The organism is Pseudomonas sp. 05N431, assembly GCF_056397005.1.
Map to the genome: position 1 here is coordinate 283,453 of NZ_JBFTMN010000009.1, position 55,705 is coordinate 339,157.

The following is a 55,705-nucleotide window of genomic DNA, read 5'->3' on the forward strand; positions in this document are numbered from 1 at the left end:
GTGATGCAACTGCGCGCCGGGGCGCCGTCGATATGAATCGTGCAAGCGCCACACAGGCCCATGCCGCAACCGAATTTGGTGCCGTTGTAACCGGCCACATCGCGGATTGCCCAGAGCAGCGGCATGTCCTCGGAGACGTCGAGTTGATGATCTTGACCATTGAGCTTCAGGGTAATCATAGGCACGCCCGCATATAGGTAGAGTTATGGAGCAAATGATTGCATCGTTAGCAGGCTAAGTTAACTCAGCATTAACAAAAAAGCCCTGCAACCAAGGTAGGTGTGCAGGGCTCTGGATTCAGCGATCAAGCGTAGCTCAATACTGATTCGGCTCCATTTCCAGCTCGACATTGAAGCGCTCGGCGATGTCTCTCTGGATCCGCTGTGCCAGATGAAGCAGCTCAAGCCCGGTGGCCGTGCCGTAGTTGACCAGCACCAGCGACTGCAAGCGATGCACGCCGGCATCGCCGTCACGAAAGCCCTTCCAGCCCGCCTGCTCGATCAACCAGCCGGCCGCCAGCTTCACCCGGCCATCCGCTTGTGGATAACCAACCAGGCCCGGATGCTCAAGGCGAATTTGTTCCGCCAGCACGTTTGACACCAACGGGTTCTTGAAAAAGCTGCCGGCATTACCGAGCACCGCCGGGTCAGGGAGCTTCTCATTGCGAATGCTGCAAATCGCCTGGCTGACATCAGTCGCGGTGGGATGATCGATGCCTTGCTCGGTCAAACGCTGACGAACCGGGCCGTATTCCAGATGCAGATGCTCGACGCGATTCAGGGCAAACCGTACCCGCAGGATCAGCCAGCGACCGACCTGCTGCTTGAACAAGCTGTCGCGGTAGGCAAAGTTGCACTCGGCCAGCGTGAAGTCGCGCAGCTCGCCGGTCTGGCGGTCCAGCGCGGTCAGACCGGCGAACACATCCTTGATCTCGACCCCATAGGCCCCGATGTTCTGCATCGGCGCAGCACCGACAGTGCCGGGGATCAGGCTGAGGTTCTCAAGGCCCGACAGGCCCTGCGCCAGGGTCCATTGAACAAACGGGTGCCAGCTTTCGCCGGCCTCGGCTTCGATCACCACCTGACTGCCGTTGTCGCTCAACACCCGAATGCCACGGGTGGCCATGCGCAGCACCAGCGCGGCAATGTCCGCAGTCAGCAACAGGTTGCTGCCACCGCCAATCACCAGCAGCGGCACAGCGTGCGCGGCCGAATACGCCAGCGCCTCGCGTACATCGGCATCACTGTGGGCTTCGGCGAACAATTGCGCCCGCACGTCCACGCCAAAGGTGTTGTACGGCTTCAGCGAAACCTGCGATTGCAGGTGCAAAGTCATAAGCGTCCCTTCAATTCAATCACCAGCAAATCACTGGCGCGCTCGATCAGGTCCAGTACCTGCTCGAAACCTTGATCGCCGTCGTAATAAGGATCCGGCACTTCATCCACGCTCGACTCATAGCGGCGCAGGAACAAATCCAGCTCTGCCCTGCCCTTGGCCGGTTGCAGCGCCTTGAGGTTACGCAGGTTGCTGTGGTCCATGGCGAGGATCAGGTCATAACTGGAAAAGTCGGCGCGCGTGACCTGTTGGGCGCGTTGCGCGGACAGGTCATAACCACGGCGTAGCGCGGCAGCCTGGCTGCGCTTGTCCGGCGCCTTGCCGACGTGCCAGTCACCGGTGCCCGCAGAAGCCACTTCGACCTGATCGGCCAAACCGGCTTCACGCAGTTTGTGTCGCAGTACACCTTCAGCCGTGGGTGAACGGCAGATATTGCCCAGGCAGACGAACAGAACCCGCATCAGGCCTCCAGCAGGCGACGAACGCGTTCGAGGTCTTCCGCCGTGTCGACACCCGGTGGCGGTGCAATCAGTGCATCGGCAACGTGAATCCGCACACCGTGCCAGAGCGCACGCAGCTGCTCCAGACTCTCGGTGTTTTCCAGCCAGCACGGGCCCCAGCTGACGAAGTCATGCAGGAAACCGGCGCGGTAGGCATAGATCCCGATGTGCCGACGGTAAGGAACGCCAGCCGGCAATTGCTCGCGACTCTTGGCGAAGTCGTCCCGCGCCCACGGCAAGGTGGCGCGACTGAACGTCAGCGCCAGGCCATTCAGATCGCTGACGACCTTGACCACGCTGGGGTTGAACAGGGTTTCAATGTCTTCGATCGGCTCGGCGAGGGTCGCCATACGCGCTTCGGTATGAGCCGCCAGATTGGCCGCAACCTGATCGATCACACTCGGCGGAATCAACGGCTCGTCGCCCTGCACGTTGACCACGATAGCGTCCGGCGCCAGGCCCAATTGGGTGGCGACTTCAGCCAGACGATCGGTGCCGGAGTTGTGGTCCTCGCGGGTCATCACCACTTCAGCGCCAAAGGCCTTGCAGGCCTCGACAATGCGCGCATCGTCAGTGGCGACGACCACCCGCTGCGCGCTGCTTTTGCTCGCCTGTTCCCAAACGTGCTGGATCATCGGCTTGCCGGCGATCATTTGCAGAGGCTTGCCCGGCAGACGGGTGGAAGCAAAACGCGACGGAATCACGACGGTGAAGGCTGTGCTCATTTATCCAGACGCTCTTCTGCCGTCAGGGTGCGCGCTTCGCTTTCGAGCATCACCGGAATGCCATCACGAATCGGATAGGCCAGACCGGCGCCTTTGCTGATCAGCTCGGTTTTATCGGCGCTGAGCTTGAGCGGACCTTTGCAGATCGGGCAAGCGAGGATGTCGAGCAATTTGGTGTCCATGAGCATTCCCTGGATAAAAGCGTTTTAAGGCAAAAGACGTGCGGGCAACAGCCGCATCAACTGCGTGTCGAACCAGGCCACGAAGGCCGGCGATGGCGCAGCATCGACCGTCAGATACCACCAGTCAGCGGCCGCGAAGGTTCGGCATTTCACCGCATCCTTCTCGGTCATCACCAACGGTAGCGACGGTGTGAAATTCAAGGCCGCCGCGCTGTATTCGGCGTGATCGGCAAAAGCATGTGGAACAGGCTGCCAGTGTAGCGTTTCAAGGGTATTGAAGAAACGTTGCGGATTACCGATTCCAGCCACCGCGTGCAGGGCCTGACCGGCAGGGAAATGCTCAAGCGAGCGGCGTTCGCCCGTCAGCAGGTTGACCAGCGCGGTTGGCTGCAGCTGGAAGGCAAAGCCGTCGTCTCGATCTGTCGTGGCGCCGTTGTAGAGCAGCGCATCGACGCTTTGCAGGCGTTCGACCGGTTCACGCAGAGGGCCCGCCGGCAGGCAGCGTTTATTGCCCAGTCCGCGTGCGGCATCGATCAACACCAGCTCAAGATCGCGCGCCAGACGGTAATGCTGCATGCCATCGTCAGACAAGATCAGATCCAGCGGCTCAGCGGCCAGCAGTGCCTGCACGGCGCGACTGCGATCGGGGTCAATCATCAACGGCACGCCGGTGCGCTGGACGATCAACAGCGGTTCATCGCCAGCGACGGCTGCACTCTGTTCGGCTTCGACCCGCCAGGGCAGTTGCGGCGGTTTGGCGCCATAACCACGACTGACCACGCCCACCCGCAAACCACTACGCTGGCAGTGTTCAATCATCCACAGGATCAACGGCGTCTTGCCGGTACCGCCCACCGTAATGTTGCCGACCACGATCAGCGGCACCGGCGGTTGGTAGATCTCACCTTGGCCTGCCAGAAACCGTTCGCGCTTGGCCGTGACCACGCGCCGGTACAGCCACTCCAGTGGCTGCAACAGTTTCAGCGCCGGATGACCAGCGTACCAGGCGGCGAGCAAACGATCGGACATGGCCATCAGGGTGCCGGCGCCGCCTCGACGGTGGTCATGCGCAAGTGGGTGAAACCCAGCTTGCCCGCAGCATCCATCGCCGTGACGACGGCCTGATGCTGGGTTTTGCCATCGGCGCTGATGGACAGCGGTGCCTTGGTGTCGCCGTTGGACTCCCTCTTCAAGGCGTCGATCAGGCTGGCCAGATCGTTCTTCGGCAACAATTGATTGTTGACCGAAAACACTCCGTCGGCGCTGATGGCGATGTCCAGTGGCTTGATCTGCTGGTCTTCGGCAGGCGACCCGCTGACAGCTTCCGGCAGGTCGACGCGCAGCTGGGTTTCACGGGTAAAGGTGGTGGTCACGACGAAAAACAGCAGCAGGACAAACACCACGTCGATCAGCGACACGAGGTTGATGTCCACGTTCTCCCGTTGCTTGCGGCGGAATTTCACGCTTTGCCCTCAGCCAGATCGACGTCACGGTCGCCCTGCACCACTTCAACCAGCTTGATGGCTTCCTGCTCCATGCCCACGACGAGTTCATCGATGCGCCGTTGCAGGAACCGGTGGAAGAACACCGACGGGATACCGACGATCAGGCCCGAAGCCGTGGTGATCAAGGCTTTGGAAATACCGCCGGCCAGCACCGCAGCGTTGGTGGTCATGCCGGTGCTCATGAACGAACTGAAGATATCGATCATGCCCAACACCGTGCCGAGCAGGCCGAGCAACGGCGCCATGGCGGCGATGGTGCCCAGCGCGTTGATGTAGCGTTCCAGCTCGTGGATCACTCGGGCAGCGGCCTCTTCGATGCACTCTTTCATGATCTCGCGACCATGCTTGGAGTTGGCCAGGCCCGCCGCGAGGATCTCGCCCAACGGTGAGTTGGCGCGCAGTTCCTTGAGTTTTTCCTTGTTGAGTTGCTTGTCCTTGATCCAGACCCAGACCTGCCCGAGCAAATGCTCCGGGGTCACACGGCTGGCCCGCAAGGTCCAGAGACGCTCGGCAACGATCGCCATTGCCGCGATGGAACTCAGAATGATCGGCAGCATCATCCAGCCGCCGGATTTGACCAATTCCCACACAGTGACAGTCCCCTCGAAAAAGTCCGCCACTTTAACATACAGACTCGACAGAGAGACCCGACACGCCACAGACCGTGTGTCGCATGGCGCGCCGCGCTGATGACCGGTGGTTATTGGCTGACCAACGGCGGTGCACGCCAGAAACGTGGTTGCTGGCGCAGTGACTCGGGCGCCTCGAACGCCCCCAGACGCAAACGCAAGGCGCCCTGCTCGGCGCTGTCATAAACCTGCATACCCAGCTTGCGATAACGCGCCAGCACTTGCGGATGCGGATGACCGAACGAATTGTCGTGCCCACGAGAAATCAACACAGCTTTAGGCGCCAATGCCGTGAGGAAGGCCATCGACGATGAGCTGCGACTGCCGTGATGCGGCGCCTGTAGCCAGTCGGTCGCGACCGCCAGCGGACTTTCCAGCAACGCCTGTTCGGCCCGGGCGTCAATGTCGCCGGTCAACAACAGGCGCTCGCCGTTGGCTTCGATTTGCAGGACGCAGGATTTCTGGTTGCTTTCGCTCGCCCCGGACCATTGCCAAAGCGCAAAACCCACACCGTCCCACTCCCAGCGCTGACCGCTCTCGCAGGCTTGCGCGTGCAACTCGGCGGACAGTGCTTCGGGATCACCGCTGAGCACCTGCGCTACCGGCAATCCGCGTGCGACCGAGCGCGCGCCACCGGCGTGATCGGCATCGGCGTGACTGATCAGCATCACCTCCAGCTTGCGAACACCGAGCTTGCGCAACGACGGCAACACCACCCGCTCGCCCAGGTCGAAATCACCGAAACGCGGACCAGCGTCGTAGAGCAACGTGTGATGACGCGTGCGGACCACGATGGCCAGGCCTTGGCCGACGTCCAGTTGCCAGATTTCAGCCATGCCGTCAGGCACCGTTCTGAGTGGCGGGAACACCATCAACAGCAACATCGGCCAGCCCAACAACCGCATGGGCAGGCCCTTGGGCAACAACAGTAGAAAAGCGCCAAACGCACTTATCCCCCAGACCCAAAGGGGAATTGCCGGGGCAACCCATGCCGGTATCCGCCCGGCCACCAACGCCAGACCGTTGAACAGCACGTCGAGCAAGCCGCCGGCCAGCCACAACAGCCCTTCGCCGACATAAGGCAGCGGCAGCAACAATGTCCCCAGCAAGGCCGGGGGCAGCACCACCAGACTGATCCAGGGCACCGCCAGCAGATTGGTCAGCGGACCACTGAGGCTGATGGGCAAACCGAGTATCAGCAGAAACGGACACAAGCCTATCGCGATCAGCCATTGCGCCCGCGTCCAGGTTTGCCACCAGCGCCAGGCGCCCAAGCGGCCGCTGAAGGTGAAGATCAGCACCGCCACCGCTGCAAATGACAACCAGAATCCCGGCTGCAAACTGGCCAGCGGCTCAAGCAATAGCACTGCATTCAATGCCAACAGCAATGGCCACCAGGCACCCAAATGGCGAAACCGCAGGCGCCATAACAGCACCAGACCAATCATCACGCAGGCCCGGCGCACCGGCACCTCGAAACCCGCCAGCAATCCATAACCGAGCGCTGCCGCGAAGGCCATGCCGCAGGCCCACGGCAGCCAGGGCAATCTCCGTGGCCACAGTCCATAACGCGCCAATCCGGCAATCAGCAGATAAACCATTCCGGCCAGCAAACCGATGTGCTGCCCGGAAATCACCAGCAAATGCACGGTGCCGGTGTCTTGCAACACGCGCCAGTCTTCGCTGCTCAATCCAGAGCCGTCGCCCAGCACCAGCGCCGCCAACGCCCCCTCTCGCCCTTGAGCATCGACCGCCAGCAAACGCTGGCGAACAGCATCACGCCAGGCCCCTTGTGCAGGCCGAAGCAACTGCCCGTCCTTGACGCTTCCCGTAGCGCCGATGCGTTGTGCCAGCAACCAGGCGTCGTAATCAAAGGCCTGCGGATTGAGCAGCCCCGTGGGGCGCTTCAATTTCACCGCCAGTCGCCAGCGCTCGCCGCTGTTGACGGTCGGACCGGCGTACCAGGCCAACCGCATCAAACCGGGCAAGCGTGTGCGCCGCGATTCGCCATCGGCCAATTCGAAACGTGCCACGCCTTGCGCGTTCTGCGGCAAGCCGACGACTCGTCCTTCGACCCAACGGGTTTGCCCGTCGAGATCCGGCGCCAAACGATCTGCCAAAGCCCAGTGCGCACTGGCACACGCCCAGCTGAAACCGAACAGAAAAAACGCCAGTGGATACGTGCGAAACGGCAACAGCATCAATGCCAGTACGGGCAGCAACAGCAGCAGCCCGATCGGTGGCAACACCGGTAAAAATCGCAAGGCCAACAGACCCAACGCGAGCGCCAACATCCCTGTGCGCATTAGCCTGTCCTTGAGAGTCCCCTCTCTTGGATTAGCCGAGTGACCAAAGTCTGCGTTTATTAATTGTCACAAAGTCTGAACGGGCGCTCCGTAGAATCCGGGCATACTTGCCGCTTGAACCGACCGAGAAGCCTTATGCCCCGGCGCTTATTCAAACGTTACATGCCAGACCCGACCAGCATCCGGGAACACAAATCCTTACGCTTTCTCGGCACGCTGCTGCACGACCCGAATCTCTGGCACCTCAATCGGCATTCGGTTGCGCGCGCCATGGCCATCGGCGTGTTCGCCGCATTTCTACCGATTCCGTTGCAAATGCTGGTGGCGGCAATGCTTGCCATTTGGCTGCGCGGCAATATTCCGATTGCGGTGAGCCTGGTCTGGCTGACCAACCCGATCACCATGCCCGTGGTGTTTTACTGCACCTATCAGACCGGCGCCTGGCTGATGGATGTCCCCGCCCGCAGCCTGCCGGATGAGCTGACGTGGGAATGGATCAGCGGTGAGCTGTCGACTCTTTGGCAACCGTTTCTGCTGGGCTCGGTGGTGACTGGCCTGGTGCTCGGCGCGTTGGCCTATTGCCTGACCATGATCTACTGGCGCTGGTGGGTCGGCCGGCAATGGAAGCGGCGCAGGCAAAGTCGGATTCTGATCCAAAATCCCCCCTCACCCTAACCCTCTCCCTAGGGGGCGAGGGGACTGACCGAGGTGTTCTTGCGAATTACATCGACCTGAAAGTCCGAGTCGAACTCAGGTTTTGAAAGGCCTGGAGATCTGCTCCCTTTCCCCTCTCCCCCGTGGGGAGAGGGCTGGGGTGGGGGGTGGTTCTTGAGCCTGGCGAACAGCCCGAAGCATTCCTCGCAAAGGTGACGTTAACTAACCGGCATAAACCTCTGGGGTGCCGTTTTTGATGGGAATGCAGCCCGTGACGCTCCGCGTCACTGACCTCCCAAGAGGCGTTTCTTTGCGGCGCATGGAAACGATCAAACAGCCAATTACAGAGCCGCCGCCCCCGCCCGTAGCAGCTGTCGAGCTTGCGAGGCTGCGTTCGGCCGCGAAGCGGTCGTAAAATCATGCAACACGTTCTGTCAGGTAAACCGCGTACGCAGGATTTGCGAGGACTCTGTCCTCGAACGCAGCCTCGCGGGCTCGGCAGCTGCTACGACGGGTGTTTAAGCTTGCCTACACAGTGCCCATCAGAGGCTACAACGCCTTGCGTCACGGCCTACACCTACGCCAGAATCCGCCGGCTTGTGCGCTTTGGTCCTCGCTTCTATTGTTCTCCTGTCGCTGCCCATCAGCGATCGGGTTTAGCAGCTCGGAGGTTTCACGTAGGTGCACTGCACTTCAGAAATTCAGGTATTCCATCCCTGAACTCTATGGTGGCTGTGCGCAGGGCACCCTCGGGTGCGCCGGTTTTTCGTGATTCCTCCCGGTCTGCTAACCTGCGTACAGCCGCCACCCTTTCGTTTAGCAGCGAATCGGTGGTAGCTCCAAAGAGGAAATTACGACAATGTTCAAACCAACTCCAAATCCGCCCGAAACCGATCCAGTTTCTCCCTACGCCTCCCTCGACTCAAAAGAACTCCACGCCGCCGCACACCGTGCGCTCGATCATTACCTGGTGCTGCCGGAAACCAAGACGTTGTTAGCCGACCGACGCCCCGGCTGCATTTTTGTCATCGCCCCCGACGTCGACAGCGAAACCCTGCTGGCCCACGCCTGCGAGACCCTCGCCTCGGTCAATGTCATGGCCAGCGATCTGGCGTTTGAGCTTGAAGGCCCCAAACGCAATACCGCGCTGGCGATTCAGCAGATGATTTCTCTGGCCGAGTTGGCGGTGAATCGGGCGCTGGATCATCTCGATCCACCGGAGTAACGGATAAGAACGCGGCGCCCGTAGCAGCTGCCGAGCCTGCGAGGCTGCGTTCGGCCGCGAAGCGGTCGTGAAATCAGGCAGCGCGTTCTTTCAGGTAAACCACGTATGCAGGATTTGCGAGGACTACGTCCTCGAACGCAGCCTCGCAGGCTCGGCAGCTGCTACGAATTTTTGGTTCGTCTGGTAAACCGCGTTATCGTTCATCGCGGGCAAGCCTTGCTCGGTGAGGTTCAAGACGGTATCTACGGGGATGTGTGTTTACGTGCGCATCCCGCGTCCGCTGACCAGCAACCGCGCGCAACCGATGTACAGCACCACGGTTGCTACCAGCATGAAGGTAATGGCGATGCTGATCTTGATGTCCGAAACACCGAGGATGCCGTAACGGAAAGCGTTGACCATGTGCAGCACCGGGTTGGCCAGTGACACGGTCTGCCAGAACGGTGGCAGCAGGCTGATCGAGTAGAACACCCCGCCCAGGTAGGTCAACGGTGTCAGCACGAACGTCGGGATAATCGAGATATCATCGAAGTTGCGCGCAAACACCGCGTTGATGAAGCCCAGCAGCGAAAAGATCGTTGCCGTCAGCAACACCACCAGCAGGGTAATCCCCAAATGGTGAACTTGCAGATGAGTGAAGAACAGCGAAAGCAGCGTCACGATCACGCCCACCGCCAAGCCACGCAGCACTCCGCCCACGGTGTAGCCGATCAGAATGGTGTGCGGCGAAACCGGTGAAACCATCAGTTCCTCAATGGAGCGCTGGAATTTGCTGCCGAAGAAGCTCGAGACCACGTTGCCGTAGGCGTTGGTGATCACCGACATCATGATCAAGCCCGGCACGATGTATTCCATATAGGTGAAACCACCCATATCTCCGATTTGCCGGCCAATCAGATTACCGAAGATCACAAAGTACAGAACCATGGTGATCGCCGGCGGCAGCAGAGTCTGCGGCCAGATCCGGGTAAAACGCCGGACCTCACGGTAAACAATGGTATTGAGCGCAACGAGGTTGGGCTTCAGTTCAGAACTCATACGGCCACCTTCGCCAGATTTTTCTCCACCAGAGACACAAACAACTCCTCGAGGCGATTGGTTTTGTTGCGCAGGCTCAGCACTTCGATGTTCTGCATGGCCAACTGACCGAACAACGCGGTGATGCCGACGGACTTGTCGACCTGGACTTCCAGGGTGTGACTGTCGAGCAGGCGGGTCGGATAGCCATTCAGTTGCGGCGCGACCGTCATGGCGTTCTTCAGGTCCAGCAGGAACGTCTCGACATGCAGCTGGCTGAGCAGGTTACGCATGCTGGTGTTTTCGACAATCGTGCCGTGGTCGATGATGCCGATGTTGCGGCACAGCTGCTCAGCCTCTTCCAGGTAATGCGTGGTGAGGATGATGGTGATGCCTTTCTGGTTCAGCTCGGTGAGGAAGGTCCACATCGAGCGACGCAGTTCGATGTCCACGCCGGCAGTCGGTTCGTCGAGGATCAGCAGGCGCGGTTCATGCACCAATGCGCGCGCAATCATCAGTCGACGCTTCATGCCGCCCGACAATGAGCGTGACGGCACATCGCGCTTGTCCCACAGGCCGAGCTGAGTCAGGTATTGCTCAGCGCGCTCCTTGGCGACTTTGGGCGGGATACCGTAGTAACCGGCCTGAGTCACGACAATGTCGAAGGTCTTTTCGAACTGGTTGAAATTGAATTCCTGCGGCACCACACCGATGCAGCGCTTGAGCGCGGCCGGGTTGCGGTCCAGGTCGTGGCCAAAGATATTCACCGTCCCGCTGGTTTTGTTCACCAGGGTCGAGAGAATGCCGATGGTCGTGGATTTGCCGGCACCGTTGGGGCCGAGCAAGGCAAAAAAGTCACCTTCGGCGACATCCAGATCGATACCACTCAAGGCCTGGAAACCGTTGCCGTAGGTTTTGGTTAGCTGCCGGATGGACAGAGCAGAACTCATATCGGATTTACGCACCAAGAAGGGAAGTCAGGAATAAATAAGAGCGGGCGGCGACCCATGCAACCGCGGCGCATAGACGCAATGGTGCTTGGCGACGCCGCACAAGTACAGTCAAGTGTGTTGATAGTCAGTATTAAGTCAACGCGGTCATGACGGCTTTTTGATATGCCGGACGTTGCTTCAGTCGCGCATACCAGGCTTGCAGATGGGGCATTGGCGCTCGCTCGATGGGCATCTCGAACCAGGCATAGATGAAGCTGCCCAACGGAATATCGCCCGCGCCGATCTCGTCGCCGGACAAATAAGGCTTCTGCGCCAATGCCTGGTCGACCATCGAAAGCAATTGCTCACAGGTTTTCTGCGCCGCGTTGATCGCGACCCAATCCTGCTGATCCGCCGGGGTGCGCAATACACCCCAGAACACCTGGCGAAAAGGTTCGGCAAACGACGAAGTGGTCCAGTCCATCCACTTTTCTGCGCTCGCCCGGGCCTGCACATCGGCCGGGAACCACTTCGAACCCGCCGCGTGACGGGCAGCCAGGTAACGCACGATGGCGTTGGATTCCCACAGCACAAAACCGTCGTCTTCAATCACCGGTATGCGGCCATTGGGGTTCATCGCGCGATATTCCGGTGTGTCGACCACACCAAAAGCCCCGCCCGCATCCTGCGTTTCGTAGGCCAGCCCGAGCTCCTCGGCGCACCACAGTGCCTTTCTGACATTCGACGAATTTTTCCGACCCCAGATTTTCAGCATGACCGCTCCTCGATGGATGAATGCCGGAGCAGTCTACGCCCCGGATCAGGCGCGACTCAAATCACTCTGCATGTCGCCCAACAGGGCTGGCGACTGCTCACCGAACAAATGCGGGTAGAGTTTTTCCAGGTACTCGAAGAAGAATGCTTCGGGCACATCGGCGAACTGGCCATGGTCGACCAGGTACTCCATCGACTGCTGCCCCTGGCGATTGAACGGGTGGAAGATGCTGTCATTGATCCCATCGAACTCCAGCGCCGGCACATCGAACAGCTCACAGAGTTTCTGGTTGAACGCCGGTGTGGCCTTGACCCAGCGGCCCTGCAAATACAACTCGGTGTAACCGTGCATGGCGAACACGTCACTCTTGAGCAACTCGATCAAGCGCGGGGTCGACAGGTGATTGCGCACATCCGCGAGACCGATCCGCGCCGCGATTCCACAGTGCCGCGCGCAACCGGCCAGCAACGTGGCTTTAGGCACGCAGTAGCTCTCGCCGGCGGCCAGTGCATAACTGCCGCGCAAGGTCGCGGGATCACGGCTGAAGGTGTAGGGGTTGTAGCGCACCGCTTCACGCACGGCGTAATACAGGCTCACCGCCTGCTCGACCGGGTCACGGCTGTTGCCGCGATGCCGTTCAGCGAACTCCACCACCGCCGGGTGGTCACTATCGATGAAGCGGCCGGGGCTCAGATACTCGTGCATGAGAAAAATCTCCTGGGGAAGCCATGAGTCTATCGACAGACCTAGCACAGAGATAACGACGTTTCGGCCAAACATCAGAGCGTTGTCGCACGCTCGGCGAAGCTTTTTTATAGCGTTCGTCAACGCTTTCACTCACGAAAATCACCGCTGTTTCCCACGATTTCAAACACATTGCTCTGACCACCCCGTTTTGCAGATGCCGTCTAAGCTCTGAAGGTGGTTTTGACCCTGGCTTCACGGAGGATTGAATATGCTGTTGTTGTGGATACTGGTTCTGGTGGTCGGGATTGCCTGGCTGGCTCACCGCCGCATCGCGCCCCTGCCCGCTCTGGGTATCGTGGCGGTCTATCTGCTGGCGATGGGAGTCTTCAGCCACGCTCGAGGCTGGCTGCTGCTGATTTTCTGGATCGTGCTGGCCGTCGTCGCGGCGCCCCTGCTGCTGCCCGACCTGCGACGCAAATACTTCAGTGCCCCGCTGTTCAACTGGTTCCAGAAAACCCTGCCGCCGATGTCGCAAACCGAACGCGACGCCATCGATGCCGGCACCGTCTGGTGGGATGGGGAGCTGTTCAGCGGCCGTCCGGACTGGAACAAACTGCTGTCCTACCCCAAAGCGCAGTTGAGCGAAGAGGAACAGGCGTTCATCGACGGCCCGACCGAAGAACTCTGCGCCATGGTCAGCGACTGGCAGATCGGCCAGACGATGGACCTGCCGGCCGAGGCCTGGGCGCACATCAAGCAGAATGGTTTTTTTGCCCTGATTATCCCCAAGGAATTCGGTGGCAAGGGGTTTTCCGCCTACGCCCACTCACAAGTGGCGATGAAACTGGCCACCCGCAGCGGCGACCTGGCCTCAACCGTCATGGTGCCCAATTCCCTCGGCCCGGCCGAACTGTTGCTGCATTACGGCACCGATGAACAACGCAACCATTACCTGCCCCGCCTGGCGCGTGGCGACGACATCCCGTGTTTCGCGTTGACCGGCCCGCTGGCCGGCTCCGATGCGGGCGCCATGCCTGACACCGGGGTGATCTGCAAAGGTGAATGGGAAGGCCAGGAAGTCCTGGGTCTGCGGCTGAACTGGGAAAAGCGCTACATCACCCTGGGCCCGGTCGCCACCCTGCTCGGCCTGGCGTTCAAGGCGTATGACCCGGACCATCTGCTGGGTGACGAGGAAGACCTTGGCATCAGCCTCGCGTTGATCCCGACCGACACCGCCGGTGTGGACATCGGTCGACGCCACCTGCCCCTCGGTGCCGCCTTCATGAATGGCCCGAACTCCGGCACGGACGTATTCGTACCGCTGGACTTCCTCATCGGCGGCCAGGAGATGCTCGGCAAAGGCTGGATGATGCTGATGAATTGCCTGTCGGTCGGACGTTCCATTTCGCTGCCGGCAGTCGGCACCGGGGCGGCCAAGTTCACCAGCCTGGTGACCGGTCAATACGCTCAGGTTCGCGAGCAATTCAACGTGCCGCTGTCTGCCTTCGAAGGGATTCAGGAAGCGCTGGCACGTATCGGCGGCAACGCCTGGATGATGGACGCCGCGCGGATGCTCACCGCCAACGCGGTGGATCTCGGCGAGAAACCTTCAGTGCTCTCGGCGATTCTCAAGTATCACCTCACCGAACGTGGTCGTGAATGCATCAGCCACGCCATGGATGTGCATGGCGGCAAGGCGATCATCATGGGCCCCAACAATTACCTCGGGCGCAGTTGGCAAGGCGCACCGATCTTCATCACGGTGGAGGGCGCGAACATTCTTTCGCGCAACCTGATGATCTTTGGTCAAGGCGCGATCCGCTGCCATCCGTTCGTGCTCAAGGAAATGGCCCTCGCCAGCCGTGAAGACAAGGACCAGGCACTGAAGGAGTTCGACGGCCTGCTGCTCAAGCACATCGGTTTCGCCGTGAGCAACGCCGCCAGCACCCTGGTGCTGAACCTCGGCTTCGGGCATTTCGAACAGGTACCTGGAGACAAACTCAGCCAGGGCTACTTCCGTGCCCTCAACCGTCAGGCCGCGGCATTCGCCCTGCTCGCTGACCTGAGCATGATGTTGCTGGGCGGTGAACTGAAACGTCGCGAACGCCTGTCGGCCCGACTCGGCGACGTACTGAGCAACCTGTACCTGGCCTCCGCCGCCCTCAAGCGTTACCACGACCTCGATTCACCCGAGCACATGGCGCCGCTGTTTACCTGGGCCATGGAAGAGAGTCTCGGCCAGTCGGAACGGGCGCTGGATGAACTGCTGAGCAACTTCCCGAGCAAAGTGCTGGGTTGCCTGTTGCGAGTGATCGTGTTCCCGTTCGGCCGTTGTCATAAAGGGCCATCAGACACACTCGGTGCCGAAGTGGCTGCGGTCATTGGCCGGGCCAAGGGCGATCCGACGCTCGAAGAGTTGCTGGGAGGGTGTTACCGACCACAGTCGGTCGAGGACCCGGTCGGTGCCCTGCAACATGCCTGCGACCTGCTGAGCGCCGCGCAACCGCTGCAGAAAAAAATGCACTTTGCGCTCAAGAACGGGCAATTCAAACCAGAGGCCGGGGAACACGTCATCGACGCTGCCCTGGAGGCTGGTGTGCTGCAAGCCGCAGAAGCGCATACCCTGCATGAAGCCGAGGCGGCACGGCGCAAAGTGATCGACGTCGATGACTTTTCCAAAGAGCAACTTGAGCTGGCGCAGGGCAAGACCCGCTGACGCGGTGGCTCGTCCGGCGGGTCAATGATGAAAAGCGGGCGCTGGAGCTATATACTCCGGCGCCCGTTTTGCTTTTGATCTAGAGGACTCCCGTTATGCTCGACCAAATTCTCGTCCAGCTCGACCTACTGCGCAGTATCCTGGTCGCTGTCGGTGAAGCCGAGCAGGTTCCAGACGAAAGTCATGCCTTGTTCCTGGAGCGCTTCGACGAACTGCGTGCGTCGCTGCCAATCGATCCGATCGAAAGCCAATACCTGGGTCAGGACATTATTTGTCAGGTCATCACCCGTTATCCGCAAATTGCCCACATGGTCCCTCGCGACCTGTTGTGGTATTTCGCCGGCGACTGCCTGCATTACATGCCTGATGATGAAATCGCCCTGTATCAGGCACTGGAAGAACGTCGTTACGAAGCCGAACAGAACGACGAACCGTTCGACTGGAATCAGGAAAAACAACTGCTGGCCCTGTCGAACCAGGACAGCAAGCACTGATCCCAATCCACAAAGTAACTACACAACTTTGAAATACGGTCCCGGGCTGCACTCGTAGCAGCTGTCGAGCCTGCGAGGCTGCGTTCGAGGACGAAGTCCTCGCAAACTCGACAACGGAGGCAGTGCTTACTTCAGGTTGCCGCTGAGGAACTGCTTCAGGCGTTCGCTCTTCGGATTGCCCAGCACGTCTTCAGGCGCGCCCTCTTCCTCTACCCGCCCCTGGTGCAGGAACAGCACCTGATTCGAGACTTTGCGGGCGAAGCTCATTTCGTGGGTCACCATGATCATGGTCCGGCCTTCTTCGGCCAGGCCCTGGATCACCTTGAGCACTTCACCCACCAGCTCCGGGTCGAGCGCCGAAGTCGGTTCGTCGAACAGCATGACTTCCGGCTCCATCGCCAATGCGCGGGCAATCGCCACCCGCTGCTGCTGACCGCCCGACAGGAACGCCGGGTACTGCTCCGCCACGCGCGCCGGCAGGCCGACCTTGTCCAGATAACGACGAGCGCGATCTTCCGCGTCCTTCTTGCTGACTCCCAGCACCCGGCGCGGGGCCATGGTGATGTTTTCCAGCACGGTCATGTGGCCCCACAGGTTGAAGTGCTGGAACACCATTGCCAGACGGGTACGCAGTCGTTGCAGTTCGGCATCGTCGGCCACGCGCATGCCATGGTGGTCCTTGACCATGCGAATCTGCTTGCCGTCCAGGCTCATCGCGCCGTCATTGGGTGTTTCGAGAAAGTTGATGCAGCGCAAAAAGGTGCTTTTACCCGAGCCGCTGGCGCCGATCAGGCTGATCACGTCACCGGTTTTGGCCTTCAGGGAAACGCCCTTGAGCACTTCGTGGCTACCGTAACTTTTGTGTAGTTCTTCAACAGTCAATTTGTACATGTGCGCAAGCATCCTCTAAGGGAAAATGGGTCGCCGCTGCGTAGACGTCGCAAGCGGCGACAAAGCCCGTGGCCTGATGAGCGGCCGTACAGAGCGCTAAGTCCTAGTGAGCCGGGCCCAGAAAAGCCAGCCAGCGACGTTCGGCAATGCGGAACAGTCCGACCAGCGCAAAGGTCACCAACAGGTAGATCAGCGCGGTAATGCCGAACGATTGAAAGGTCAAAAAGGTCGCCGAGTTGGCGTCGCGAGCCACTTTCAAAATGTCCGGTACGGTGGCGGTGAACGCCACGGTGGTCGAGTGCAGCATCAGGATCACTTCGTTGCTGTAGTACGGCAACGAGCGACGCAGGGCCGACGGCATGATCACGTAGGCATAGAGCTTCCAGCCCGTCAGACCGTAGGCTTTCGCCGCTTCGACTTCGCCGTGGTTCATGCTGCGAATCGCCCCGGCGAAAATCTCCGTGGTGTAGGCGCAGGTGTTCAGGGCAAAGGCCAGGATGGTGCAGTTCATCGCATCGCGAAAGAACGCATCGAGCAGCGGTTGCGCGCGGACTGCGGCCAGGCTGTAGATCCCGGTGTAGCAAATCAGCAACTGGATATACAGCGGCGTACCGCGAAACAGGTAGGTGTAGAACTGCACCGGCCAGCGCACATAAAGTTTGTTGGATACCCGGGCAATCGACAGTGGAACCGACACCAGGAAACCGATGAAGATCGAGGCGCTGAGCAGCCACAGGGTCATGGCCAGGCCGGTGATGTGGTAACCGTCGCTATAGAGGAAAGGCTTCCAGTAGTCCTGCAGTAATTCGATCATCGTACAGCCTCCCGGGAACCTGCCGCGTAATGCCGTTCGAGCCAGCGCAGGACATAGTTCGACGCGCTGGTAATCACCAGATAGATCAGCGCTGCCAACACCAGAAAAAAGAACAGTTGATAGGAGCTTTTACCGGCGTCCTGAGCGGCTTTGACCAGGTCCGCCAGGCCGATGATCGACACCAGCGCGGTGGCCTTGAGAATCACCATCCAGTTATTGCCGATGCCCGGCAGGGCGAAGCGCATCATTTGCGGGAACACGACGAAGCGAAAGCGCTGGGCACGGCTCAAGCCATAGGCCGTGGCGGCTTCCATCTGTCCGCGGGGCACTGCGAGGATCGCGCCGCGAAAGGTCTCGGTGAAGTACGCGCCGTAGATGAAGCCCAGGGTGATGATCCCGGCGGCGAACGGATTGATCTCGATGTATTCCCAGCCCAGCGCCTCGGTGAAACTGGTCAGCCAGGTTTGCAGGCTGTAGAAAATCAGCAGCATCAGCACCAGGTCCGGCACCCCGCGAATCAGCGTGGTGTAGAGCTGGGCCGGAATCCGCAACAGTTTGACGCTGGAGAGTTTGGCACTGGCGCCGATCAGGCCGAGCAGAACGCTCAACAACAGCGACAGTATCGATAGCTTGACGGTCATCCAGGAGCCTTCCAGCAACAGAGGGCCGAACCCCTTCAAGCTGAATCCGGAGAGCCCGAGTGTCTGCAAAAGTGCTTCGAACATAATTCAGGAACCTATCGCGATAAAAAAGCGCCCGTCCCGAGGACGGGCACCGGGGCCTTACTTGCCGCTGTAGAGACTCAGGTCACCGAAGTGTTTCTTCTGGATCGAGTCGTAGGTGCCGTCATCGTGGATCGCCTTGATGCCTTTATCGAGAAGGGCCTTGAGTTCGGTGTTGCCTTTGGCGATACCCACCGCTGTTTTAGCGGGCAACAACTCGCTGTCGATCGGCTGGCTGACCTCGTAATCAGCCCCTTGCGGCGACTTCAAAAAGCTCAGCTTGGCTTGCAGCATGTCCTGGATCGTGGCGTCGAGGCGACCGGACATCAAGTCCGCGTAAACCTGGTCCTGGTTGGCGTAGGCCTTGGTTTCTACCCCGGCCTTGTCCAGTACGGCCTTGGCGTAGGCTTCCTGGATGGTGCCTTGCTCGTAGCCGACTTTTTTACCCTTGAGCGAGGCTACGTCAGAAACGCTGGAGCCTTTCTTGTAGACCAGAGCGGTCGGGCCGGAGAACAGCTCGCTGGAGAAATCGATGACTTTCTCACGGGCCGGAGTCACGGTCATGGAAGAGATCACGCCGTCGAACTTGTTGGCTTTCAGGCCTGGAATCGTGCCGTCGAAATCGCTCTCGACCCATTTGCACTTGACCTTCAGCTCGGCGCAGATCGCGTTGCCCAGATCGATATCGAAGCCCACCAGGCTGCCGTCAGCCGCTTTCGACTCGAACGGAGCGTAGGAAGGGTCAACACCAAAACGCAGCTCTTTGTACTCTTTAGCCGTGGCTACGCCTGCGGCCATGCACAGAGTCAAAGCAGAAAGGGTCAGCAATGTTCTTTTCATTATTATCAATTCCTAAAACCACTACGGGCGCTTGTGGCGCATGGGTGCTGTTACGGGAATGCGTGTGACGCTGTGAACCTGAACCGAAACCTCAAGGCAATGCTGCGCGTCACCGTTTGCAGGTGACTCTTACGCACACACATTTACTTGTACATACAAGCATATGCAATCAACCAGCCAACTCGCTGAACGGCAGCTGAAGAAAGCTTTTTAAACAACCGGAAGGCGTCTGGCACGGGGCTTTTGGAGTGTTCAAAAAAAGCTTGAGGGTGGCCGAGCCGCTTTCGTGGATGTTACCGGAGCCACGTTTTTGCGCCGTGTTGGTGCATCCGGTAACAATTTGAAAGGACACATTACGTGTGGAAATACCCCGTCGTGGGGCCAGCTCGCTGGTGAGTGCACCGCTCGCAAAACAGCAACGCACCCACATTTGCACAGAAGTTTTTCTTCTAAACAATGGCGCTTTGCCTCGGTTGAACTACCTTCAAGCAAAGAGCAAATCATACGGTTTTGAGTTGTCCACGTTTTGTTCAGCGATCAGATAGCGAATTGGCAGAAGGAGATACCTCACTATGATCCTGGCTGGCGTATTTCTGCTTTTTGGCCTGATTGCCAGTTGTTTTTTGGGGGAGTCACGTCGGTTAACAGCGCTGTTTATAGCCTCTGTTGCTGTCGAGCCCGTGCGAACCAGACAAGGTTGGCAAAAAACCTCGCGTGTCCCGAACCCAGGTATCTGGATCACTAACGACAGTTTTAGCGCAGGTCGCTCGCAGGTCAGTCAGCCCTGCGTATTGCACCTGCTAGCGCGCAGCACCCAGCAATATTGCCAGGACCACTAATGGTTAGTGGTCTGGTGAAGTGGAGGGCCGGCCCGGGCGCCTTGAAGCGATCCAGGGTAACCAGGTTAGCCCGCAGATGGCCTATTCAGCGAGGATGCACTTAATGAGCTATCGTACCGTGCCCGCTTTCAAACGAATTATCCATGGCCTGTTGTGGATGGGCCTTGGTGTAGATGCGGCTCAGGCCGCGGCAAACAATTGCTCGCAACTGGCCAGTCTGCCCGCCGTGTTCGAGGTCGGCCAAGGGCTTCAGGATGAGTTGCGCATGCCAGTCCCGATCAAGCAACTGGCAGTGGGTGACCCGAAGGTTGCCGACGTGCAAACCAGCAGCAGCAACTCCTTCATCCTCACGGGTGTAGCGCCCGGCGCCACCAGCCTGATGGTCTGGACCGCCTGCTCGCCCACCCCGCGCCAAAGCATGGTGTTCGTCAAAGGCAGGGCCACCGCAGCGCTGACCAGCGTGACGATGCCTTCTGCAGACCCACTGTTGCCGAGCCAGGTGCAGACCGATATTCGCTTCGTCGAAGTCAGCCGCACCAAGTTGAAAGAGGCCAGCACGTCGATCTTCGGCAAGAGCGGTAATTTTCTGTTCGGCTCGCCGGGCACTGTGCCCGGGGTGACGGTGACTCCCGGCCACATAGGTAGCCTGGCGCCAAACGTCCCACTGAATAACGGTACGTTCAATATCGGCTTTGGCGGCGGCAATGTGCTGGGGATGATCAATGCGCTGGAAGGCAGTGGCTTTGCCTACACCCTGGCGCGGCCGAGCCTTGTAGCACTCAGTGGACAAAGTGCGAGCTTCCTGGCCGGTGGTGAAGTGCCGATTCCGGTGCCCAGTTCAGGCAGCGACAACATCTCCATCGAGTACAAGGAGTTCGGTGTCCGCCTGACCCTGACCCCGACCATCATCGACAAAGGACGCATTGCCCTGAAGGTGGCACCCGAGGTCAGCGAGCTGGACTTCACCAAGGCCATACAGATCGCCGGCACGATCGTCCCGGCGTTTACCGTGCGCCGTACCGACACCAGCATTTCCCTGGCCGATGGCGAAAGCTTCGTCATCAGCGGCCTGATCAGCACCAGCAACAGCTCCCAGGTGAACAAGTTTCCGGGATTGGGCGATATCCCGATTCTCGGCGCGTTCTTCCGCAATAACTCCATCAACCGTGAAGAGCGCGAACTGTTGATGATCGTTACTCCGCACCTGGTTCAACCGCTGGCGGTCAATGCACAACTGCCGTCATTGCCGGGCGAACAACTGCGCAATTACGACCCGAACTTCTACCGCATGTACTTCCTCGACAACGGTGACTTCGACAGCCGCATGGGGCTCTCGCAATGAAAGCGCTCATAGCAATAACCGCGTCGGTGATGCTCGCAGGCTGTGCCACAAATGGCCTGTCTTCTCGACCGAGTAGCTGCTCGGCTCCTGGTTCGGATCAGCAGTTGTCGCTGAACCTGGCCGACGATATGACCAACGATGGCCGTTTGTATGCCAGCCTGGCGAATCTGGAAGGGCTGTCTGATGACCTGCCGCAGGTTCGCCTGCGCAAGGCCCGAGTACTGCGCCTGCTGGGCCGTAACGAGGCCGAACCGTTGTACAAGAGCCTGCTCGGCACGTGCCTGGCCGCTGAAGGCGAGCATGGTCTGGGTCAGATGGCCGTGGCCAAAAATGATAATGCGGCTGCCGCGGATCACCTTGAGCGTGCAATGAGGATGGCCCCCACCGACGATAAAATCCGTAATGACCTGGGGGTCGTCTACCTCAACCAGCATCGGCCTAATGAAGCACGCTTTCAGTTTATGACCGCCATGGAACTCAAGCCGTCAGATTCGCTGGCGGCACTCAATCTGGTGACACTGCTGATCTATCAGGATAACTGGAAGCAGGCTGCCGAACTCGCAAACCGCGCCAGCCTGAGCTCCAAGCAAGTCTCGGATGCCCAAGCTCGCGCGGAAAGACTCAAGGCCCCGGCCAAAAAAGTGGTGGCTACCGAGGGTAAAGGCATGACAGAGGTAGTCAATGCCTCAGCCAATGCGATCAAGTAGACAAGACGAGGAGTCGCAAATGAATACCAAGAGGCTGTTGATAGTGTGCATGGCTTGCCTGTCCACGACCGCCTGGGCTATTGAGCCGGGCCCCTCTTCGGTGCCGCAACAAGGCACCGAGCAATGGATGCAGCTACAGATTCGCGGCGTAGTGGCATCCCCTCGACTGCAGAGCGTTTCGGCCACCGAACGTGACCTTTCCATGCAACGCTGGCTGGATAGCTTCACCCACCCGATTCCTGAACATTTTGACCAGAAGGCATCGGGAAGCATGAGCAACGGCGGTAAATAAGACACGTCAGAGGCCGATCAGCCTCTGGCGTAGCCCAGAGATACCTGGCGAGAGCGCCGGGGCCAGTAACGTGCGTGGGTAAAAGTGTAAAGGGATAAAAAAAAGTGGATCAGGCACCGGGCCTGACCCACATAAGACTTGCTCCACCCTGTGCTCCGAAAGGAGCCGCCATTCTGCTCGGCAGCCCCTCCCCCTTATCTCACCCGAATGCTTTGAGTACTCCAAGCATGGCTGGCCCAATGGCGACCAGGAAGAAGCTCGGCCACAGACAGAAGATCAACGGGAATATCAGCTTGGTACCAATTTTCGCCCCCATCTCTTCGGCTGCCTGGGTACGCCGGTCGCGAAACTCATCGGCATAGATGCGCAGGGTATCGGCCACGCTGGTACCGAAGCGGATGCTCTGCCCCAACAGACTGACCAACCCTTGCACGTCTTCCAGCCCGGTGCGCACGGCCAGTTGCTTGAGCGCCTCGGTACTGGTGATGCCGGCACGGATTTGCGCATTGACCAACGCCAGTTCCTCCGCCAGCTCGACCTGACTGACCGCCATCTCTTCAGCCACCCGCTCGATGGTCGTGGGCAAGGCCAGACCCGACTCCACGCAGACCACCATCAGATCCAGGGCATCCGGAAACGCCGCACGCAGCCGGGCCTGACGCAGCTGTTTGCGCTTGCCGACATACATCGCTGGCAGCAGCCAACCGACAGCGGCCGCCATGAGCACCAGCAGCAGGCCCAGGGCCAGAGACAGTCGGGGAATCACCGGCAAAACCAGCAGCGCAACGCCAACCAATATCAGCGGCAACAGCAAGCGCACCGCCCAGTACATCTGCACCGCCGAAGATGAGCGGTACCCCGCGTGCATCAACAGAAGCTGGGTTTCTGAGCTCTGAGCAGTATCCGCCGAGCCAAAACGCTGGCCGACCCGCTCCAGCAACAGTTGCAGATTACCCGGTGCGTCCGGGCCCCCTGCACTCCCGTAATGCCCCCGTTTGATCAGCGCAAGGCGACGCTGCATCGGGTCCTGAAGCCCCAACACCAGCAACGTCACGGTAACGACCGCAAGCACCGTACTCAACCCTATCGCACTGACGAACAACAGGCGCGCCAGCACCTCATTACCCGTCACCCGACTCAACAACCCGAGCAAATAGTCCATGACCTGCACCTCCGCGTAGCGAATACCGCTTAAACCTGAATCCGGATGATTTTGCGGATCCAGACAATCCCGACCAACATCGCGCAGAAAGCCCCGATGATCAGCTTGTGGCCAATCGGATCATTGAGCAGCACAGGCAAGTAGGTGGGGGTTGTGATCAGGATCAACGCCGCCAACACGAAAGGAATGGCCACCAGCACCCAGGCCGACATCCGCCCTTCGGCCGACAGAGTCTTGACCTTGCGCTGAAAGCGGAAGCGCCCCCGAATCAAGCGACTCAAACGCTCGAGCACCTCGGTCAGATTGCCGCCGGTCTCGCGATGGATGAGGATCGACGTCACCAGCATCATCACCGTCATGCTCGGCATACGCTCCAACAGGCCGAGCATGGCGCGACGCACATCATTGCCATAGTTGATATCGGCGAAGGTCAGGCCGAATTCATGCGCCACCGGCCCCTTGTGTTCTTCGGCGACCAGACGCAGGGTTTCATTGAACGGGTGCCCGGCACGCAGGGCCCGGCACATGGCATCCAGCGCATCCGGCAAGCCCTCTTCGAACGCAGCAAAGCGTTTGTTGCGGTCACGGAGGATTTTCAGCAACGGCAACCAGGCCACCGCAAAACCTACTGCCAACGCCATCCACCAGGGTGACGAAAGCAACAACACCAATGCTCCTGCACCACCTCCCATGGCGAGCCCGAGGAATAGCACCCGATAGGCCCGATATTCATGTCCGGACTGCTCGATCAGCTGTGTCAGGTCCGCCATGAACGGCAGTTGCTCAAGCCTGGCCTCCAGTGGCGACAAGCGTGTCAGGTATTTCTGCCTCAATACCGTCTGCATATTGGGCAGATTGTTGGCTTTTTCCATGACATGCAGGCGGCCGCGAATGCGCTTGCGCATCTTGCCCGCCTCGCCGAACACCGGCACCACCACGCCCTGGGACAGGAGGAAGACGGCGATAAACACCATGCCGAGAAAGATCAGAATGAATTCACCAGGAATATTGTTCATGACTGCCGTGCCTCCATCCATTCAGGCCTGAACAGGTTCAGTGGCAACTCGATGCCACGTTTGGCCAATACGTCGCGAAAGGCCGGAATCATGCCGCTGGGCCGATAATCACCGAGCACTTCACCGTGTTCGCCAATGCCACTGCGCGCAAAAGAGAAAATCTCGGTCATGGTGATGATCTCGCCTTCCATGCCATTGATCTCTTGCACGCTGACCAGACGCCGCTTGCCGTCCTCCTGACGCTCCAGCTGGATCACCACATCAATGGCCGAAGCGATTTGCTGACGCATGGCCTTGATCGGGAACGTGGCACCGGTCATCGACACCATGTTCTCGATTCGCCCCAATGCATCGCGTGCGGTATTGGCGTGGATCGTGGTCAACGAACCGTCGTGACCGGTGTTCATGGCGGTCAGCATGTCCAGCGCCTCGGCGCCACGGACTTCGCCGATCACAATGCGGTCCGGGCGCATCCGCAGACTGTTGCGCACCAATTCGCGCTGGCTCACCTCGCCACGCCCCTCGATGTTCGAAGGACGGGTTTCCAGGCGCACCACGTGAGGCTGCTGCAGTTGCAGTTCGGCCGAGTCTTCGATGGTGACAATCCGTTCATTTTGCGGAATGAAACTGGACAGCACATTGAGCATGGTGGTCTTGCCGCTGCCGGTACCGCCGGAGATCAATACGTTCAAGCGTCCACGAACAATCGCCTTGAGCAGCAGGGCAATACCCGGGGTCAAGGTTCCCACCTGAATCAGGCTGTCGGTGTTGAGCAGGTCCACGGCAAAGCGGCGGATCGACACGCTCGGCCCGTCGATGGCCAGCGGCGGAATGATCGCGTTGACCCGCGAACCGTCCTTGAGCCGGGCGTCCACCAACGGCGAGGACTCGTCGATGCGCCGCCCGAGACTGGAAACGATGCGGTCGATGATATTCAGCAAATGCTGATCGTCGCGAAAACGCACATCGGTCCTTTGCAGCTTGCCGAAACGTTCGACATACACCGAGGCAAAGCCGTTGACCAGAATGTCAGACACGCTTTGATCCGCCAGTAACGGCTCCAGTGGACCAAGACCCAGCACCTCATCGGTGATCTGCTTGATGATCAACTGGCGGCTGACCGAACTCACGGGGGCCGAGTGCTCATCCAGCAAGCGCAGGCAAATATCGCGAATCTGCCGCGTGGCCTCGGCCGGCTCAAGTGAGTCGAGCAAGGACAGGTCCATGACTTTAAGCAATTGCTGATAGATCTTTTCCCGCCACTCGGCCTCCACCGGGGTGACCTGGCTGCGGGTCTCGTAAATAACGTCCGGAACCGAACGTTCCCACGCCATCAATTCCTCTGCCGGGTCCTGCAGGTCATCGCCCGGCTGACCAGACAACGATGCGGCGGGTTTGCCGGACTGTTTGCGCAAGCGGTTACGAAAGTCGCTGATCATGGGTTATCCCCCGAAAAAACGGTTGAAGGCGCGTTTGAACAAGCCTTTGTTCCCGGTCATCTGGTTACCGACCAACGCCTCGGACATCTCCCGTACAGCGACGGAGATCGGAGCCCGCGGCGCTTGCACTCCCAACGGCACACCAGAGTTCTGACTCTGGCTGACCAGGTTGAAGTCGTTGGGTAATTTCAACAGATTCGCGCAGCGCAGCGCCTCGCCGATATCCTTGAGGCTGATGGCTGCCGACTTGTCATAGCGGTTGACCACTACCTGCAATTGATCCCCGCGCACGCCCAGGTCTTCGCGAAGAATCCGCGTCAGCGAGCTGGCATCGCGCAGATGGCTGACACTTTGCTGTACCACGACGTACACCCGATCCGCCTGCTCCAGCACGGAGCCTGTGAGGTGGTCGATTTGCCGCGGCAGGTCGACCACCACCCAGTCATAGCTGGCACGGGCCAACTGCAACAGGGCATCGAGTTGCTCGGGCTGGGCATCCTGCGGCAGGCACAACTCACCGGCCCGGCCACCCAGCACATGCAAGGTCGGGCTGAAGTGGCTGCAAAAACCGCGTAGTGCAACGCTGTCCATGTCTTCGACCTGCTGCAACACCTCCAGATGGCTGTGCGACTGCGCCACATCGAGGTAATGCGTCACGCTGCCAAATTGCAGGTCCATGTCCAAAAGCAGGGTATTGCCGCCCTTGACGCTGAGCTGGTGAGCCAGGTTGCAGGCCAGCAAGGTGCTGCCGGAGCCGCCCTTGGCGCCCATCACGGCAATCAGCTTCCCTTCCGCCCCACTGTTGACCCGGACCTCTGTGACCAGACGACTCAAGGCTGAAACCAGTTCCGTCTCGGCTATCGGTTCCGGCAAGACATCACGGGCGCCGGCCTGCATCGCCAGGCGCATGGCGTCCTGCTCGTTCAACAGGCCGCACACCAAAAGCGGCGGACGTTCATGGGCCGGACGTTGTAACAGTGCCGCCAGCTCCTCGCGCCACAGATGGCTGACACGCACCAACAACAGATCGGGCATCCGCTCCAGACCATAGAGTGGGTCAACATGCCCGTTACTCACCAGGCGCGTGCTCACCTCCAGACTCGGCATGCGCTGGCAAACGCTTTGCAGATCACGCAACGCCGTGGCGTCACGGCTACTGATCAGCAATCGTAGCCCTGGTTTGCCGGTCGTAGTGCTTAGTGGAGTTTCCTTTATATTCAGCATGGAGTGACCTCCCCTGATTCGGAATGATGCCCAAGGGCTTCGCGTGGCAAGGTTGCCCTGATGGTGGGCAACGTGATGGGCACGCCAAACCCGGGGATAAACAGATTGAATACGTAGCCTTGCAGGCTTACCTGGACATAACGGATGGCACGGAACCCCGTGACGTTGACGGTATCGGTCGGATTGGCCACCAGCGCACCGTTCACGTCCAGGTACGTCAGCGTCAGGTTGCCAGTGCCCAAATTGGTGATCAGCTGGCTGGTGCCGGTGTTGCCCGCGGGATTGAAGATCGCCCGCTGCAACACGATCGGATCGCTGATATTGCACACCGCCGCCAGACGCGCACCGCGGCGCGCGGATTCATCGAGGGCATTGACCGTGAAGTACAGGCGGCCCATTTCCAGCACGCCGAATAACAGAATGAACACCAGCAAGCCTACGACGGCGAACTCCACCACATAGACGCCACGCATCTGTTTGCGATTCATCACAGCACCCTCATGACGGTTGTGGCGACCAGTGGAATGCTCAGCGCAATCGTATTGGCAAAGAGCCCGGTAATCGAACCGGTACAAGCACCCGCGCCAATCACCGGGCAGAAGGTATAGGTGATGGTGACCCGTACATGGTCGGTGCCCACGGCGGCGACCGCCACGTTGCCGGTCGTCAACCCCGACACTACCGGCGTCCCGGTGTTGGCAGGCACGCCATAGACCGCCACGTTTTGTGTATTGGTCAGCAGCGTGCCGCTCAGTGAGACAGTACCGAGCGTCGAGTTCCAGGCCTGACTGGCGACGTAACGGCTCGCATCACGGCTGGCCTGCAACAAGGTGTTGTACTGAAAGAGCATGCGGCCAAACTCGCCGAGGGCCAGCAACAGCAGCAGCATCAACGGCAGGACGAGGGTGAATTCCACCATTGCCATTCCGCGCTGCCCCTGCGGTTTTTTGAATGCGTGAAGTCTCATGACGCCTCCTAAGAGTCTGTGCTCGGAGTGCCGCTATTGCTGATATAGGTTTTGTAGAGCTGAATGATCTGCGGGCCGGAATCACCCGAAGGATTGGGGCCAGGCACGTTGTCGCCTTGGCACTCCTTCACGAACTGCCCGTAGATCTCCGAGGTACTCCCCGTGCTACCGGCCGGTTGCACCACGAAATAGCAGCCAAAACCCAGGACCGGAATCGAGGTTGCGCCATTATTCTTCCCGGTACAGTCGCCAATCACGATTTTCAGCATCCGTCGTTCGTAGACCCCGTTGTTCAGGCAACCCGTGCCTGAACCGGCAATACACGCCGCAGAACTCGCCAGCCAGTCGTTGTAGCCAAGCACCGCGTTGCCACCTGCGGTGAGTGTGCCGTTGTTCGAAACGATGGTCTGGCCCTTGTATTGCAGTGTGCCTGAGTTGTTGGTGATCACTGGCGTGCTGTAGCTGACGATCAGGTCTGGCGGATAATCCGTGTTTTTGACCCCTCCACTGTACTGGTTGAAGCGGGTGTTCAAACCTTGGGACACCGGGCCGACGTTATTACCCGGTTTGGTCGTGACATTTTGCCCAACGCTGCGACATACCGAGCCGCCTCCAGCCAGATCATCCCTGACCGTGCTGCCGCCCGAGCCAAAATCGAGCAGTTGAAAATTGCCTGGGCCAATGGCGGACGTAGTGCCAGAGCCCGTTTTCAAATCCTGCAAATCACCAAAGTGATAGCCCCAGAACACACCAGTGCTCGGACTGTATTTGGTCGGGTCACCACAGACCATCAATGGCGCGAGATCGCACGGGCTGGTGGGGCTGGGACCGGCAGTGGCCATCGCCGCCACTGACTTGCCGCCCAGACCGCCACCGCCCACTGTCTGGACGAAGCTCCAGAAAAAACCGGTCAGGCCATAGTTCGGTACCGTTACCCGAACATACGTAGCATTCGCCGGCCCAGGGTAGGAGAACGGTCCGTAAACACTGTTGGCCAGTTCTACCACCGCGAAAGTGCCCGCATTGTTGCCAATGGCCGTGTTCAATTCAGCATTGCCCGTGGCACTGGCATTCAGCGTCAGCGTATTCAGCGCGGCAGTGCGCGTTGTGCTGGCAATGTTGGTACCGCCAGTGACCTGACTCAGGGTTTTGGCGCCGCTCAGGGCCGCGGCGTCCACCGCATTTTGCAGGCGGGTCTTGTTCAGCAGCAGGTGGCCGCCGTCCAGCGCCAATGCCGCCATCATGCCGATCGCGGCCAACGCGATCACCATCATTACGGTCACCGATCCCCGCTGGCGCCTTGGCGTTACCGGAAACGGCCGTTGAATTCGAGAATTCATCATCAAGCCCTCATTTACCGATACGGACCCGGATCGGCTCCGCCACTACCTTGCTACCCATTGCACCTTGTCAGTGCACATTGACGACATGGGATTCGATGCCACGAATAACGGTGACAGCCCCGCCGTTACCGCCGCCACGGTGTACCACGCGCCTTGGCGCTGTTTCGGTGGCCATGGCAATGGCTTGCGTAACCGGCGCAGGAGGTACTACAGGCGCGGGGGCCGGTTTTTTCGTGAGGTTCAGCGGGTTGCGCAGAGTCAGTTGCAACTTCCCTTCCGTCTGCGCCGTGACCAGGGTTTCTGCCTCAGTGGTCGTCATCTCCAGCGTCACTGCACGCACCACCACCGGTTGAGTCTTGTCGGTACCCGCCGTCTGATCCACCGCCAACACGCGCAGGTTTTCGAGGATGGTCCGGGACACGGCGTTGTTGCTGCTGCCATCGGTGTGCTTGGTTGCCAGCACATCGACCCGGTTACCCGGCAACAGGAACCCGCCGACCCCGACCACGTCGTCCACCCGTACCGAAATGGCACGTTTGTCAGGTGCAATCAAAGAAGCCAGGGTGCTGCCACCCAGGTGTTCACTGAGGCGTGCGCCGCGCACGATGTCGCCGCGCAGGATGTCGAACGTGGCGATCTTGCCCACGGCCTTGTCGCTGGAATCGAACGCATCGTCCGGGATCGTATCCATGGGCATGCGCACGGTCGTGACCTGCTGGGCCTCGACCATCTGCCCGAACGGAATCTCGACCGTGGCGACTACCACGCTTCGAAGGTGATCATCGGGGCTGGCATTGAGCCGTGCGCTCAACCAGGAGTTGGCCATCCATGCGGCGCCGAGGCCCATGACCAACGAAATACCAATCAGCGTTGCAGTACGAGAGCTCATGTCTGTATCTCCTACTCAAAGAAAGTCGAGCTGGACGAAGTAGTTGCTCCACGCCCATTCAAGCTCCTGCGGCGACAGTGGCCCGGAACCGCCCAGGTAACGCTGGCGATCGAGCGCCATGTTCAGGAGATCGCGGGGATGGCAAGGCACCAACGGCATGCCTTCGACGGCGTAAAGTTTCTGTAGTGCAAAGCGCACCAGCAGCGGGTCATGACGAATGCCCAAACGCTCGGACTCCTGCTGCCAGATCCGTTCGTACTCTTCAGGCTTCAGGTAACCGAATTGCAGCTTGTAGCCAATCCGGCGGAGGAAGGCCTCGTCGGCCAACTCCAGGGGATTGAGGTTGGTGGAGAACACCAGGATCAGATCGAACGGCAGCTCGCAATGCCGCCCGCCGCCTAGGTTGAGGAAGTCGCGCTTCTCTTCCATCGGCACGATCCAGCGATTGAGCAGATCGGCGGGCGGCATGCGCTGGCGCCCCATATCGTCGATGATGAACAGGCCATTGCTGGCCTTGAGCTGCAAGGCAGCCTGGTACTGACGGGTAAAGGGGTCATAGCGAATGTCCAGCTGTTCCATGCTCAACTCACCGCCGGTAATGACGATCGGGCGTTTGCAGCACAGCAGCCGACGGTCGATCCCTTCGTTGAGCATCAGATTGTTCTGTGGGCTGCCATCATCCAGCCGCTGGTGCACCTGCGGGTCATAGATCTCGATCACCGACTCGTTGATCACGATGGCATGAGGCACCCAGATGGCCTCGGCGAACAGGCGGATCAGCCGACTGCTGACATAGGTCTTGCCGGTCCCCGCCGGGCCATAAATCATGATCGCGCGCCCTGAGTTCAGCGCCACGCCCAACTGATCGAGCATCCCTTCCGTGAGCACTACGCCGTTCAGCGCCGTGCGCATATCATTCGCACTGATGCGACCGTGGTGAATGGTCTGCACCTTGAGCAGGGAGCGGTAGGAACTCACCGGGAACGGCGCCGCGCCGATATAGCCACTACGCGACAGGGCATCGCGGGCGGCACTGCGACCGCGTTCGGTCAGGCCATAACGCAGCGGCTGCCCGCCTCCGACTTGCGCGCCCATCTGCCCAAGCACTTCGACACGACCATCCTTGCGCAGAAAAGCCAGGACCTCTTCCATCACGGCGCCGGTCAGCGCCAGGCGCTCTACCAGCCGCGACATGTCCAGCACGCCGGCATCATACAAATGCTTGCACACCAACTCGCCGAGAAAACTGTCGGTCAGACCCGTCTCGCTGATAGTGCACGGCTGGGGAGCCAGGCGCTGCACCGCTTCTCGCTCATTGCGGTAGGCATCACTCTCGACAATGACGTGCATGACTAACCTCCCAACCCACTGGCAAAGAGCTGCCAGTGAATGGTGTTTAAAGTGCCGAGCAAAATGGCAATCGAATAAGGGAAAGGCTTGCCGGCTACTTCGTCTGAAGTCGGCGCCAGATAGGCCTGTGCCCTAAGCATCAGCCAATAGCGCCCCAGGGTCTGCAACAACTGACCGCGAACCAGCACTATCAGGAAACCGCACACGCCACCGGCTATCAGGCTGAATAAGGCAGCCCACAATGCGTAATGGAACGGTAGAAAACTGCCGACCACGGCCATCAACTTGACGTCGCCGGCAGCCATGCCACCCAAGGCGTACATAGGCAGAAACAGTGCAAAACAGATCAAGAGGCCCAGCAGGCCATCCTCCAATCCGCTGACACCCCCTGAATAAGTCTGACTAGCCAATCCCAGGGCAAGACCCAACAGAATCAGCGGGTTGGGAATACGGTGGCGAAGCAGATCGCTCACCACCGCCACGCCCAAAAGTCCTATCAGTAAAACAGTCGATACCATCAGTTCCGTGGACATGGCGCGTCTCCCGACTGGGTATTATCGTTATCAGCAAGCAGCACCGTTAACCGCAGCGCAGAGTGCTGTGATCCTGGTGTTCACTGCACCGCCAAGTAGAGTGAACGCAACGACAACAGCGATCGTAATCAACCCACCTGCCACTGCGTATTCCACAATGGTCAGACCATCCTCGTCTTTGGCGAACTTTTGCACCGAAGTTCTTATTAATTGCAGAGTCATTTTGCGTACCTCACTACTGCAGTCATGTAGGTCAGTACCTACCTTGGTAGAGACGGCACGATGTCCATTGAGTTATCCGGTAGCTCTATCAGCAAAACAGTAACAACCGGTTGCTCCATGGACGTCGCGCGTCCCCCCCACGGCAAGTTGTCATTATCAGCAGGCAGCACCTTTGACCGCGGCGCACAGCGCTGTGATCCTGGTATTCACTGCGCCGCCCAAAAGAGTGAACATGGCGGCAACTGCCACGGTGATCAGCCCACCCGCTACCGCATACTCCACGATGGTCAGGCCGTCTTCGTCTTTGGCGAACTTCAGTACCGAAGCCTTGATAGTTTGAAGAGTCATTTTGCGCACCTCATTTTTGAATGTTGTTCTTCCGGGGGAGCAGCACTTTTTGCACTGCTTGTAGCTACCTTAGTCAGGGCATCCCCAAGGGGGTTAGGAGGATTTTGCGCATCGCTAGGACTTTTTTGCGGGCACTACCAATCACTGGATAATTGGCGTCTGCAGAAGGAAAAGAAGGGAAAGGAAAGGCTCTAAACAAGGAACGGCGGGCAAAGGCTATTGCCCTTGATTCACAAGCGACGAACGGTTGATCCTGTATCCGCCGCCAACACGCCAATAAATAACCGCCCGACACTGACTGACAGGCAAACCATAGAGCGCATAGAACTAAATTCGGGTTTTCTTATAAGGATTTAGTCTGCAAAGCGATATCACATTGACAATACTACTCAGCGGAGAGAGGCACGAAGAACCTCAGAAGCCAGAGCCAAACACATGACGTCAAACGTGATCAGGAAGCCATCACTACTCTGGTTCGATCGGACCCACGATCGGTCCACCCCGGAACTCATGGCGCAGTTCGAACAAGCCTGCGACTGCAAACTGGCGAAAGGCTCCGCATTTTCCAGCGGGATGCAGGCCGACATGATCTGCATCCATTTTGATCGCCCCGACACACCCGGCCTGAGGATGCTGCTGGAGATCAAGCGCACCGCCCCCACCATTCCAATCACCATGTTCACCGTGCAGCACTCCGAAGAGCTGGCCGTATGGGCGATGCGTTCCTGTGTCTGGGAATACATGGTGCTGCCCCTTTCAGCCGCCGAAAAGAATCGCTACCTCACAGCTGTCATTCAGTTGCACGAGCTACGCCGCAATGTTCGCGACCAACGCAAGACGTTGCAGATCGACCACTCCCCGACCCTTCCGGGCAGTATCCGGATGACGCCGGAACACCAAAAACACCAGGCGTTGAGCAATGTGCTGCTGTACATCGATCAGCACTTTCGGGACAACATCGATCAGCGGGATGTGGCCAAACGCTGCGGCATGACTACCTTTCGCTTCAGCCGCCTGTTCAAGGAAGCCTACGGTCTTGGCTTCATGGATTACATCTTGAACAAGCGCATGAACTTCGCGAAGGAATTGCTCGGCAACAGCCAGATGCCTATCACCAGCATTGGCTATGAAGCCGGTTTCAAGGACCCTTCCTACTTCGCTCGAGCCTTCAAGCATTCCGCCAACTGCACACCCAGCGAATACCGCTTGGCGCACCAGCTTAGAGCGTCGGTAGTTGCAGAGCTGGATGAAACAACCGCCGAAGTGCTGGATAGCCTGATCCATAGCCTGGGAGGCTGAGGCACTTTTATGACGCGCACACAAAAACGCCGCTCAGTGAGCGGCGTTTTTGTTAAATATGGAGCGGGAAACGAGACTCGAACTCGCGACCCCGACCTTGGCAAGGTCGTGCTCTACCAACTGAGCTATTCCCGCAAATGGCGTCCCCTAGGGGACTCGAACCCCTGTTACCGCCGTGAAAGGGCGGTGTCCTAGGCCACTAGACGAAGGGGACACGCTGCCCGGAACACATGGTGTGTGTTTCGGTGCCCAGACCCGCATCCGAAGACTTGGTTCTGGTTTCACTCAGCCTTGCCCGAAAGCAAAGCCGTTTAAAATTGGAGCGGGAAACGAGACTCGAACTCGCGACCCCGACCTTGGCAAGGTCGTGCTCTACCAACTGAGCTATTCCCGCATTGGCGTCCCCTAGGGGACTCGAACCCCTGTTACCGCCGTGAAAGGGCGGTGTCCTAGGCCACTAGACGAAGGGGACACACGTACAACATTCACTCCCTACCGCGTTTCGCTGTGTGCTTTCCGCTGTAAGTGGCGCGCATTCTATGGATGGATTGAGGGGTCGTCAACCCCCAACTATAAATTTATTTAAATCAATGACTTCGCCCCCCTTTGAGGGGCAATTCCGGGTTTTCGTCCGACCGGGGTTTGACGCCTATATTCTGTCACTCGCCAAGGCGCTATAGTCCTCTCCAGCAGATGATGGCAATGTGCACCCATCCACACATTGCCTATATAGACAGCGCAAAGGCTCGACTCAACTCGTCGCGCCACCCTATGCGCTCCCAGGCTTAGCCACTACACTCGCATGCAAACCCTATAAAGAGGTCTTCACGGTGACACCACTCATGATCACCCTGCTAGTAATAGTCGGGATCGCAATATTGATCGCCATTGGCTACATGAACCATGTGGTGGAAAACAATAAACTGGAAAAGGCCCGCACCAAGGTCGAACTCAATGATCGACTGCGCCGCTGTGGCGAAATCACCGAGACCTTCCCTGGCCAGCTGATGACTCCGGCGCTCAAGCTGCTGCTGACGCGACTGGAACTCAACGTCTGCCAGCGCCTGCTCAATCTGGATAAAACCAATTCGTCGGCCAAGGCCCGCATCGAGGAACTGAGTGCGCTGGTCGCACAAGGCGAGTCGATTCCGGTCAACAACCCACCGGCACCGATCCAGACCGAAGCCAAGGCCAAGGACGTACGCTTTTTGCTTGAAGCCTTGCATGGCCAGATCACTCGCGCGGCACAGGACGGTTTCCTGCCAGCCAACGAAGCCAAGCGCTGGATTCGTGAAGTTCGCCACATCCTGGTATTGCTGCACATCGAGTTCTTCAACAACCTCGGCCAACATGCACTGCAACAGGAACAACCCGGGCAAGCCCGCCTGGCGTTCGAGCGTGGCGTGCAGTACTTGCGTAAACAGCAGGACCCTCAGGTTTACAGTGAGCAGTTGCAGTACCTGGAAAAACTGCTGGCGCGCGCCAACTCCATGGTGCTGACCAACATTGCACCGGTGGAAGGTGAAGTTAACGAGTTGACCGAAGGCCTCAAGGAAGTAGAAGCCGACGCAGACTGGAAGAAGAAAGTTATCTACGACTGATAGTGGTGATGTGCAAAGCCGCACAACACCCGTGGCGAGGGAGCTTGCTCCCGCTGGGTCGCGAAGCGACCCTCCCCTTCGCTCAGTTCAGTCAGACCGCGAGTACTGCTCTACGACTGCCGCACCCGAGCGCGAGCCGCGCTGACGGGAGCAAGCTCCCTCGCCACACACGCTTACAACCTGAAATGCCCTACCATCCCCTTCAGCTCAACCCCCAACTGCGCCAGCTCGATACTCGACGCGGCATTGCCTTGCATGGCCACCGAGGATTGATCGGCACTGGCACGGATGCTGGTCACGCTGCGATTGATCTCTTCGGCAACCGAACTCTGTTGTTCGGCCGCAGCAGCGATCTGCTGGTTCATCTGCTGAATCAGCGACACCGCCGCAGCGATACTGCCCAGCGCACTCTCAGTCTGTAGCGCATCACTGACGGCGAGCTTGACCAGCTCCCCGCTGCTCTGGATTTGCTGCACCGAAGCCTGAGCGGCTGAACGCAAGGCACTCACCAGACGCTCGATTTCCTCTGTGGATTGCTGGGTACGCTTGGCCAGGGCACGGACCTCATCGGCAACCACGGCAAAGCCCCTGCCCTGCTCACCCGCTCGCGCGGCTTCGATGGCCGCATTGAGTGCCAGCAGGTTGGTTTGCTCGGCGACGCTCTTGATCACGCTGAGGACAGTGCCAATGTTCTGGATTTCCGCACTGAGGCTTTCGATGCTGGAACTGGCCGATGTCGCCGAGTCAGCCAGTTGCTCGATACGCTGCATGCTCTGACGAACGACCTGCTGTCCGGTTTCGACCTTGCCGTCTGCGGTCTGCGCCGCCAGTGCCGCTTCCTCGGCGTTGCGCGCAACGTCGTGCACGGTCGCGGTCATCTGATTCATCGCAGTGGCGACTTGTTCGGTTTCTTCCTTCTGGCTGCTGACTTCCAGGTTGGTCTGCTCGGTCACCGCCGAAAGCGATTGCGCGGAATTCGCAAGCTGCTCGATACCTGCCTGCAAGCCACTGACAATATTGCTCAACCCTGCGCCCATTTGCTGCATGGCCTGCATCAACTGGCCGATTTCATCACGCCGAGTCACCTGCACGGTCGCGCTCAGATCGCCCGCGGCAATTTTCTGGGCGACGAGAATCACACTGCGCAGTGGCGCAACGATCAAGCGGGTAATCACCCACGCGGCAATCAGCCCGACCAGCAGCGCAAGCGCCGAGGACGCAATGATCAGCGCCGAATTCTTCTTCAACTCTGCCTGCATCGACCGGTCCTCGGCCGCGTAGGCCTGATCGACCCGCTGCACCACTTCGGCGGCGCGTTCATGCAACTGCTGATAGACCTTTTTCTCCTGACTCAGCAGTCCTGTGTATTCGGCAAGTTTTTCACTGAAACTGGCGATATGCCCGGCCACTTCGTTGAGCACAGTCTGGTAGCCCGCGTCCTTGACCGTGCTCTTCAATGCCTCAGCCTGGGTCAGTGCCTGGTCGGCCTGTTCAATCTTGCCTTGCCCGGCACTTTCGTCGCTGGCCTTACGGCTTTGATCCAGGCGCACTCGTGCCTCATTCATTGCCTGCAACATCAGCTTCGATACCTGACTGACCTGATTGGCCTGCTCGATAAACTCCGCGCCCTCCTTGCCTTGCGTATCCTTGAGCGCATAAGCGCCATCGTCGGAAAGACCGGCCTGCAGCACATCGAGGTTATTGGCCACGCTGGACACCGACCAACTGGCCATTTCCAGCGCCAGTTCCTTGGACTGGGTCAACTCGACGAACTCATCGAAGGCTTTGCGGTACGCCCCCAGTGACTGTTCGACATCATTCATCACCGGGACGTTAGCTGCCGACTGAGCCTTGAGTTGCGTTGCGAGGGCGACCAACCCGTCAACCCCCTTGTGCAAGGCATCGACGGTTTTCGGGTCACTGTGCAAGGCGTATTCCTGCTCAAGCAAACGCACCTTGAGCAAACCACTGTTGAGCGACGACATCTGCTTGAGCCCGTCGAAGCGCTGGCTGATGGTTTGCAAGGACCAGACGCCGATAGCGGCCACCACGGCCGTCAACATCAGGACCAGAACAAAACCGACACCCAGTTTTTTTGCCATACCGAGGTTGGCAAAACGTCCTTGCACGGCCGAAATCATTGCTCGTAACCCCCTTCCCGTACTCAATGGCAACACGACCATTTTCTGTTGTTGCAGATTCGCAATGGGGGTGCACCCAGCACAAGTCTTTGGCGCCGCAATAATGGCAAAAAGCTACGCGCGAGTCGTTTTCAGAACGGTCGAAGTCGATCCGGTAAGGAGCAGGCCTGAAAAAACGCCTGCGCCCGAGGATCGCTGGCATAGGCCACATTGATGCGCAGCCAGTCGCCGGTTTCGCCACTGGGGCTGAAGGCCGTCCCCGAGGACAGCACGATACCGAATGAGTGAGCCAGTGTGCGCACCCGCACCGGTTCGTGCTCTCGTGGTCGGGCCCATATGTACAACCCGCCTGCAGGCTTGCCGAACACCTCCCAATCGGCGTCTTCAAGCACCAGCAATGTCGCGGCCATATCCCGCTTCAATCGCTGACGCTGGCGCTGTACCAGTTTGCGATAGGCACCATTGGCCAACAGACTGCTCACCACCGACTCGCAAAACCGCGAAGCCCCCAGGCTGGTAATCATCTTCATGTCTGCCAGGCGCGCAATGATTTCGGCGCTGGCCACGACATAACCGACCCGCAGCGAACTGCTGAGGGTTTTCGAAAAGCTGCCGACATAGACCACGTTCTGACCCGCATCCATTGCCGCCAGACGGCTACCGGCACTGCCCTGAAAGTCAGCGTAGACGTCATCCTCGACAATGATTAACTCATGACGCTTGGCCAATTGAAGAATCCGTTGCGCAACGGCGGGTGCCAGGCTACTGCCGGTCGGATTGTGGAACAGGCTATTGATGAACAACGCACGGGGATTGTTCGCGCTCAACAAGGCCTCAAGTACTTCAATGTCCGGGCCGCGAGGGGTCCGTGGCACTTCCAGTAATCTGACGCCATGCAACCTGAGCAGCTGGAACAGATTCGAATACCCCGGACTTTCGACCACCACGCAATCACCCGGCTTGAGCAGCGTCCGTACGATCAGATCAAGCCCGTGAGTGGCCCCAGTCGTGGTAAGAACCTGGCTCTCATCGACGGCAATATTCATCTGTTGCAGACGCTTGAGAATCTGTTGGCGCAAGACCGGCAACCCGTATGAAGGGCTGTAGTTGAACAGTCCGGCCATGTCGGTACGCGAAACCTGGCGAATGGCATAACTGAGATCGTCGCTCTCGCGCCAGCTTTCGGGCATACCACCTCGCCCCAGCGGCAACATGCCCAATGGGTCGTCGACCACCCCGACACTGTTTGCATCAGCCGCCGCGGAGCCCGATGGGTCAGCGCAACGATGTGACGCGCCCAAAGGCCCGGCAACGAAAAACCCCGAACCATGACGCGATGCCAGCACGCCTTGGGCGACCATGCGCTCATACGCCTCGATGACACTGGACTGACTGAGCAGGTTTTCCCGGGCCAGCTGTCGAATGGACGGCAAACGCGTTCCAGGCTCAACGGCACTTTGGCGAATCCAGCCAGCAATGGCGTCAACAATTTGCTGCACGACGGGCACCAGCGCCTGTCGATCGATTCTCAATTCCATGAGAGACCCACTCCAACTGTTTTTCTGGAGCCAGTTAAGCACAGGCGCTCTCATGAAGCTGTGCGACAACGCCGCTAAAACACCCTCCTCTAACCCTTTGAAACACAATGCCCGGCGCTACGTCGCAGGCACTCCATCAGAACGCCGTCACCCCACCATCCACTGCCAGCGAGTGACCGGTGGTGAACGCCGCCCCATCACTGCACAGATACAGCACCGCACTGGCAATTTCCTCGACCTTGCCGATACGCCCAACCGGGTGCATGGCGGCGGCGAAATCGGCTTTCTTCGGATCGGCTTCATAGGCGCGGCGGAACATGTCGGTGTCGATAACCGCCGGACAGACTGCATTCACGCGGATTTTCTTCTTCGCGTATTCGATGGCTGCCGATTTGGTCAGGCCGATGACCGCGTGCTTGGACGCCGCGTAGATGCTCATCTTCGGCGCCGCGCCAAGCCCGGCCACCGAAGCGGTATTGACGATCGCGCCGCCACCTTGCGCCAGCATCAGCGGCAGTTGGTACTTCATGCACAACCAGACGCCTTTGACGTTGACGCTCATGATCGCGTCGAACTCATCGAGCGTGCCGTCGGCGAGCTTGCCCTTTTCGATTTCGATCCCGGCATTGTTGAAGGCGTAGTCGACGCGGCCATACGTGCTCACCGCCTTCGCCATCAGATTCTGTACATCGTTCTCCAGGGTCACGTTGCACTGCACGAAAACCGCGTCGCCACCGGCAGCCCGAATCAGCTCGACGGTCCCTTCGCCGCCAGCCACATCAAGGTCCGCAACCACCACTTTCAAGCCTTCGGCGGCAAACGCCTGGGCGGTCGCGCGGCCAATACCGGCGGCGGCCCCTGTCACCAACGCTACCTGGCCGGAAAACGTCATGCTCATTGTTATGTCCTCGAAAAATGTGGGTGATCGCGTTTTAGCAGTCTAGGCACCCTGCCCCGTCACACGGCAGCACTATCAGAGGGCCGGTTGATTACTTATGAGTTACGGTGATGAAGATCCCCGCCCAACTATCACTCCTTTGGATCGGGTTGTATTCGCTGCATCAGCAAACCTTGCGAGAACCACCATGAGGGTCTATCAATCAGACTTCATTCAACATTGAGTGCCCGCCATGACTGCCCAGATCAACCGTCAATTCCTGCTCGCCAAACGCCCGGTGGGAGCTGCGACCCGCGAGACCTTCACCTATCAGCAAGTCCCTGTCGGCGAGCCGGTGGCGGGCCAGATTCTGGTCAAGAACGAGTACCTGTCGCTGGACCCGGCGATGCGTGGCTGGATGAACGAAGGCAAGTCCTACATCCCGCCCGTGGGCATCGGCGAAGTCATGCGCGCCCTCGGCGTGGGCAAGGTGATTGCCTCGAACAACCCGGGCTTTGCCGTGGGCGACTACGTCAACGGTGCGCTGGGCGTGCAGGATTATTTCCTCGGTGAGCCACGAGGTTTCTACAAGGTCGACCCGACACTGGCGCCATTGCCGCGTTATTTGTCAGCACTGGGCATGACCGGCATGACCGCTTACTTCGCGCTGCTCGACGTCGGTGCGCCGAAGGCCGGTGACACCGTAGTGCTGTCGGGTGCGGCCGGTGCGGTGGGCAGCATTGCCGGGCAGATTGCCAAGATCAAAGGCTGCCGCGTGGTGGGCATCGCCGGTGGCGCGGACAAGTGCCGGTTCCTGATCGACGAACTGGGCTTCGACGGCGCCATCGACTACAAGCACGAAGACGTGGTTGCCGGCCTCAAGCGCGAATGTCCGAATGGGGTGGACGTGTATTTCGATAACGTCGGCGGGGACATTCTCGACGCCGTGCTCAGCCGCCTGAACATGAAGGCGCGCGTGGTGATCTGCGGCGCCATCAGCCAGTACAACAACAAGGAAGCGGTCAAAGGCCCGGCCAATTATCTATCGCTGCTGGTCAACCGCGCGCGGATGGAAGGTTTTGTGGTGATGGATTACGCCGCGAAGTTCGCCGCCGCCGGGCAGGAAATGGCCGGGTGGATGGCCAAGGGGCAGCTCAAGAGCAAGGAAGACATCGTCGAAGGACTGGAGACATTCCCGGAAACGCTGATGAAGCTGTTCAGCGGCGAGAACTTCGGGAAGCTGGTTCTAAAGGTTTAACCCAAACCAATGTGGGAGCGAGCTTGCTCGCGATGACGGACTGACATTCAACATGGATGCTGACTGTTATGGCCCCATCGCGAGCAAGCTCGCTCCCACATTTGGATTTTCAGTGTTTGATCAGGCCAGTTCGGCTACCACTGCCGCCAAGGCCTTGGCCGGATCGGCTGCCTGGCTGATCGGACGGCCAATCACCAGATAGTCGGAACCGGCATCCAGTGCCTGGCGCGGGGTCAGGATGCGACGCTGATCGTCCTGGGCGCTGCCCGCCGGACGGATTCCCGGGGTCACCAGTTGCAGCGACGGATGCGCCGTTTTCAACGCCGTAGCTTCCAGTGCCGAGCACACCAGGCCATCCATCCCGGCTTTTTCTGCCAGTGCCGCCAGACGCAATACCTGCTCCTGCGGTTCGATGTCCAGGCCAATCCCGGCCAGATCCTCACGCTCCATGCTGGTCAGCACGGTCACGCCGATCAACAGCGGTTTTGGACCGCTGCGCTGGTCGAGCACTTCGCGACAGGCCGCCATCATGCGCAGGCCGCCGGAGCAATGCACGTTGACCATCCACACGCCCATTTCCGCAGCCGCCTTGACGGCCATCGCGGTGGTGTTCGGAATGTCGTGGAATTTAAGGTCGAGGAATACCTCAAAGCCCTTGTCACGCAAGGTCCCGACGATTTCCGAAGCGCAGCTGGTGAACAGCTCTTTACCGACTTTGACCCGGCACAGTTTCGGGTCCAACTGGTCGGCCAGCTTCAGTGCGGCGTCACGGGTAGGGAAATCCAGGGCGACGATGATAGGAGTCTGGCAGGCGGACATGAGTGGGCTCTCAGGCAAGTCGAAATCGGCGCGCATTGTAGCGGAACGCGAGCCCGTCCGGGACCCGATGATCGGTAAATCATCTTCAACAGTGCCGGTTGGCGGATGATAAACCCCGCGCGCCCGGCAATTGTGTCGAAACAGATACACTCACGACACGCCCTCAACACCGCCCAAGGCTACCCTCGCCAACCGCAAGACTTCCTACAGCACTTCCCGCCTCACGGCCGGACGCCTATGCTGAAGCCACAACCTCGCAGCCCATCTTTTGTGGTTGGCAGCCTCTCTGGCAGATGAACGTACGCATGCATAATAGCCCCGCTCCTCTGAACGACGATCAAAAAGCCCCCGCAGCCGGCGAAGACAAACGCTGGAACACCCGAGCGCTGATCGTTGACGATGACGTTCCGATCCGCGAACTGCTGATCGACTACCTGGCCCGCTTCAATATCCACGCCAGCGGCGTTACCGACGGCGCCGCCATGCGCCTGGCGCTGCAAGCGGAGCATTACGACGTGGTGGTGCTGGACCTGATGCTGCCCGGCGAAGACGGTCTGTCGCTGTGCCGCTGGCTGCGCGCCGAGTCAGACATCCCGATCCTGATGCTCACTGCCCGCTGCGAACCCACCGACCGCATCATCGGCCTGGAACTGGGGGCCGACGATTACATGGCCAAGCCGTTCGAGCCACGAGAGCTGGTCGCGCGAATTCAAACCATCTTGCGCCGCGTGCGCGATGACCGTACCGAACAACGCGCCAACATTCGCTTCGACAACTGGCGCCTCAACAGCGTGTTGCGTCAGTTGATCTCTGTCGATGGCCTGGTGGTGCCGCTGTCGAACGCCGAATTCCGTTTGCTCTGGGTATTCATCGAACGCCCGCGACGAGTACTCAGCCGCGAGCAATTACTGGACGCCGCCCGTGGACGCTCGATCGAAGCGTTCGATCGCAGTATCGATCTGCTGGTCTCGCGCCTGCGACAAAAGCTCGGTGACGACCCCAAATCGCCTCAGTTGATCAAAACCGTTCGCGGCGAAGGTTACCTGTTCGACGCCCGAGACATCGGCTGATGCGTGCGCGCTTCGATACGCTGTTCGGCCGCCTGTTTGGCGTGCTGTTGCTGGCGATTATCCTGGCGCACCTTCTGGCGTTCTTCTGGTTCCACCATTACGGCCATCCCCCGCCCCCTCCACCGCCAGAGTTTTCCGCCGGGTTCAACGGGCAACCGCCTCCGCCCTTCAAACACAGACCGCCGCGGCCCTGGTTTGGTGGCCCGATCGTACCGCTGACCTTTCAACTTATCTCGCTGGTGATTGCCGCCTGGTACGGCGCAAAACTGCTGTCCCGGCCGATCCAACGCTTGAGCGCGGCCGCCGAGAGCCTCAGCGAAAACCTCGACAGCCCACCGCTTGATGAGTCCGGCCCCCGAGAATCACGGCAGGCGGCGCACACCTTCAACCTGATGCAGAAGCGTATCCGTGAGCAGGTGCAGCAGCGCTCGCGGATGCTCGGCGCCGTTTCCCATGACCTGCGTACGCCACTGTCGCGGCTCAAGTTGCGCCTGGAGCAGATCGACGACATCAAGCTGCAAGGGCAGATGCGTCAGGACCTCGACGACATGATTCGTATGCTCGATGCGACCCTCAGCTACCTGCACGAACAACGCACCAGCGAAGCGCTGCAATGGATGGACGTGCAGGCGCTGATCGAATCGCTCTGCGAAAACGCCCAGGACCAGGGCGCTGACGTGCAGGCCAGCGGGCACTGTGCACCGTTGCAGGTTCAACCGATGGCCCTGCGGTCGTGCATCAACAACTTGCTGGACAATGCCTTGCGTTACGCCGGCCAGGCACTGATTACCCTTGAAGACAGCCGTGAACAGCTGATCATTCGAGTGATCGATCATGGCCCCGGCATCGCTGCCGACAAACGTGAAGCGGTGTTCGAACCCTTCTATCGCCTCGAAGGCTCACGCAATCGCAACTCCGGCGGCGTAGGCCTGGGCATGACCATCGCACGCGAAGCTGCCGAACGGCTTGGCGGTGCGTTAAGCCTGGAAGAAACCCCGGGCGGCGGCCTGACTGCCGTGGTATGCCTGCCACGAGTCTGAACAGACTCTGTGTGCTGATTCGTACAAATTCCACATACCCACGACAACTGCTCCCCCGAGGCTGCATGGGCCGGTGCCTTCACCGGTTTTATCCATCCAGGGAGTGAGCCCATGATCGGCAGTGTCAGCAGTAACTCCAGCTATACCAGCGCCACCAGTGCGGCCTATGCCGCCCGACTCCAGCAGCGTCAGAAAGAGTTGTTCGCCAAGCTCGACACCAATGGCGACGGAACCGTTTCCAAGGATGAGCTGAACAGCGCCTTGGCAAAGAAAAGCGACAGCCGTGTACTGAACAGCCTGAGCCAGCAATTCAGCAGCCTGGACTCTGACAACAGTGGAGGTCTGAGCAGCCAGGAAATGGCCGCCATGACGCCATCGTCCTGCCAAGCCCATAATGATCAGCCACCCAGCACGGAACTGGCCGACACCATGCTCAGTCTTCTGGACAGCAACAGTAATGGCAGTATCAGTAGCGACGAGCTGAGCGCGGGTCTGACGAAAGCCGGCAGTACTGCCGACAGCAAGAGCCTGTTCGCAGCGCTGGACACTAACAACGACGGGAGCGTGAGCAAGGACGAGCTGATTGCCGCCCTCACGCCGCCTCAGCCGCCACAACAACTGTCCAGCCAGTCGCTGTTTGGCCAGCTCGACACGAATGGTGATGGCAGCATCAGCGCCAGCGAACTGAACAGCGCCCTGGCCGCAACCTCCTCCACCAGCAGCACCGACAACGGTGCGGCCCTGCTCACGGAGCTGCAAACGGGCAGCAGCCAGAACAGCGGGACCATTGATCAAAGCGCAGTGGCCGAGGCCTTGAGCAAGTTGATCGTCAGCATGAATCAGCAGTACTCGCAGGCCAACACCCTGAGTTCAAGCAAAAACCTGAGCGCCGCAGCCTGAGATCAGGCGGATGGTCCCTGTGGCGAGTAAGCATGCTTGCTCGCCACAGGGACATAAGTATCTACACGTCTTTTCGTTCTAACCCTTGTAGCAGCTGCCGAGCCTGCGAGGCTGCGTTCGAGGACGAAGTCCTCGCAAATCCTGAATCGACGTTTACCGGAAAGATCGCGTAACCTGACTCACGACTGCTTCGCAGCCGAACGCAGCCTCGCAGGCTCGGCAGCTGCTACAGGAGCAATCCTGCGCCACATTTCAACGCTGTGTAGATATCTATGCTCAGAGGGATTCACGGCAGCAACAAATCAGCGCTTTTCCTCAACCCGCGCCTGACTGTTGCTCCAGTCGATCAACAGGCTGTACGCCACGGCCAACAAGGTCGGACCGATGAACAAGCCGATAAAGCCAAAGGCGATCAATCCGCCAAACACCCCAAGCAGCACGATCACCAACGGCAAGTTGCCGCCACGGCTGATCAGATAAGGTTTGAGTACGTTGTCGACGCCGCTGATGATGAACGTGCCCCAAATACCGAGGAACACCGCCATGCCGTACTCGCCCTTCCAGGCCAGCCAGGCAGTCGCCGGAATCCACACCAGCGGCGGGCCCATGGGGATCAGGCTGAGCAGGAAGGTGACAATCCCCAGCACCAGCGCGCCGGGCACACCGGCAATCAGGAAGCCGATCAACGCCAGGACCGCCTGGGCGGCGGCAGTGCCGATGACGCCGTTGACCACCCGCTGCACCGTTCCGGCCACCAGTTCGATGTAGTAACCGGCACGCTCGCCGATCAGCCGCTCCAGCAGACGATGCACGAACATCGCCAGCCGCGGGCCATCCCGATAGAAAAAGAACACGAAAACGATGCTCAAGGTCAGCTCGAGAATCCCTCCGCCGATCTGCGCACTGCGCGCCAGCAACCAGTTGCCGACCTGTCCCAGATAGGGTTTGACCGCCAGCATCAGCGCCGCGCCTTGCTGGTCAATGCTGTTCCATATTCCTACCAGCCGCTCACCCACCACCGGAACCCCGGCCAGCCACACCGGTGCTTCCGGCAAACCTTCAACCTGCACGTCCTTGATGAACGCAACGGCATCGCGCACATGATCGGCCAGGTTAAAACCGAGCCACACCAACGGCACTGCCACCAGCACCATCCAGCCCAGCGTCAGTAACGCCGCCGCAAGGGATTCGCGCCCGTGGAGCCAGCGGGTCAGCAAGCGCATCAGCGGCCAGCTGGCGAACGCCAGCACCGCGCCCCAGAACAGCGCCGACCAGAAAGGCGCCATCACCCAGAAGCTGGCACCGAACAACACCAGGAGCAGGATCTGCACCAACAGGCGATCGTTATTGATCATGAAAAATCTCGAGCAAGTTCAATCAACAAAGAGTAGGCGAACGGCCAATGGCACGTTCGCCGAGGGAAAATCTTATCGCAGGAACTCGATGTGCAAGCCGCTTGCCGGCACGTTGCCGAGCTCCATCCGCGCCGCACGCACGCCCTGCCCGACCAGCGCCTGACGCCAGGCTTCGGCATTGGCTCCGGAAACACTGACGCGCAAGGTCGTATCGAGGTTCAAGCCACGCGACAGCAATGTCAGCCAGACCGGTTGCGGATCGCCCGTCAGCCGCGGCAGGTCCAGCACGCCGGTGTCCTTGAGCTGACGCAACAGGGTCGCCGAGGTCGGCAACAACTCGCCCAATGGCGTACTGGCGTCGAACTGCTCGACGTGCAGATAGGCTTTTCGATTGCCGCGAGTGATGCTGTAGAGCGCCAACAGCGAGTTGTCCTGTGGTGCCGCGAGTCGCAGCAGCAGATAAGCCTGTTGATCGTCGGCACCATAGAGTTTGGCGTTGCCGAACACTTGATTGGCCCACAGGCTGCTTTCGCCGCAATCGCGGGCCTGGCACCAGAACAACAGTTCGGCGCCCTGTTTCTGCAAGGCTTCGCGAGCGAGGGTGAAGGCCTCGGTGGACGAATGCTCCGGCGGCAACTCGTAGGTCACCGAGGTCACTTTTCCGCGGGCACTGACCTGGCCATCGAAACGCAATTGGCCGCTGATTTTGCGGATCGAGCCCATGGGATAGATCCGTTCAAGCTCGGCAGCCGGGCGATAGTCGACGATCTGCGCATCGGCCAGACGCGGCACCAGCGGCAAATCGTGACTTCCCGGTACATCGGCGGCAAACACCAGCGAACTGAAACACCCCAGCCCCAACAAACCGATCAAACGCATGCTTTTCAACCTTGAAGGCACTCTCATCGGATCAGCATGGCCTGAGCGCCTTTGACGACATTCGCGTCGTCGTTACGCGGCGGGATCTGCAAGCCACGCTGCACCGCCGGGCGAGCTTCCATTGCCGCCATCCAGCGTTGCAGGGCGGGTAAACCGTCTACCGAAACACCCGACCATTCATAGCCACGGACCCACGGATAGGTGGCGATGTCGGCAATGCTGTAGTCATCGGCCAGGAACTCGACAGTTTCCAGGCGTGTGTTCAGCACTTCATACAAGCGCCGGGTTTCATGCTGATAGCGATCGATGGCGCCCTGGAGCTTTTCCGGGAAGTAACGGAAAAACACGTTGGCCTGCCCTTGCATCGGGCCGATGCCGCCCATCTGGAACATCAGCCACTGGATCACCAGCGAACGTCCTTTCGGGTCCTTGGGCAGCAGTTTTCCGCTTAGCTCAGCCAGGTAGATGAGAATCGCGCCGGATTCGAACACGGCGAAATCACCGTTATCCCGATCGACAATCGCCGGAATCCGGCCATTGGGATTGATCTTGAGAAACGCTGGAGCCTTTTGTTCCTTTTTGTCGAAACTCAGGACATGCACCGTGTAGGGCATGCCGAGTTCCTCGAGCACGATAGAGACCTTGTGGCCATTCGGAGTCGCAGCAGTGTAGAGATCTATCATGGTTGTCTCCCATTTCAACCCGCCCAGCCTCGACAGTTGCCCGCTGCAAGTCAAGGAACGGCGAAGAACCGATTGAAACAGTCTGCAACAAGGGCGGCGCCGGGCTCGTCATTCAGGTGCAAATGATGGCCGCCGGGCAGCTGTTCACGGCTAAAGGGTAGACGCTCCAGCAATTCCGGATGTTTGGCGAGCATGCCATCCGCGGCGACCACCAGTTGCGCAGGACAACTGATTCGCTGAACGAAGGACATCGCTTGTTCATCGGTCAGGCGCAGTGGCGACGCCAGCGTCAGGCGACTGTCAGTGCGCCAGGTGTAGCCCCCCGGCACCGGCATCAAACCCCGCTGAGCGAGTAATTCGGCAGCTTCCCGACTGACCGCGACCAGGCCTTTCATACGGGCCTCGATGGCGCGATCCAGGGTGTTGTAGACCGGCTTGCGCTTTTCTTGCAGATCCAGCTGCGCTTGCAGGGCCATGCCCATGCGTTCGGCGGCGTTGTCATGAGCGGCAGTAGGCGGAATCACCCCGTCGATCAGCGCCAGGTGCGTCACGCGCTCGGGCAAGGCACCGGCAAGTACCACCGAAACGATTGCGCCCAAGGAATGGCCCAGCAGCGCAAACCGCTTCCAGCCCAACTGTTCGGCGACTCGCAACACGTCGTGAGCGTAATCCCACAGCGCATAACCGGCGCCCAATGGCCGATGCCCGGAATGCCCGTGGCCGGCCATGTCCAGCGCGACAATGCGTAGACCTTCAAGCTTCGGCGCCAGGCGCGCAAAGCTGTTGGCGTTGTCGAGCCAACCGTGCAAGGCAATCACCGGCAGGCCGTCTTCGGGGCCGAACAGGTGTGCGGCCAATTCGATGTGCGGCAGGCTCAGGCGGACTTCTTCGACGCTGCTCATGCGCAACTCCGCTCGTTGCGCCCTTGCCAACGGCTGAACAGGTTTTTCAGCAAGGTCGCGGTGTCTTGCGGGCGTTCAAGGGGAAACATGTGACCGCCGGGCATCGTCAGCGACTCGCCCTGCGGCATACGGCCGACGAAGCTTGCGTGATGGCGCATGACCACCCGGCTCTGCCGGCCTCGAACCACCGCCAGCGGTACTTTCAACTGGCGAGGACGGCCCGGGCTGGTGTGCGGAACGCCACGGTAGATGCTGATCTCGGTGGCCGGATCAAAGCGCAGGCGCAGGCGATCACCGACCTTGTGCAGGCCGTGTTGCAAGTACGCATCGAGGCAGTCCGGATCGAAACCGCGAAACAGGGTTTTACCGGCGAAATAGCTGCGCGCCGATTCCAGGTCGGCGAACTCCTCGCGACGCCCCAAGGTGCGACCGGCCGGGGTCAAGCGGTCGATAAAGCCAAAACGCTTGGCGGCGCGGATCACCCATTGATCGGGGCGGGTCAGCACCGGTGAATCCAGCATCACCACGCCGCGATACAGCTCCGGGCAACGCAGGGCCGCGTGCAGGTGCAAGACGCCACCAAAGGAATGACCAACGCCCCACACCGGCTCGGGTTGCTGTTTCAGGTGGTGGATCAGCTCGTCCACCAGGTTGTGCCAGTTATCGTCGGCCGGGAACCGCGGGTCATGGGCGTGCTGCTGCAGATGCGCGACCTGATACTCCGGCGCCAGCGCGGCAAACAACTTGCCGTAGGTGCCTGAAGGAAAGCCATTGGCATGGGCGAAAAAGATCTGCTGCGGCATAACGGCGCGTCCATAAACGAAATCAGGTGTTGATTGTCCGTAAGACGCAAGCCTACAGCAATGACCGTAACTGCCAGGAATGATGACAGTCAGGCCAAGGCTATACAGGAACCCGCAATCTCGATGCGCGCCTTTGTTGCAGCTGGCGAAGCCTGCGTTCGAGGATGAAATCCTCGCAAATCCTGATAGTGCGGTTTGCCTGTAGGATCGATGCGTCAGGTTTACGACTGCTACGCAGCCGAACGCCGGCTTCGCCAGCTGCTACAGAGATCGTCGTTAGCGAGCCGGTGGCGTTTCACCCAGCGGCACCACCGCCATGGTCAACCGCGACACGCAGCTGGCCTTGCCTTCATCGCTGCTCAAGCGAATATCCCAGACGTGCGTGGTGCGGCCGATGTGGATCGGTTTGGCCACCGCCGTTACCCGACCGCTGCGCAGACCGCGCAGGTGGTTGGCGTTGATTTCCAGGCCCACGCAATAGAATTTGCTGGTGTCGATGCACAGGAAGCTGGCCATGGAGCCGACAGTTTCAGCCAGTACCACCGAGGCGCCGCCATGCAGCAAACCATAAGGTTGATGGGTGCGATGATCGATGACCATGCTGGCGGTCAGCGACTCGTCATCAAACGCCTCGAAGCGTATATCCAGCACTTCGCCGATGGTGTTTTTCTGAATCGAGTTCAACTGTTCAATGTTGGGAACGGTACGCCACAGACTCATCGCTACATCCTCTGTTGGTTTTATTTCGGGTCAATCCTGCCACAGCACCGCTTCGCTGCGCGCACTCCATTCTTCAAACCGCGCGCCATACACGGCCTCGATCACGTTGCGCTTGATCTTCAGTGTCGGCGTGAGAAAGCCGTTTTCCACCGCCCAGCTGTCCTTGACCACCACCAACTGGCGCAGGCGTTCGTGTTTATCAAGGGCACCGTTGACCTCGTCGAGCAAGCTTTCCAGGCTCGACTGCAAGGCATTGCGCGCCACGCTGGCGGCGTCCTGCTGGCCCACTGCCGAGAGCACGCACAGCCCCAGTGGCGCACTCAGGCCGTCACCGACCACGCATACCTGCTCGATATGTGAATGTACTGCCAGACGGTTTTCGATCGGCGCCGGTGCGACGTACTTGCCCTTGCTGGTCTTGAAGATTTCCTTGAGCCGCCCGGTCAAGCGCAAGTTGCCGTCGGCGTCTTGCTCGCCCTTGTCACCGGTGTGCAGAAAGCCGTCCTCGGTGATCGTCTCGGCGGTTTTCTGCGGCTCCTTGAAATAGCCGAGCATGGTCGCGCCACTGCGCACCAGCACCTCGCCCGAATCCGCGATCCGCACCTCCACCTCCGGGCACGGCTGGCCGATCCAGCCAGGCTTGTTCTGGCCCTGCCGGCAAATATGGGAATAGCCGCAATTTTCGGTCATGCCATAGACCTCAAGCACCTCCAGTCCAAGACGCTGGTACCAGTGCAACAAGGCCGGCGGCACCGGCGCGGCGCCCGACAAGGCGATGCGCAAGGCATCCAGCCCAAGACCTGCGAGTACCTTGTGCCCGACCCGCTTACCGATGATCGGCAAGCCAAGGAGAAAATCCAGGCGTTTTGCCGGAATCCTGCTGTACACGCCCATCTGGAATTTGCTCCAGATGCGCGGCACGCCGAACAGCGCCGTGGGCCGCGCGCGCTGCAAATCAGTCAGAAACGTGTCGAGGCTTTCAGCAAAAAATACCGTTTGCCCGGTGTAGATCGACGCCAGCTCGACAAACATCCGCTCGGCGACGTGGCACAGCGGCAGGTACGACAGCAATCGGTCCGACTCATTGAGACCAAATAACTGCGTGCCGTGAGTCGTGGCGAAACCCAGGTTACCGAAACTATGCATCACGCCTTTGGGCAAGCCGGTGGTGCCGGAGGTGTAGATGATGGTCGCCAACTGGTTGGCGTCGGGCGTTGGGTCGTCCTGAATCGGTGAGCTGTGTTGCAGATCGGCCCAACTGAAATCGAAGTCACCCGCGGGACACAATGGAAGGCTGATGGTCGGCAGATCGGCGCTGACGCCTCTGGACATGCCCGGCCAATCGTCCAGCTTGCCGATGAACACCAGCGCGGCTTCGGAATGTTCGAGCACCTGGGCCACCGAATCGGCAGTGAGGTTGGGGTACAACGGAACGGAGACATGCCCGGCCATCCAGATCGCCAGGTCGGCAATGATCCAGTGCGCGCAGTTTTTCGAGATCAGTGCAATGTGGCTGCCTTGAGGCAGCTCCCGGGCGCGTAGCCAGTGAGCGGCGCACCGCGCCTGGTGGCCGACGTCGGCCCAGGTCAGCGTCTCGACCTGACCACCGCCCATCGGCTGAACCAGAAAGCGCTGGCGGGGATGGCGAGCTTCACGCTCGTAGAACACTTGCAGCGGCAAACGAAAAGCGGCGGGCATGCGATGCGCTCCTTTTTGTTCGATGTGGCGGCAAGCGTAGTCCAACCAAGCAGTTGCTTGGTTGGCTATTTCATACAAAAAATCGAGAGCAACTCCTTACCTGTGGGAGCGTGGCTTGCCCGCGATGCAGGCACCGCGGTGCATCAGGTATGCCGTGTTGATGCCATCGCGGGCAAGCCACGCTCGCACAAAACCCGGATTACGGGTTCTTGACGCTATTGAGCGTCATGCCCCCGGCCAACGGTAAATCAGCTTCAAGCTCGGCCAGGCTGGCCGTGCTCATCGGCTGCGGTGCACGCAAATGGCCGTGCTGCAAGTAGCCGATCAAACTCCCCACCAACGGGTTATGGCTGACCAGCAGGACGTTATCCTCCGTGTCGAGCTGATCGACAACGGTCAACGGATTGCTGTCTGGCGCCAGCCAGGCCTCGGTGCGGATCTCCGGCTCAAAACCCAGCACCTCACGCACCAACTGTGCGGTTTGCTGCGCCCGCATATACGGGCTGGCGATGATTGCCTGAATCGGCTGGCCGATCAGTTGCGCGGCACTGCGCAGCACTTCTTCGCGGCCATGTGCAGTCAACTCCCGCTCAGCATCGCTACGGGCGTGAGACTCGGCTTCACCGTGACGCAACACCCAGAGTTTCATAGCTTTGGCTCCTCATCACGGGCCGGATGCGGCGCTGGCGGTACGGCGTGCGGAGCCTCGCCTTCCGGTGTCCGCGGGGCAGGCCAATCGGCGAATGGCCACGGTTTCTGGTCGCTGTGGAAACTGCCGAAGCGGCCGATCTGCGCCAGGAACTGGCTGAGGCTGTCACCAAAATTCATCAGGCCGGCGTTTGGTGCCCCATAGATCAACCGATAGATGAGCTGCACCAGCACCACGGCGCCGAGGATCAATTGCGCGACTTGCCAGACCAGCACATACACCAGCATCCACAGCACGCGCAGCAGGATGGATTCGTACTTGGCTGCTACTTTTGGATCGTTCATGTCTCGCTCCCTGCCCCTGTAAATGGGGGACTCAGTTGAAACCGCTGGTGGAGATAAAATCGACATCGGTTTTCGGCTCGCCACGCATCAACAGCTCAATCACCTGATTGAGCGTGCGTCCTTCAAACAGGATCGCATGCAAACCGGCGACCAACGGCATGTAAACCCCGACTTCCTGGGACTTGGCCTTGAGTACCTTGAGGGTGTTGACGCCTTCGGCGACTTCACCAAGGCTCGTCACCGCCTCTTCCAGGCTCATGCCCTGTCCGAGGGCAAAACCGACCTGATAGTTGCGGCTTTTCGGTGACGAACAGGTGACGATCAAATCGCCCACCCCGGCCAGCCCCAGGAACGTCATCGGGTTGGCACCCTGATTCACCGCAAAGCGGGTCATTTCCGCCAATGCCCGGGTGATCAGCATGCTCTTGGTGTTTTCACCCATGCCCAGCGCCACCGCCATGCCGGCGATGATCGCGTAGACGTTTTTCAGTGCCCCACCCAGCTCCACACCATAACGGTCAGCACTGGCGTACACGCGAAAGGTCCGACCGTGCAATGCCGCCTGAACCCGCTGACAGAGCTCTTCGTCTTCACTGGCGACCACTGTGGCGGTCAGCGCGTGTTCGGCCACTTCACGGGCCAGGTTCGGCCCGGACAGCACGCCAATGCGCGCTTGTGGTGCGATTTCCTGAAGAATTTCGCTCATCAGCTTGAAGGTGTGCGCCTCGATGCCTTTGGTCAGGCTCACCAGCAACTTGCCGCTCAGGCGCTCGGCAAAGGGGGCGAGCACCGAACGCAGGGCATTGGAAGGCAGCGCGACGAAACACAGGTCGCACTCGTTGAGGGTGGCGAGCAAGTCGGTGACCGGCTCCACCGCAGGGTGAACCTTGATACCCTTGAGGTAGCGTGGATTCTCGCGGTTGACCCGAATGGCCTCGGCCTGTTCAGGATCGCGCATCCACTGCCGGACCTGATGACCGTTCTCGGCCAGCAAATTAGCCACGGCGGTACCAAAACTTCCGCCTCCCAGGACCGCAATCGGGCGCTGTTCAGTCATATGCAATCCGTTAATCCATACCAGTGGCGATAGCCGCATTATACGGGGCGGTCCAGCGTCGGCCAGCCCCTCTATCAATTAGCGGCACTTGTAGGAAGCAGACCTCCAAAACCTGGGAAAATGCCGGTAACGTGACTGGAAAACTCGAACAGCTCGGTTAACATGCGCGGCAATCAACTGCGATCAAGGCTGTACCGTGTCTGCTGGCCCTCCTCACCTTCGCTCCTCGCTGGTTCTGGCGCTGATGCTCAGCGACCCGTTATTGGCCGATGACCTGTTTCTCGACAACGCCGCGCTGCCCCAGGTCTTGACCGCCACCCGACTGAAACAGTCGCCGGCCGCCGTGCCCGGGAGCATGACGGTGATCGACAGCGAACTGATCAAGGCCAGCGGTGCCCGCGACATCAGCGAGTTGCTGCGGCTGGTGCCGGGAATGATGGTCGGTAGCATCAACGGCAACCAGGCCGCGGTGAACTATCACGGCACCAACGCCAGCGAAGCGCGACGCATGCAAGTGTTGATCGACGGCCGTTCGGTGTACCGCGCAGGTCTGGCGACGGTGGACTGGAGCGACATTCCGGTGGCCATGGAAGACATCGAGCGCATCGAGGTGTTCCGTGGCCCGAATACCGTCAGCTATGGCGCCAACGCGCTGATGGCAGTCGTCAACATCATCACCCGCGCACCGGCCAACAGCCACGGCACGCGGCTGAAAGTCACTCGCGGTGAGCGCGGCATCAACGACTGGTACGCCAGCCAGGGCACCGGTTGGGAAACCGGCGACCTGCGCTTGTCGCTGTCCGGCCAGGAAGACCACGGTTTCGACTCGAACCGCCTGGGAGCGGACTACCGCGACAGTCGCCGCTTGAACCGCATCAACCTGGCCGTCAGCCAGACGCTCAACGAGCAGCAAAGCATCGATTGGCAACTGAATGCCAAAGACGGCACCAACCAGCGGCCTTATACCTACCGCCCGGTGTTTTCCGGGATTACCTCGGCGGGCGACAACTCTGACGTGATCGCCAAGGATTACGCCGCTTCGTTGCGCTGGAACCTGGAGCTCAACCCGGATCACAGCCTTTACGTCCAGGGGTCGGCGCAGCACTGGGATCGTCAGCAGGTCTGGCGCGCCTGCGACGCCGAAGTGTCGTTCAGCCCGCAGCTCACCCAACTCTGGCAGCTCAATCCCAACTATGCCGAGCGCCTGGCGCGGCACATGGAAAGCTATACCGGTACCGGTGCACCGCAGGGCTCGCCGGCCGAGCAGGCACTGGCCAACCAGGTCCTCGATCAATGGAAAGGTGGCGCCAAACGTACCGTCTGCGGTGACATCGACCAGAGCGCCCGCGAGTCGCGCTACGACCTGGAATTGCAGGACACCCTGAGTCTCTCCGACAGCCTGCGGCTGGTCAGCGGCATGAACTATCGATACGACCGGGCCGACTCTGAA

At 59.7% G+C, this 55,705-nt stretch carries 57 protein-coding genes, 4 tRNA genes and 1 pseudogene (2 of these 62 running past the window's edge); 14 read left to right on the plus strand and 48 right to left on the minus strand.

The window, feature by feature from the left end:
* From AC1DIG_RS17805 to AC1DIG_RS17845, 9 genes are all read right to left on the minus strand, one after another.
* Positions 1-179 carry the start of a (2Fe-2S)-binding protein gene (locus AC1DIG_RS17805; protein WP_477768352.1) on the minus strand. 292 nt of this gene lie to the left of the window's left edge, so the window shows 179 of its 471 coding nt (coding positions 1-179); the start codon lies at positions 177-179; its stop codon lies off the left edge, out of view.
* A 136-nt stretch (positions 180-315) separates the two neighbouring features.
* Positions 316-1,335, minus strand: coding sequence for a UDP-N-acetylmuramate dehydrogenase (gene murB / locus AC1DIG_RS17810; protein WP_477768353.1), 1,020 nt, complete (start codon positions 1,333-1,335; stop codon positions 316-318).
* A complete protein-coding gene (locus AC1DIG_RS17815) occupies positions 1,332-1,796 on the minus strand; it encodes a low molecular weight protein-tyrosine-phosphatase (RefSeq protein WP_347927559.1) in 465 nt (154 codons plus the stop codon). Before AC1DIG_RS17815 ends, murB begins: the two co-directional genes overlap by 4 nt.
* Complete coding sequence (gene kdsB / locus AC1DIG_RS17820) at positions 1,796-2,560, minus strand: 3-deoxy-manno-octulosonate cytidylyltransferase (RefSeq protein ID WP_477768354.1); 765 nt, start codon at positions 2,558-2,560, stop codon at positions 1,796-1,798. The genes AC1DIG_RS17815 and kdsB overlap by 1 nt, the downstream gene beginning before the upstream one ends.
* Complete coding sequence (locus tag AC1DIG_RS17825) at positions 2,557-2,742, minus strand: Trm112 family protein (RefSeq protein ID WP_019689343.1); 186 nt, start codon at positions 2,740-2,742, stop codon at positions 2,557-2,559. Before AC1DIG_RS17825 ends, kdsB begins: the two co-directional genes overlap by 4 nt.
* 24 nt (positions 2,743-2,766) lie before the next feature.
* Complete coding sequence (lpxK, locus tag AC1DIG_RS17830) at positions 2,767-3,777, minus strand: tetraacyldisaccharide 4'-kinase (protein WP_477768355.1); 1,011 nt, start codon at positions 3,775-3,777, stop codon at positions 2,767-2,769.
* Positions 3,777-4,205: an ExbD/TolR family protein gene (locus AC1DIG_RS17835; protein WP_477768356.1), complete on the minus strand. Its 429-nt coding sequence runs from the start codon at positions 4,203-4,205 to the stop codon at positions 3,777-3,779. Before AC1DIG_RS17835 ends, lpxK begins: the two co-directional genes overlap by 1 nt.
* Complete coding sequence (locus tag AC1DIG_RS17840; RefSeq protein WP_019689340.1) at positions 4,202-4,837, minus strand: MotA/TolQ/ExbB proton channel family protein; 636 nt, start codon at positions 4,835-4,837, stop codon at positions 4,202-4,204. The genes AC1DIG_RS17835 and AC1DIG_RS17840 overlap by 4 nt, the downstream gene beginning before the upstream one ends.
* Positions 4,838-4,947: 110 nt before the next feature.
* Positions 4,948-7,182: a DNA internalization-related competence protein ComEC/Rec2 gene (locus tag AC1DIG_RS17845; protein ID WP_477768357.1), complete on the minus strand. Its 2,235-nt coding sequence runs from the start codon at positions 7,180-7,182 to the stop codon at positions 4,948-4,950.
* A 135-nt stretch (positions 7,183-7,317) separates the two neighbouring features.
* Between AC1DIG_RS17845 and AC1DIG_RS17850 the strand changes: the two genes are divergently transcribed.
* Both AC1DIG_RS17850 and AC1DIG_RS17855 read left to right on the plus strand, forming a co-directional pair.
* Entirely contained in the window at positions 7,318-7,857 is a 540-nt protein-coding gene (locus AC1DIG_RS17850; RefSeq protein WP_477768358.1) for a DUF2062 domain-containing protein, read from the plus strand.
* A gap of 838 nt (positions 7,858-8,695) precedes the next feature.
* Positions 8,696-9,061: a DUF6124 family protein gene (locus tag AC1DIG_RS17855; RefSeq protein WP_477768359.1), complete on the plus strand. Its 366-nt coding sequence runs from the start codon at positions 8,696-8,698 to the stop codon at positions 9,059-9,061.
* Between the two features lie 258 nt (positions 9,062-9,319).
* On the opposite strand, the gene AC1DIG_RS17860 is transcribed toward AC1DIG_RS17855, so the two are convergent.
* The 4 genes from AC1DIG_RS17860 to AC1DIG_RS17875 all read right to left on the minus strand — a co-directional run bounded on the left by AC1DIG_RS17860 (position 9,320) and on the right by AC1DIG_RS17875 (position 12,490).
* Positions 9,320-10,099: an ABC transporter permease gene (locus tag AC1DIG_RS17860; protein WP_019689336.1), complete on the minus strand. Its 780-nt coding sequence runs from the start codon at positions 10,097-10,099 to the stop codon at positions 9,320-9,322.
* Positions 10,096-11,028, minus strand: coding sequence for an ABC transporter ATP-binding protein (locus AC1DIG_RS17865; protein ID WP_477768360.1), 933 nt, complete (start codon positions 11,026-11,028; stop codon positions 10,096-10,098). The genes AC1DIG_RS17860 and AC1DIG_RS17865 overlap by 4 nt, the downstream gene beginning before the upstream one ends.
* 133 nt (positions 11,029-11,161) lie before the next feature.
* Positions 11,162-11,785, minus strand: a complete 624-nt coding sequence (locus AC1DIG_RS17870; RefSeq protein WP_477768361.1) for a glutathione S-transferase family protein — start codon at positions 11,783-11,785, stop codon at positions 11,162-11,164.
* A 45-nt stretch (positions 11,786-11,830) separates the two neighbouring features.
* Positions 11,831-12,490, minus strand: a complete 660-nt coding sequence (locus AC1DIG_RS17875; RefSeq protein WP_477768362.1) for a transglutaminase-like domain-containing protein — start codon at positions 12,488-12,490, stop codon at positions 11,831-11,833.
* 250 nt (positions 12,491-12,740) lie between these two features.
* On the opposite strand from AC1DIG_RS17875, the gene AC1DIG_RS17880 reads away from it, so the two are divergent.
* Both AC1DIG_RS17880 and AC1DIG_RS17885 read left to right on the plus strand, forming a co-directional pair.
* The gene (locus AC1DIG_RS17880; RefSeq protein WP_477768363.1) at positions 12,741-15,188 is read left to right on the plus strand and encodes an acyl-CoA dehydrogenase; all 2,448 of its coding nucleotides are present in this window, start codon (positions 12,741-12,743) and stop codon (positions 15,186-15,188) included.
* Between the two features lie 95 nt (positions 15,189-15,283).
* Positions 15,284-15,682 (plus strand): PA2817 family protein, encoded by a 399-nt coding sequence (locus tag AC1DIG_RS17885; RefSeq protein ID WP_477768364.1) that lies wholly within the window; start codon positions 15,284-15,286, stop codon positions 15,680-15,682.
* A 126-nt stretch (positions 15,683-15,808) separates the two neighbouring features.
* Here AC1DIG_RS17885 and AC1DIG_RS17890 read toward each other — a convergent pair whose 3' ends face one another.
* The 4 genes from AC1DIG_RS17890 to AC1DIG_RS17905 all read right to left on the minus strand — a co-directional run bounded on the left by AC1DIG_RS17890 (position 15,809) and on the right by AC1DIG_RS17905 (position 18,949).
* Positions 15,809-16,573 (minus strand): ABC transporter ATP-binding protein, encoded by a 765-nt coding sequence (locus AC1DIG_RS17890; protein WP_145015524.1) that lies wholly within the window; start codon positions 16,571-16,573, stop codon positions 15,809-15,811.
* 103 nt (positions 16,574-16,676) lie between these two features.
* Positions 16,677-17,387: an ABC transporter permease gene (locus AC1DIG_RS17895; RefSeq protein WP_054593373.1), complete on the minus strand. Its 711-nt coding sequence runs from the start codon at positions 17,385-17,387 to the stop codon at positions 16,677-16,679.
* Positions 17,384-18,112 (minus strand): ABC transporter permease, encoded by a 729-nt coding sequence (locus AC1DIG_RS17900; protein ID WP_054593374.1) that lies wholly within the window; start codon positions 18,110-18,112, stop codon positions 17,384-17,386. The genes AC1DIG_RS17895 and AC1DIG_RS17900 overlap by 4 nt, the downstream gene beginning before the upstream one ends.
* Positions 18,113-18,169: 57 nt before the next feature.
* Positions 18,170-18,949, minus strand: a complete 780-nt coding sequence (locus AC1DIG_RS17905) for a transporter substrate-binding domain-containing protein (protein WP_054593375.1) — start codon at positions 18,947-18,949, stop codon at positions 18,170-18,172.
* Between the two features lie 942 nt (positions 18,950-19,891).
* On the opposite strand from AC1DIG_RS17905, the gene AC1DIG_RS17910 reads away from it, so the two are divergent.
* The 3 genes from AC1DIG_RS17910 to AC1DIG_RS17920 are packed head-to-tail and all read left to right on the plus strand — an operon-like array spanning position 19,892 to position 22,129.
* Positions 19,892-21,130, plus strand: coding sequence for a type II and III secretion system protein family protein (locus AC1DIG_RS17910; RefSeq protein ID WP_477768365.1), 1,239 nt, complete (start codon positions 19,892-19,894; stop codon positions 21,128-21,130).
* On the plus strand, positions 21,127-21,837 hold the full coding sequence (locus tag AC1DIG_RS17915) for a tetratricopeptide repeat protein (protein WP_477768366.1): 711 nt from the start codon (positions 21,127-21,129) through the stop codon (positions 21,835-21,837). Before AC1DIG_RS17910 ends, AC1DIG_RS17915 begins: the two co-directional genes overlap by 4 nt.
* Positions 21,838-21,856: 19 nt before the next feature.
* Positions 21,857-22,129, plus strand: coding sequence for a DUF3613 domain-containing protein (locus AC1DIG_RS17920; protein WP_103317710.1), 273 nt, complete (start codon positions 21,857-21,859; stop codon positions 22,127-22,129).
* Positions 22,130-22,328: 199 nt separating this feature from the next.
* Here the strand turns inward: AC1DIG_RS17920 and AC1DIG_RS17925 are convergent, their stop codons facing one another.
* From AC1DIG_RS17925 to AC1DIG_RS17980, 12 genes are all read right to left on the minus strand, one after another.
* On the minus strand, positions 22,329-23,291 hold the full coding sequence (locus AC1DIG_RS17925) for a type II secretion system F family protein (protein ID WP_477768367.1): 963 nt from the start codon (positions 23,289-23,291) through the stop codon (positions 22,329-22,331).
* A gap of 29 nt (positions 23,292-23,320) precedes the next feature.
* A complete protein-coding gene (locus AC1DIG_RS17930) occupies positions 23,321-24,307 on the minus strand; it encodes a type II secretion system F family protein (RefSeq protein WP_477768368.1) in 987 nt (328 codons plus the stop codon).
* On the minus strand, positions 24,304-25,746 hold the full coding sequence (locus tag AC1DIG_RS17935) for a CpaF family protein (protein WP_477768369.1): 1,443 nt from the start codon (positions 25,744-25,746) through the stop codon (positions 24,304-24,306). The genes AC1DIG_RS17930 and AC1DIG_RS17935 overlap by 4 nt, the downstream gene beginning before the upstream one ends.
* Before the next feature lie 3 nt (positions 25,747-25,749).
* Entirely contained in the window at positions 25,750-26,970 is a 1,221-nt protein-coding gene (locus AC1DIG_RS17940; RefSeq protein ID WP_477768370.1) for an AAA family ATPase, read from the minus strand.
* The gene (locus AC1DIG_RS17945; RefSeq protein ID WP_477768371.1) at positions 26,964-27,458 is read right to left on the minus strand and encodes a TadE/TadG family type IV pilus assembly protein; all 495 of its coding nucleotides are present in this window, start codon (positions 27,456-27,458) and stop codon (positions 26,964-26,966) included. The genes AC1DIG_RS17940 and AC1DIG_RS17945 overlap by 7 nt, the downstream gene beginning before the upstream one ends.
* Complete coding sequence (locus AC1DIG_RS17950; protein ID WP_477768372.1) at positions 27,458-27,937, minus strand: TadE/TadG family type IV pilus assembly protein; 480 nt, start codon at positions 27,935-27,937, stop codon at positions 27,458-27,460. Before AC1DIG_RS17950 ends, AC1DIG_RS17945 begins: the two co-directional genes overlap by 1 nt.
* Positions 27,938-27,945: 8 nt before the next feature.
* Positions 27,946-29,280: a pilus assembly protein TadG-related protein gene (locus tag AC1DIG_RS17955; protein WP_477768373.1), complete on the minus strand. Its 1,335-nt coding sequence runs from the start codon at positions 29,278-29,280 to the stop codon at positions 27,946-27,948.
* 67 nt (positions 29,281-29,347) lie between these two features.
* Positions 29,348-30,169, minus strand: a complete 822-nt coding sequence (cpaB, locus tag AC1DIG_RS17960; protein WP_477768374.1) for a Flp pilus assembly protein CpaB — start codon at positions 30,167-30,169, stop codon at positions 29,348-29,350.
* 15 nt (positions 30,170-30,184) lie between these two features.
* Positions 30,185-31,519 carry a P-loop NTPase family protein gene (locus tag AC1DIG_RS17965; protein ID WP_477768375.1) on the minus strand — a complete coding sequence of 445 codons (1,335 nt, stop codon included), beginning with the start codon at positions 31,517-31,519 and terminating at the stop codon, positions 30,185-30,187.
* A 2-nt stretch (positions 31,520-31,521) separates the two neighbouring features.
* Positions 31,522-32,052, minus strand: coding sequence for an A24 family peptidase (locus AC1DIG_RS17970; protein ID WP_477768376.1), 531 nt, complete (start codon positions 32,050-32,052; stop codon positions 31,522-31,524).
* 30 nt (positions 32,053-32,082) lie between these two features.
* Positions 32,083-32,274, minus strand: coding sequence for a Flp family type IVb pilin (locus AC1DIG_RS17975; RefSeq protein WP_477768377.1), 192 nt, complete (start codon positions 32,272-32,274; stop codon positions 32,083-32,085).
* A gap of 156 nt (positions 32,275-32,430) precedes the next feature.
* Positions 32,431-32,622, minus strand: coding sequence for a Flp family type IVb pilin (locus AC1DIG_RS17980; protein WP_123585187.1), 192 nt, complete (start codon positions 32,620-32,622; stop codon positions 32,431-32,433).
* A 435-nt stretch (positions 32,623-33,057) separates the two neighbouring features.
* On the opposite strand from AC1DIG_RS17980, the gene AC1DIG_RS17985 reads away from it, so the two are divergent.
* On the plus strand, positions 33,058-33,921 hold the full coding sequence (locus tag AC1DIG_RS17985; RefSeq protein ID WP_477768378.1) for an AraC family transcriptional regulator: 864 nt from the start codon (positions 33,058-33,060) through the stop codon (positions 33,919-33,921).
* 59 nt (positions 33,922-33,980) lie between these two features.
* On the opposite strand, the gene AC1DIG_RS17990 is transcribed toward AC1DIG_RS17985, so the two are convergent.
* From AC1DIG_RS17990 to AC1DIG_RS18005, 4 genes are all read right to left on the minus strand, one after another.
* Positions 33,981-34,056, minus strand: a tRNA-Gly gene (locus tag AC1DIG_RS17990).
* 3 nt (positions 34,057-34,059) lie between these two features.
* Positions 34,060-34,135, minus strand: a tRNA-Glu gene (locus AC1DIG_RS17995).
* A 104-nt stretch (positions 34,136-34,239) separates the two neighbouring features.
* Positions 34,240-34,315 (minus strand) — tRNA-Gly (locus tag AC1DIG_RS18000).
* A gap of 2 nt (positions 34,316-34,317) precedes the next feature.
* A tRNA-Glu gene (locus AC1DIG_RS18005) sits at positions 34,318-34,393 on the minus strand.
* 370 nt (positions 34,394-34,763) lie between these two features.
* On the opposite strand from AC1DIG_RS18005, the gene AC1DIG_RS18010 reads away from it, so the two are divergent.
* Positions 34,764-35,522: a hypothetical protein gene (locus AC1DIG_RS18010; protein WP_477768379.1), complete on the plus strand. Its 759-nt coding sequence runs from the start codon at positions 34,764-34,766 to the stop codon at positions 35,520-35,522.
* A gap of 173 nt (positions 35,523-35,695) precedes the next feature.
* On the opposite strand, the gene AC1DIG_RS18015 is transcribed toward AC1DIG_RS18010, so the two are convergent.
* From AC1DIG_RS18015 to AC1DIG_RS18030, 4 genes and pseudogenes are all read right to left on the minus strand, one after another.
* The gene (locus tag AC1DIG_RS18015; protein ID WP_477768454.1) at positions 35,696-36,577 is read right to left on the minus strand and encodes a methyl-accepting chemotaxis protein; all 882 of its coding nucleotides are present in this window, start codon (positions 36,575-36,577) and stop codon (positions 35,696-35,698) included.
* Positions 36,557-37,705: pseudogene (locus AC1DIG_RS18020) on the minus strand (HAMP domain-containing protein); the annotation flags it as partial. The gene AC1DIG_RS18015 and the pseudogene AC1DIG_RS18020, both read right to left, overlap by 21 nt.
* A gap of 89 nt (positions 37,706-37,794) precedes the next feature.
* Positions 37,795-39,201: an aminotransferase-like domain-containing protein gene (locus AC1DIG_RS18025; protein ID WP_477768380.1), complete on the minus strand. Its 1,407-nt coding sequence runs from the start codon at positions 39,199-39,201 to the stop codon at positions 37,795-37,797.
* A gap of 136 nt (positions 39,202-39,337) precedes the next feature.
* Positions 39,338-40,099, minus strand: a complete 762-nt coding sequence (locus tag AC1DIG_RS18030) for an SDR family oxidoreductase (RefSeq protein ID WP_477768381.1) — start codon at positions 40,097-40,099, stop codon at positions 39,338-39,340.
* A 232-nt stretch (positions 40,100-40,331) separates the two neighbouring features.
* Between AC1DIG_RS18030 and AC1DIG_RS18035 the strand changes: the two genes are divergently transcribed.
* Positions 40,332-41,336, plus strand: coding sequence for an NADP-dependent oxidoreductase (locus tag AC1DIG_RS18035; RefSeq protein ID WP_477768382.1), 1,005 nt, complete (start codon positions 40,332-40,334; stop codon positions 41,334-41,336).
* Between the two features lie 120 nt (positions 41,337-41,456).
* Here AC1DIG_RS18035 and pyrF read toward each other — a convergent pair whose 3' ends face one another.
* Positions 41,457-42,155 (minus strand): orotidine-5'-phosphate decarboxylase, encoded by a 699-nt coding sequence (gene pyrF / locus AC1DIG_RS18040; RefSeq protein WP_477768383.1) that lies wholly within the window; start codon positions 42,153-42,155, stop codon positions 41,457-41,459.
* Between the two features lie 305 nt (positions 42,156-42,460).
* Here pyrF and AC1DIG_RS18045 point away from each other — a divergent pair, with 305 nt between their 5' ends.
* The 3 genes from AC1DIG_RS18045 to xopAW all read left to right on the plus strand — a co-directional run bounded on the left by AC1DIG_RS18045 (position 42,461) and on the right by xopAW (position 45,165).
* Positions 42,461-43,225 (plus strand): response regulator, encoded by a 765-nt coding sequence (locus tag AC1DIG_RS18045; protein WP_145014780.1) that lies wholly within the window; start codon positions 42,461-42,463, stop codon positions 43,223-43,225.
* The gene (locus AC1DIG_RS18050; RefSeq protein ID WP_477768384.1) at positions 43,225-44,265 is read left to right on the plus strand and encodes a sensor histidine kinase; all 1,041 of its coding nucleotides are present in this window, start codon (positions 43,225-43,227) and stop codon (positions 44,263-44,265) included. Before AC1DIG_RS18045 ends, AC1DIG_RS18050 begins: the two co-directional genes overlap by 1 nt.
* A 111-nt stretch (positions 44,266-44,376) precedes the next feature.
* Positions 44,377-45,165: a XopAW family type III secretion system calcium-binding effector gene (gene xopAW, locus AC1DIG_RS18055; protein WP_477768385.1), complete on the plus strand. Its 789-nt coding sequence runs from the start codon at positions 44,377-44,379 to the stop codon at positions 45,163-45,165.
* Positions 45,166-45,467: 302 nt separating this feature from the next.
* Here xopAW and AC1DIG_RS18060 read toward each other — a convergent pair whose 3' ends face one another.
* The 10 genes from AC1DIG_RS18060 to AC1DIG_RS18105 form a co-directional block, all read right to left on the minus strand.
* Positions 45,468-46,520 carry an AI-2E family transporter gene (locus AC1DIG_RS18060; RefSeq protein ID WP_477768386.1) on the minus strand — a complete coding sequence of 351 codons (1,053 nt, stop codon included), beginning with the start codon at positions 46,518-46,520 and terminating at the stop codon, positions 45,468-45,470.
* A 72-nt stretch (positions 46,521-46,592) separates the two neighbouring features.
* The gene (locus AC1DIG_RS18065) at positions 46,593-47,399 is read right to left on the minus strand and encodes a DUF4892 domain-containing protein (RefSeq protein ID WP_477768387.1); all 807 of its coding nucleotides are present in this window, start codon (positions 47,397-47,399) and stop codon (positions 46,593-46,595) included.
* A 23-nt stretch (positions 47,400-47,422) separates the two neighbouring features.
* Positions 47,423-48,082 carry a glutathione S-transferase family protein gene (locus AC1DIG_RS18070; RefSeq protein ID WP_477768388.1) on the minus strand — a complete coding sequence of 220 codons (660 nt, stop codon included), beginning with the start codon at positions 48,080-48,082 and terminating at the stop codon, positions 47,423-47,425.
* Positions 48,083-48,132: 50 nt separating this feature from the next.
* Positions 48,133-48,984 carry an alpha/beta hydrolase gene (locus AC1DIG_RS18075; RefSeq protein ID WP_477768389.1) on the minus strand — a complete coding sequence of 284 codons (852 nt, stop codon included), beginning with the start codon at positions 48,982-48,984 and terminating at the stop codon, positions 48,133-48,135.
* Positions 48,981-49,787, minus strand: a complete 807-nt coding sequence (locus AC1DIG_RS18080; RefSeq protein ID WP_477768390.1) for an alpha/beta fold hydrolase — start codon at positions 49,785-49,787, stop codon at positions 48,981-48,983. Before AC1DIG_RS18080 ends, AC1DIG_RS18075 begins: the two co-directional genes overlap by 4 nt.
* 276 nt (positions 49,788-50,063) lie before the next feature.
* Positions 50,064-50,507, minus strand: a complete 444-nt coding sequence (locus AC1DIG_RS18085) for a hotdog fold thioesterase (protein WP_477768391.1) — start codon at positions 50,505-50,507, stop codon at positions 50,064-50,066.
* A 30-nt stretch (positions 50,508-50,537) separates the two neighbouring features.
* Entirely contained in the window at positions 50,538-52,205 is a 1,668-nt protein-coding gene (locus AC1DIG_RS18090) for an AMP-binding protein (RefSeq protein WP_477768392.1), read from the minus strand.
* A 199-nt stretch (positions 52,206-52,404) separates the two neighbouring features.
* Positions 52,405-52,854 (minus strand): phosphohistidine phosphatase SixA, encoded by a 450-nt coding sequence (gene sixA / locus AC1DIG_RS18095; RefSeq protein ID WP_477768393.1) that lies wholly within the window; start codon positions 52,852-52,854, stop codon positions 52,405-52,407.
* Positions 52,851-53,198, minus strand: a complete 348-nt coding sequence (locus AC1DIG_RS18100; protein WP_477768394.1) for a DUF4389 domain-containing protein — start codon at positions 53,196-53,198, stop codon at positions 52,851-52,853. The genes sixA and AC1DIG_RS18100 overlap by 4 nt, the downstream gene beginning before the upstream one ends.
* Before the next feature lie 31 nt (positions 53,199-53,229).
* Entirely contained in the window at positions 53,230-54,255 is a 1,026-nt protein-coding gene (locus AC1DIG_RS18105) for an NAD(P)H-dependent glycerol-3-phosphate dehydrogenase (protein WP_477768395.1), read from the minus strand.
* Positions 54,256-54,451: 196 nt separating this feature from the next.
* Between AC1DIG_RS18105 and AC1DIG_RS18110 the strand changes: the two genes are divergently transcribed.
* Positions 54,452-55,705, plus strand: the 5' portion of a protein-coding gene (locus AC1DIG_RS18110; protein ID WP_477768396.1) for a TonB-dependent receptor plug domain-containing protein. 870 nt of this gene lie beyond the right edge of the window; only the first 1,254 of its 2,124 coding nucleotides appear in the window; its start codon is at positions 54,452-54,454; its stop codon lies beyond the right edge, outside the window.

Coding starts and splice junctions, on each gene's coding strand:
- murB (WP_477768353.1), bottom strand. CDS start 1,335: ATGACTTTGCACCTGCAATCGCAGGTTTCGCTGAAGCCGTACAACACC.
- AC1DIG_RS17815 (WP_347927559.1), bottom strand. CDS start 1,796: ATGCGGGTTCTGTTCGTCTGCCTGGGCAATATCTGCCGTTCACCCACG.
- kdsB (WP_477768354.1), bottom strand. CDS start 2,560: ATGAGCACAGCCTTCACCGTCGTGATTCCGTCGCGTTTTGCTTCCACC.
- AC1DIG_RS17825 (WP_019689343.1), bottom strand. CDS start 2,742: ATGGACACCAAATTGCTCGACATCCTCGCTTGCCCGATCTGCAAAGGT.
- lpxK (WP_477768355.1), bottom strand. CDS start 3,777: ATGGCCATGTCCGATCGTTTGCTCGCCGCCTGGTACGCTGGTCATCCG.
- AC1DIG_RS17845 (WP_477768357.1), bottom strand. CDS start 7,182: ATGCGCACAGGGATGTTGGCGCTCGCGTTGGGTCTGTTGGCCTTGCGA.
- AC1DIG_RS17850 (WP_477768358.1), top strand. CDS start 7,318: ATGCCCCGGCGCTTATTCAAACGTTACATGCCAGACCCGACCAGCATC.
- AC1DIG_RS17855 (WP_477768359.1), top strand. CDS start 8,696: ATGTTCAAACCAACTCCAAATCCGCCCGAAACCGATCCAGTTTCTCCC.
- AC1DIG_RS17860 (WP_019689336.1), bottom strand. CDS start 10,099: ATGAGTTCTGAACTGAAGCCCAACCTCGTTGCGCTCAATACCATTGTT.
- AC1DIG_RS17865 (WP_477768360.1), bottom strand. CDS start 11,028: ATGAGTTCTGCTCTGTCCATCCGGCAGCTAACCAAAACCTACGGCAAC.
- AC1DIG_RS17870 (WP_477768361.1), bottom strand. CDS start 11,785: ATGCTGAAAATCTGGGGTCGGAAAAATTCGTCGAATGTCAGAAAGGCA.
- AC1DIG_RS17875 (WP_477768362.1), bottom strand. CDS start 12,490: ATGCACGAGTATCTGAGCCCCGGCCGCTTCATCGATAGTGACCACCCG.
- AC1DIG_RS17880 (WP_477768363.1), top strand. CDS start 12,741: ATGCTGTTGTTGTGGATACTGGTTCTGGTGGTCGGGATTGCCTGGCTG.
- AC1DIG_RS17885 (WP_477768364.1), top strand. CDS start 15,284: ATGCTCGACCAAATTCTCGTCCAGCTCGACCTACTGCGCAGTATCCTG.
- AC1DIG_RS17890 (WP_145015524.1), bottom strand. CDS start 16,573: ATGTACAAATTGACTGTTGAAGAACTACACAAAAGTTACGGTAGCCAC.
- AC1DIG_RS17895 (WP_054593373.1), bottom strand. CDS start 17,387: ATGATCGAATTACTGCAGGACTACTGGAAGCCTTTCCTCTATAGCGAC.
- AC1DIG_RS17900 (WP_054593374.1), bottom strand. CDS start 18,112: ATGTTCGAAGCACTTTTGCAGACACTCGGGCTCTCCGGATTCAGCTTG.
- AC1DIG_RS17905 (WP_054593375.1), bottom strand. CDS start 18,949: ATGAAAAGAACATTGCTGACCCTTTCTGCTTTGACTCTGTGCATGGCC.
- AC1DIG_RS17910 (WP_477768365.1), top strand. CDS start 19,892: ATGAGCTATCGTACCGTGCCCGCTTTCAAACGAATTATCCATGGCCTG.
- AC1DIG_RS17915 (WP_477768366.1), top strand. CDS start 21,127: ATGAAAGCGCTCATAGCAATAACCGCGTCGGTGATGCTCGCAGGCTGT.
- AC1DIG_RS17920 (WP_103317710.1), top strand. CDS start 21,857: ATGAATACCAAGAGGCTGTTGATAGTGTGCATGGCTTGCCTGTCCACG.
- AC1DIG_RS17925 (WP_477768367.1), bottom strand. CDS start 23,291: ATGGACTATTTGCTCGGGTTGTTGAGTCGGGTGACGGGTAATGAGGTG.
- AC1DIG_RS17930 (WP_477768368.1), bottom strand. CDS start 24,307: ATGAACAATATTCCTGGTGAATTCATTCTGATCTTTCTCGGCATGGTG.
- AC1DIG_RS17935 (WP_477768369.1), bottom strand. CDS start 25,746: ATGATCAGCGACTTTCGTAACCGCTTGCGCAAACAGTCCGGCAAACCC.
- AC1DIG_RS17940 (WP_477768370.1), bottom strand. CDS start 26,970: ATGCTGAATATAAAGGAAACTCCACTAAGCACTACGACCGGCAAACCA.
- AC1DIG_RS17945 (WP_477768371.1), bottom strand. CDS start 27,458: ATGAATCGCAAACAGATGCGTGGCGTCTATGTGGTGGAGTTCGCCGTC.
- AC1DIG_RS17950 (WP_477768372.1), bottom strand. CDS start 27,937: ATGAGACTTCACGCATTCAAAAAACCGCAGGGGCAGCGCGGAATGGCA.
- AC1DIG_RS17955 (WP_477768373.1), bottom strand. CDS start 29,280: ATGATGAATTCTCGAATTCAACGGCCGTTTCCGGTAACGCCAAGGCGC.
- cpaB (WP_477768374.1), bottom strand. CDS start 30,169: ATGAGCTCTCGTACTGCAACGCTGATTGGTATTTCGTTGGTCATGGGC.
- AC1DIG_RS17965 (WP_477768375.1), bottom strand. CDS start 31,519: ATGCACGTCATTGTCGAGAGTGATGCCTACCGCAATGAGCGAGAAGCG.
- AC1DIG_RS17970 (WP_477768376.1), bottom strand. CDS start 32,052: ATGTCCACGGAACTGATGGTATCGACTGTTTTACTGATAGGACTTTTG.
- AC1DIG_RS17975 (WP_477768377.1), bottom strand. CDS start 32,274: ATGACTCTGCAATTAATAAGAACTTCGGTGCAAAAGTTCGCCAAAGAC.
- AC1DIG_RS17980 (WP_123585187.1), bottom strand. CDS start 32,622: ATGACTCTTCAAACTATCAAGGCTTCGGTACTGAAGTTCGCCAAAGAC.
- AC1DIG_RS17985 (WP_477768378.1), top strand. CDS start 33,058: ATGACGTCAAACGTGATCAGGAAGCCATCACTACTCTGGTTCGATCGG.
- AC1DIG_RS18010 (WP_477768379.1), top strand. CDS start 34,764: ATGATCACCCTGCTAGTAATAGTCGGGATCGCAATATTGATCGCCATT.
- AC1DIG_RS18015 (WP_477768454.1), bottom strand. CDS start 36,577: ATGCAGGCCATGCAGCAAATGGGCGCAGGGTTGAGCAATATTGTCAGT.
- AC1DIG_RS18025 (WP_477768380.1), bottom strand. CDS start 39,201: ATGGAATTGAGAATCGATCGACAGGCGCTGGTGCCCGTCGTGCAGCAA.
- AC1DIG_RS18030 (WP_477768381.1), bottom strand. CDS start 40,099: ATGAGCATGACGTTTTCCGGCCAGGTAGCGTTGGTGACAGGGGCCGCC.
- AC1DIG_RS18035 (WP_477768382.1), top strand. CDS start 40,332: ATGACTGCCCAGATCAACCGTCAATTCCTGCTCGCCAAACGCCCGGTG.
- pyrF (WP_477768383.1), bottom strand. CDS start 42,155: ATGTCCGCCTGCCAGACTCCTATCATCGTCGCCCTGGATTTCCCTACC.
- AC1DIG_RS18045 (WP_145014780.1), top strand. CDS start 42,461: ATGCATAATAGCCCCGCTCCTCTGAACGACGATCAAAAAGCCCCCGCA.
- AC1DIG_RS18050 (WP_477768384.1), top strand. CDS start 43,225: ATGCGTGCGCGCTTCGATACGCTGTTCGGCCGCCTGTTTGGCGTGCTG.
- xopAW (WP_477768385.1), top strand. CDS start 44,377: ATGATCGGCAGTGTCAGCAGTAACTCCAGCTATACCAGCGCCACCAGT.
- AC1DIG_RS18060 (WP_477768386.1), bottom strand. CDS start 46,520: ATGATCAATAACGATCGCCTGTTGGTGCAGATCCTGCTCCTGGTGTTG.
- AC1DIG_RS18065 (WP_477768387.1), bottom strand. CDS start 47,399: ATGCGTTTGATCGGTTTGTTGGGGCTGGGGTGTTTCAGTTCGCTGGTG.
- AC1DIG_RS18070 (WP_477768388.1), bottom strand. CDS start 48,082: ATGATAGATCTCTACACTGCTGCGACTCCGAATGGCCACAAGGTCTCT.
- AC1DIG_RS18075 (WP_477768389.1), bottom strand. CDS start 48,984: ATGAGCAGCGTCGAAGAAGTCCGCCTGAGCCTGCCGCACATCGAATTG.
- AC1DIG_RS18080 (WP_477768390.1), bottom strand. CDS start 49,787: ATGCCGCAGCAGATCTTTTTCGCCCATGCCAATGGCTTTCCTTCAGGC.
- AC1DIG_RS18085 (WP_477768391.1), bottom strand. CDS start 50,507: ATGAGTCTGTGGCGTACCGTTCCCAACATTGAACAGTTGAACTCGATT.
- AC1DIG_RS18090 (WP_477768392.1), bottom strand. CDS start 52,205: ATGCCCGCCGCTTTTCGTTTGCCGCTGCAAGTGTTCTACGAGCGTGAA.
- sixA (WP_477768393.1), bottom strand. CDS start 52,854: ATGAAACTCTGGGTGTTGCGTCACGGTGAAGCCGAGTCTCACGCCCGT.
- AC1DIG_RS18100 (WP_477768394.1), bottom strand. CDS start 53,198: ATGAACGATCCAAAAGTAGCAGCCAAGTACGAATCCATCCTGCTGCGC.
- AC1DIG_RS18105 (WP_477768395.1), bottom strand. CDS start 54,255: ATGACTGAACAGCGCCCGATTGCGGTCCTGGGAGGCGGAAGTTTTGGT.